This window comes from Prevotella sp. CAG:592, from assembly GCF_000436015.1.
GTDB classification, from domain to species: Bacteria; Bacteroidota; Bacteroidia; order Bacteroidales; family Bacteroidaceae; genus Prevotella; species Prevotella pectinovora.
Genome location: NZ_FR892517.1, coordinates 1 through 57671, shown reverse-complemented (window position 1 = coordinate 57671; position 57671 = coordinate 1). Strand labels below are relative to the sequence as shown.

The 57671-nt window shown below is 45.8% G+C and carries 48 protein-coding genes and 1 tRNA gene (1 of these 49 running past the window's edge); 41 read left to right on the top strand and 8 right to left on the bottom strand.

Going from position 1 to position 57671, the window contains the following annotated elements:
- The 16 genes from QVO99_RS02335 to QVO99_RS02260 all read left to right on the top strand — a co-directional run.
- A protein-coding gene (locus QVO99_RS02335; RefSeq protein WP_042517224.1) for a hypothetical protein crosses the window boundary here: on the top strand, positions 1 to 329 show its 3' end. It extends 538 nt beyond the left edge of the window; 329 of the gene's 867 nt are visible here — the last part of the coding sequence; the start codon falls outside the window, past its left edge; the stop codon is at positions 327 to 329.
- Positions 330 to 358: 29 nt separating this feature from the next.
- Positions 359 to 1534, top strand: a complete 1176-nt coding sequence (locus QVO99_RS02330; RefSeq protein ID WP_022315984.1) for a dicarboxylate/amino acid:cation symporter — start codon at positions 359 to 361, stop codon at positions 1532 to 1534.
- Positions 1535 to 1637: 103 nt separating this feature from the next.
- Positions 1638 to 1988: an NADH-quinone oxidoreductase subunit A gene (locus tag QVO99_RS02325; protein WP_022315983.1), complete on the top strand. Its 351-nt coding sequence runs from the start codon at positions 1638 to 1640 to the stop codon at positions 1986 to 1988.
- The gene (locus QVO99_RS02320; RefSeq protein WP_022315982.1) at positions 1979 to 2719 is read left to right on the top strand and encodes an NADH-quinone oxidoreductase subunit B; all 741 of its coding nucleotides are present in this window, start codon (positions 1979 to 1981) and stop codon (positions 2717 to 2719) included. Before QVO99_RS02325 ends, QVO99_RS02320 begins: the two co-directional genes overlap by 10 nt.
- An 18-nt stretch (positions 2720 to 2737) precedes the next feature.
- Positions 2738 to 4309: an NADH-quinone oxidoreductase subunit C gene (locus QVO99_RS02315; RefSeq protein WP_022315981.1), complete on the top strand. Its 1572-nt coding sequence runs from the start codon at positions 2738 to 2740 to the stop codon at positions 4307 to 4309.
- Between the two features lie 67 nt (positions 4310 to 4376).
- The gene (gene nuoH, locus QVO99_RS02310; RefSeq protein WP_022315980.1) at positions 4377 to 5462 is read left to right on the top strand and encodes an NADH-quinone oxidoreductase subunit NuoH; all 1086 of its coding nucleotides are present in this window, start codon (positions 4377 to 4379) and stop codon (positions 5460 to 5462) included.
- Between the two features lie 19 nt (positions 5463 to 5481).
- A complete protein-coding gene (locus QVO99_RS02305; RefSeq protein ID WP_022315979.1) occupies positions 5482 to 6018 on the top strand; it encodes a NuoI/complex I 23 kDa subunit family protein in 537 nt (178 codons plus the stop codon).
- Between the two features lie 14 nt (positions 6019 to 6032).
- The gene (locus QVO99_RS02300) at positions 6033 to 6557 is read left to right on the top strand and encodes an NADH-quinone oxidoreductase subunit J family protein (RefSeq protein WP_022315978.1); all 525 of its coding nucleotides are present in this window, start codon (positions 6033 to 6035) and stop codon (positions 6555 to 6557) included.
- A 2-nt stretch (positions 6558 to 6559) separates the two neighbouring features.
- Positions 6560 to 6868: an NADH-quinone oxidoreductase subunit NuoK gene (gene nuoK, locus QVO99_RS02295; RefSeq protein WP_022315977.1), complete on the top strand. Its 309-nt coding sequence runs from the start codon at positions 6560 to 6562 to the stop codon at positions 6866 to 6868.
- 6 nt (positions 6869 to 6874) lie between these two features.
- Positions 6875 to 8890, top strand: a complete 2016-nt coding sequence (nuoL, locus tag QVO99_RS02290) for an NADH-quinone oxidoreductase subunit L (RefSeq protein ID WP_022315976.1) — start codon at positions 6875 to 6877, stop codon at positions 8888 to 8890.
- 5 nt (positions 8891 to 8895) lie between these two features.
- Positions 8896 to 10380, top strand: a complete 1485-nt coding sequence (locus QVO99_RS02285) for a complex I subunit 4 family protein (RefSeq protein ID WP_042517173.1) — start codon at positions 8896 to 8898, stop codon at positions 10378 to 10380.
- A gap of 17 nt (positions 10381 to 10397) precedes the next feature.
- Complete coding sequence (locus QVO99_RS02280; protein WP_022315974.1) at positions 10398 to 11828, top strand: NADH-quinone oxidoreductase subunit N; 1431 nt, start codon at positions 10398 to 10400, stop codon at positions 11826 to 11828.
- A 169-nt stretch (positions 11829 to 11997) separates the two neighbouring features.
- Positions 11998 to 12804: an SGNH/GDSL hydrolase family protein gene (locus QVO99_RS02275; protein WP_022315973.1), complete on the top strand. Its 807-nt coding sequence runs from the start codon at positions 11998 to 12000 to the stop codon at positions 12802 to 12804.
- Positions 12805 to 12857: 53 nt separating this feature from the next.
- Entirely contained in the window at positions 12858 to 14336 is a 1479-nt protein-coding gene (locus QVO99_RS02270) for an MBOAT family O-acyltransferase (protein ID WP_022315972.1), read from the top strand.
- A gap of 19 nt (positions 14337 to 14355) precedes the next feature.
- A complete protein-coding gene (locus tag QVO99_RS02265) occupies positions 14356 to 15414 on the top strand; it encodes a DHHW family protein (protein WP_287072188.1) in 1059 nt (352 codons plus the stop codon).
- A 94-nt stretch (positions 15415 to 15508) separates the two neighbouring features.
- Entirely contained in the window at positions 15509 to 17038 is a 1530-nt protein-coding gene (locus QVO99_RS02260; protein ID WP_022315970.1) for a DHHW family protein, read from the top strand.
- Between the two features lie 119 nt (positions 17039 to 17157).
- On the opposite strand, the gene mscL is transcribed toward QVO99_RS02260, so the two are convergent.
- Positions 17158 to 17592: a large-conductance mechanosensitive channel protein MscL gene (gene mscL / locus QVO99_RS02255; RefSeq protein WP_022315968.1), complete on the bottom strand. Its 435-nt coding sequence runs from the start codon at positions 17590 to 17592 to the stop codon at positions 17158 to 17160.
- Positions 17593 to 17792: 200 nt separating this feature from the next.
- Between mscL and gap the strand changes: the two genes are divergently transcribed.
- From gap to QVO99_RS02240, 3 genes are all read left to right on the top strand, one after another.
- Positions 17793 to 18824 carry a type I glyceraldehyde-3-phosphate dehydrogenase gene (gene gap / locus QVO99_RS02250; RefSeq protein WP_022315967.1) on the top strand — a complete coding sequence of 344 codons (1032 nt, stop codon included), beginning with the start codon at positions 17793 to 17795 and terminating at the stop codon, positions 18822 to 18824.
- Between the two features lie 134 nt (positions 18825 to 18958).
- Positions 18959 to 19870, top strand: a complete 912-nt coding sequence (miaA, locus tag QVO99_RS02245; protein WP_288176881.1) for a tRNA (adenosine(37)-N6)-dimethylallyltransferase MiaA — start codon at positions 18959 to 18961, stop codon at positions 19868 to 19870.
- Positions 19867 to 20799 carry a diacylglycerol/lipid kinase family protein gene (locus QVO99_RS02240; protein WP_022315965.1) on the top strand — a complete coding sequence of 311 codons (933 nt, stop codon included), beginning with the start codon at positions 19867 to 19869 and terminating at the stop codon, positions 20797 to 20799. Before miaA ends, QVO99_RS02240 begins: the two co-directional genes overlap by 4 nt.
- Positions 20800 to 20905: 106 nt before the next feature.
- On the opposite strand, the gene QVO99_RS02235 is transcribed toward QVO99_RS02240, so the two are convergent.
- A complete protein-coding gene (locus QVO99_RS02235) occupies positions 20906 to 21610 on the bottom strand; it encodes a Crp/Fnr family transcriptional regulator (RefSeq protein WP_022315964.1) in 705 nt (234 codons plus the stop codon).
- Between the two features lie 268 nt (positions 21611 to 21878).
- Here QVO99_RS02235 and QVO99_RS02230 point away from each other — a divergent pair, with 268 nt between their 5' ends.
- The 3 genes from QVO99_RS02230 to QVO99_RS02220 are packed head-to-tail and all read left to right on the top strand — an operon-like array spanning position 21879 to position 26583.
- Positions 21879 to 23828: a glycogen debranching enzyme N-terminal domain-containing protein gene (locus tag QVO99_RS02230; RefSeq protein ID WP_022315963.1), complete on the top strand. Its 1950-nt coding sequence runs from the start codon at positions 21879 to 21881 to the stop codon at positions 23826 to 23828.
- A 13-nt stretch (positions 23829 to 23841) separates the two neighbouring features.
- Entirely contained in the window at positions 23842 to 25107 is a 1266-nt protein-coding gene (locus tag QVO99_RS02225; RefSeq protein WP_022315962.1) for a glycosyltransferase family 4 protein, read from the top strand.
- Between the two features lie 33 nt (positions 25108 to 25140).
- On the top strand, positions 25141 to 26583 hold the full coding sequence (locus tag QVO99_RS02220; RefSeq protein ID WP_022315961.1) for a glycoside hydrolase family 57 protein: 1443 nt from the start codon (positions 25141 to 25143) through the stop codon (positions 26581 to 26583).
- A gap of 237 nt (positions 26584 to 26820) precedes the next feature.
- Here QVO99_RS02220 and QVO99_RS02215 read toward each other — a convergent pair whose 3' ends face one another.
- Complete coding sequence (locus QVO99_RS02215; RefSeq protein ID WP_022315960.1) at positions 26821 to 27198, bottom strand: hypothetical protein; 378 nt, start codon at positions 27196 to 27198, stop codon at positions 26821 to 26823.
- A gap of 241 nt (positions 27199 to 27439) precedes the next feature.
- Between QVO99_RS02215 and recR the strand changes: the two genes are divergently transcribed.
- From recR to QVO99_RS02185, 6 genes are all read left to right on the top strand, one after another.
- Positions 27440 to 28057 carry a recombination mediator RecR gene (gene recR, locus QVO99_RS02210; RefSeq protein ID WP_022315959.1) on the top strand — a complete coding sequence of 206 codons (618 nt, stop codon included), beginning with the start codon at positions 27440 to 27442 and terminating at the stop codon, positions 28055 to 28057.
- Positions 28058 to 28293: 236 nt separating this feature from the next.
- The gene (locus tag QVO99_RS02205; protein ID WP_042517217.1) at positions 28294 to 28734 is read left to right on the top strand and encodes a hypothetical protein; all 441 of its coding nucleotides are present in this window, start codon (positions 28294 to 28296) and stop codon (positions 28732 to 28734) included.
- The gene (locus tag QVO99_RS02200) at positions 28731 to 29927 is read left to right on the top strand and encodes a glycosyltransferase family 2 protein (RefSeq protein ID WP_022315957.1); all 1197 of its coding nucleotides are present in this window, start codon (positions 28731 to 28733) and stop codon (positions 29925 to 29927) included. Before QVO99_RS02205 ends, QVO99_RS02200 begins: the two co-directional genes overlap by 4 nt.
- Positions 29928 to 30074: 147 nt before the next feature.
- The gene (locus QVO99_RS02195; protein WP_156139340.1) at positions 30075 to 30593 is read left to right on the top strand and encodes a GNAT family N-acetyltransferase; all 519 of its coding nucleotides are present in this window, start codon (positions 30075 to 30077) and stop codon (positions 30591 to 30593) included.
- A 75-nt stretch (positions 30594 to 30668) separates the two neighbouring features.
- Positions 30669 to 30742, top strand: a tRNA-Asp gene (locus QVO99_RS02190).
- 129 nt (positions 30743 to 30871) lie between these two features.
- Positions 30872 to 33601 carry a hypothetical protein gene (locus QVO99_RS02185; protein WP_022315955.1) on the top strand — a complete coding sequence of 910 codons (2730 nt, stop codon included), beginning with the start codon at positions 30872 to 30874 and terminating at the stop codon, positions 33599 to 33601.
- Between the two features lie 203 nt (positions 33602 to 33804).
- On the opposite strand, the gene uvrA is transcribed toward QVO99_RS02185, so the two are convergent.
- Complete coding sequence (uvrA, locus tag QVO99_RS02180) at positions 33805 to 36645, bottom strand: excinuclease ABC subunit UvrA (RefSeq protein ID WP_022315954.1); 2841 nt, start codon at positions 36643 to 36645, stop codon at positions 33805 to 33807.
- Positions 36642 to 37373, bottom strand: a complete 732-nt coding sequence (locus QVO99_RS02175) for a gliding motility-associated C-terminal domain-containing protein (protein ID WP_022315953.1) — start codon at positions 37371 to 37373, stop codon at positions 36642 to 36644. Before QVO99_RS02175 ends, uvrA begins: the two co-directional genes overlap by 4 nt.
- Positions 37374 to 37499: 126 nt before the next feature.
- Between QVO99_RS02175 and QVO99_RS02170 the strand changes: the two genes are divergently transcribed.
- From QVO99_RS02170 to QVO99_RS02130, 9 genes are all read left to right on the top strand, one after another.
- Entirely contained in the window at positions 37500 to 38846 is a 1347-nt protein-coding gene (locus tag QVO99_RS02170) for an ABC transporter substrate-binding protein (protein ID WP_022315952.1), read from the top strand.
- Between the two features lie 45 nt (positions 38847 to 38891).
- Positions 38892 to 39638: a porin family protein gene (locus tag QVO99_RS02165; protein WP_022315951.1), complete on the top strand. Its 747-nt coding sequence runs from the start codon at positions 38892 to 38894 to the stop codon at positions 39636 to 39638.
- 171 nt (positions 39639 to 39809) lie between these two features.
- Positions 39810 to 41339 (top strand): peptide MFS transporter, encoded by a 1530-nt coding sequence (locus QVO99_RS02160; RefSeq protein WP_022315950.1) that lies wholly within the window; start codon positions 39810 to 39812, stop codon positions 41337 to 41339.
- Between the two features lie 397 nt (positions 41340 to 41736).
- The gene (locus QVO99_RS02155) at positions 41737 to 43185 is read left to right on the top strand and encodes a Do family serine endopeptidase (protein WP_022315949.1); all 1449 of its coding nucleotides are present in this window, start codon (positions 41737 to 41739) and stop codon (positions 43183 to 43185) included.
- A gap of 204 nt (positions 43186 to 43389) precedes the next feature.
- A complete protein-coding gene (locus QVO99_RS02150) occupies positions 43390 to 44253 on the top strand; it encodes a sigma-70 family RNA polymerase sigma factor (RefSeq protein WP_022315947.1) in 864 nt (287 codons plus the stop codon).
- A gap of 176 nt (positions 44254 to 44429) precedes the next feature.
- Entirely contained in the window at positions 44430 to 44843 is a 414-nt protein-coding gene (locus QVO99_RS02145) for a hypothetical protein (protein WP_022315946.1), read from the top strand.
- Positions 44844 to 44891: 48 nt separating this feature from the next.
- The gene (locus tag QVO99_RS02140; RefSeq protein WP_022315945.1) at positions 44892 to 45773 is read left to right on the top strand and encodes a hypothetical protein; all 882 of its coding nucleotides are present in this window, start codon (positions 44892 to 44894) and stop codon (positions 45771 to 45773) included.
- A 31-nt stretch (positions 45774 to 45804) separates the two neighbouring features.
- Entirely contained in the window at positions 45805 to 46281 is a 477-nt protein-coding gene (locus QVO99_RS02135; RefSeq protein WP_022315944.1) for a S24/S26 family peptidase, read from the top strand.
- 5 nt (positions 46282 to 46286) lie between these two features.
- Entirely contained in the window at positions 46287 to 46553 is a 267-nt protein-coding gene (locus tag QVO99_RS02130; protein ID WP_022315943.1) for a PqqD family protein, read from the top strand.
- 303 nt (positions 46554 to 46856) lie between these two features.
- Here QVO99_RS02130 and QVO99_RS02125 read toward each other — a convergent pair whose 3' ends face one another.
- Positions 46857 to 49061: a S9 family peptidase gene (locus QVO99_RS02125; protein ID WP_022315942.1), complete on the bottom strand. Its 2205-nt coding sequence runs from the start codon at positions 49059 to 49061 to the stop codon at positions 46857 to 46859.
- A gap of 380 nt (positions 49062 to 49441) precedes the next feature.
- Here QVO99_RS02125 and QVO99_RS02120 point away from each other — a divergent pair, with 380 nt between their 5' ends.
- Positions 49442 to 50347, top strand: coding sequence for a TIGR01212 family radical SAM protein (locus QVO99_RS02120; RefSeq protein WP_022315941.1), 906 nt, complete (start codon positions 49442 to 49444; stop codon positions 50345 to 50347).
- 51 nt (positions 50348 to 50398) lie between these two features.
- On the opposite strand, the gene QVO99_RS02115 is transcribed toward QVO99_RS02120, so the two are convergent.
- Positions 50399 to 51217, bottom strand: a complete 819-nt coding sequence (locus QVO99_RS02115) for a gliding motility protein GldB-related protein (protein WP_022315940.1) — start codon at positions 51215 to 51217, stop codon at positions 50399 to 50401.
- Between the two features lie 383 nt (positions 51218 to 51600).
- On the opposite strand from QVO99_RS02115, the gene gyrA reads away from it, so the two are divergent.
- From gyrA to QVO99_RS02100, 3 genes are all read left to right on the top strand, one after another.
- Positions 51601 to 54222, top strand: a complete 2622-nt coding sequence (gene gyrA / locus QVO99_RS02110; RefSeq protein ID WP_022315939.1) for a DNA gyrase subunit A — start codon at positions 51601 to 51603, stop codon at positions 54220 to 54222.
- Between the two features lie 24 nt (positions 54223 to 54246).
- On the top strand, positions 54247 to 55437 hold the full coding sequence (locus tag QVO99_RS02105) for a tetratricopeptide repeat protein (protein WP_022315938.1): 1191 nt from the start codon (positions 54247 to 54249) through the stop codon (positions 55435 to 55437).
- A 233-nt stretch (positions 55438 to 55670) separates the two neighbouring features.
- Complete coding sequence (locus tag QVO99_RS02100) at positions 55671 to 56837, top strand: tetratricopeptide repeat protein (RefSeq protein ID WP_288176879.1); 1167 nt, start codon at positions 55671 to 55673, stop codon at positions 56835 to 56837.
- Between the two features lie 160 nt (positions 56838 to 56997).
- Here the strand turns inward: QVO99_RS02100 and QVO99_RS02095 are convergent.
- Positions 56998 to 57671: tetratricopeptide repeat protein (locus QVO99_RS02095; protein WP_369678103.1), on the bottom strand; the 674-nt coding region annotated here is incomplete at its 5' end.

Below are 57671 nucleotides of genomic sequence, written 5' to 3'. Positions count from 1 at the left end.
TTGAATCTACAAATCTTGATTTGGACGATATCATAAGACGTGTCTACAAGGAACCGCTGGCAAACCGTTTTCTTGCTTCTTTGTCGCCGTTTATTTATAAACACCTCGATGTGCCGGAATTAGAGGCGATCGTCGTGGAAAACTTCAAGGCTTTCTTTGTAAAGAATGTTGACCGCTATGAAAGAAAAGACCTTAAAGTAAATGTTGTGGGTAGTGTGGCACATTATTACGAAAAGCAACTTGTCGAAGCAGCAAGACAATGCGGATATACCGTTGGGAAAATAATCAAAAGCCCGATGGAAGGATTGGTTGCTAACGTGTTGAAATGAAATATTAAAAACCTAAAAATCTATATCAAATGAAAACTTTCAAAATAGGCCTGCTGCCTAAGATTATCATTGCCATTGTCTGTGGTGTAGTGTTCGGAATGTTTTTGCCGGGAGAGGTCGTCAGGGTGTTCCTCACGTTCAACGGCATTTTCAGCCAGTTCCTTGGCTTCCTTATTCCATTGCTGATTCTCGGACTTGTTGCTCCAGCTATTTCCGACATCGGTCAGGGAGCCGGCAAAATGTTGATTGCCACTACAGCTTTGGCTTATTTCGCTACGGTGACATCTGGACTCCTGTCTTATGCGGTTAGTGAGCTTACGTTCCCGTCGCTTATTGACACACAGACTACGGCGGCGTCGTTGGCGACGACAGAGGCGATGGCTCCGTTTTTTACCGTTGAGATACCAGCTCCAATGAATGTTATGACAGCCCTTGTGTTAGCTTTCACCCTCGGTCTGACAACGGCAACAATGCAGTCTGTGGCGTTGAAAAACGTTATGAAGGACTTCATGCAGGTAATCATCAAGACCATCAATGTGGCAATAATTCCACTTTTGCCGATATACATTTTCGGTATATTCCTCAATATGGCATACACCGGTGATGCAGCACGCGTATTGACAGTATTCGTGAAAATCATCGGAGTGATTTTCGTGATGCATATCTTCTTGCTCATATTCCAGTATTGTGTAGCAGGCGCATTTGTGGGAAAGAATCCGTTCAGACTCTTGGGACGGATGCTGCCGGCTTATTTCACAGCGCTCGGAACACAGTCTTCAGCTGCCACTATTCCCGTGACTCTCCGACAGACTATAGCCAATGGAGTGAATAAAAGCATAGCGGGTTTCGTCATACCTCTTTGTGCAACAATCCACATGTCGGGAAGCGTGATGAAAATCGTTGCCTGTGCCATGGCGCTCATGATGATGCAGCATATATCATACGATTTCGTCACCGTTATAGGATTCATTCTGATGCTTGCAATATCTATTGTCGCTGCTCCGGGTGTTCCTGGTGGAGCGATAATGGCATCTCTCGGTGTACTGGCTTCAATATTGGGCTTCACAGAGGCAGACCAAGCCCTTATGATTGCCCTATATATCGCAATGGACAGCTTCGGAACTGCATGTAATGTGACAGGTGACGGTTCTCTGGCTTTGCTGATAGACAAGTGGTTTGGAGGTAAGGATAAGTCGGAGAAATAATCTTATTTTACGATTTGTTTACCTTTCATTGCAGATTATAATATAAAATATGTATCTTTGCAAACGATTTTGACAGTCAAATTTTTTATTTAATAAAATATTTATGTATTTTATCCTATTTATTACCGTTATCTTGACGGCAGTTGTATTGGTTGTAGGAGCGTATGTAGTTGCGAAACTCATTGGCCCTAGGTCGTACAACCCAGTGAAGGGACAGCCTTTTGAGTGCGGTATCCCAACGCGCGGCACATCATGGGTGCCAATGCATGTGGGTTACTACCTCTTTGCCATTCTCTTCCTGATGTTCGACATCGAGACAGTGTTCCTATATCCATGGGCTGTGGCAGTCAGCAAGTTTGGTCCAATGGCTTTGTGTAGCATTGGATTCTTCCTCTTAGTGTTGGTGTTTGGCCTTGCTTATGCTTGGCGGAAAGGAGCGTTGGAATGGAAGTAAGAAAACCCGTTATCAAAAGCATTCCTTACAACGAGTTTAAGGACAATGATACTCTTGAGAAGATAGTAGACCAACTTCATGAAGGCGGTTGCAATGTGGTGCTCGGTTCCCTTGATCAGGTGATCAACTGGGGAAGAAGCAACTCGTTGTGGTCGCTCACTTTCGGTACCAGTTGCTGTGGTATCGAATTCATGTCTGTGGGTTGTGCGCGCTATGACTTCTCACGTTTCGGATTTGAGGTGACACGTAACTCTCCACGTCAGGCAGACCTTATCATGTGTGCCGGTACTATCACAAACAAGATGGCACCGGTATTCAAACGTCTTTATGATGAGATGGCTGAGCCAAAGTATGTCGTTGCCGTCGGAGGATGCACCATCAGTGGCGGACCTTTCAAAAAGAGCTACAATGTAGTGCGTGGTATCAATGAACTCGTGCCTGTTGATGTGTATATCCCAGGCTGTCCTCCACGTCCTGAGGCAATCCTCTATGGTATGATGCAGCTCCAGAGAAAGGTTAAGATCGAGAAGTTCTTTGGTGGCGCTAACCACAAGATGACAAAGGAGGAGAAGGAACTTTCAATGAGCAAGGGAGGTCTCCGTGGATTGAGCAACGAGAACCTTCAGGATTCTCAGAAGCTCGGACATCCGGAGCCAATCATCGTGACTGATGTTCCCGCTGATTTCAAAGTCGGCGACCTCGCTGATTCTGAGAAAAACCAAACTGTATAATATAATAAGGTATAAGACATGAAACTGAATAATATAGAACTCACTTTCGAAAACTTCGCCAATGAAATGGCAAAGCTGAAGAACGAGAAGCATTTCGATTACCTTGTTACTATAATCGGTGAGGACTTCGGTGAGGAAGGACTGGGTTGTATCTACATTCTTGAAAACACTCAGAACAATGAGCGTTGTTCTGTAAGGACAATTGCCAAGAAAGTGGATGGTAGTGATGTTATCCCTACCGTAACAAACCTCTGGAAAGCCGCAGACTTACTTGAGCGTGAGGTATTCGACTTCGTAGGAATCAAGTTCCTTGGACATCCAGACATGCGCAGACTCTTCTTGCGTACTGATTTCGTGGGACATCCATTGCGCAAGGACTTTGATATGAGTCCGGAAGCAAACAAGTTCCCTCTGACTGATGAGCCTGAGGACGATTTCACAGTAGAGTATTCACTCGACAAGGATGGTCATTTGGTGGAAACAAAGCATCGCTTGTTTGAAGAGGACGAATATGTAGTAAATATCGGTCCTAACCATCCGTCAACTCACGGTGTGCTGCGTTTGCAGACCGTTATCGACGGTGAGACGGTAAAACGCATTTATCCTCATCTCGGATATATCCATCGCGGTATAGAGAAAATGTGGGAGGGAATGACTTATCCTCAGACATTGGCTCTTACAGACCGTCTTAACTATCTCTCTGCAATGATGCATCGTCATGCTCTCGTGGGTGTGATTGAAGAGGCGATGGGAATAGAATTGTCAGACCGCATCCGCTACATCCGTACTATCATGGATGAGCTGCAGCGAATCGACAGCCACTTGTTGTTCTTGGGCTGTACAGCTCAGGACCTTGGAGCACTCACAGCATTCTTGTATTGCATGCGCGACCGTGAGCATGTGCTCAATGTGATGGAGGAGACAACTGGTGGTAGACTCATTATGAACTACTATCGTATCGGTGGTCTTCAGGCTGATATCGATCCTAATTTCGTTGAGAATACAAAGAAACTCTGCAAGTATTTGAGACCTAAGATTCAGGAGTATCTCGATGTGTTCGGAGATAACGTCATCACACATAAGCGACTTGAAGGCGTTGGCCCTATGGATAAGGAAAACTGTATCAACTATGCGGTGACTGGTCCTGCAGGACGTGCTGCCGGTTGGAAGAACGATACACGTAAGCGTCATCCATACGATTGCTATGACAAAGTGAACTGGGAGGAGATTACCATGACAGGTTGTGACTCTATGGATCGCTATTATGTTCATATCAAGGAGCTTTATCAGAGTCTTGACATTATCGAACAACTTATCGACAACATCCCAGAGGGAGAATATTACATCAAGCAGAAACCAATCATAAAGGTTCCTGAGGGACAGTGGTATTTCTCTGTAGAGGGTGCAAGCGGTGAGTTCGGAGTATATCTTGACTCAAGAGGTGACAAGAGTCCTTATCGTATGAAGATGCGTCCGATGGGTCTTACTCTGGCAGGTGCTCTCGATTCGATGTTGCGTGGACAGAAAATCGCTGACCTCATCACAACCGGTGCGGCTATCGACTTCGTAATCCCTGACCTTGACAGATAATCGAAAAATGAATTAAGGGGTTGGAAACATTCGATGTATTCTAAACTCTAAAATCAAAATTTATATTATGTTTGACTTTAGTAACGTAACAATATGGTTCGACGCTCTTCTCCGCCAAACTCTTGGACTTGGAGATTTCTGGTCGATCCTTATCGAGTGCATACTGGTTGGCGTACTTATTCTTGCAGGTTATGCCATACTTGCTATTTGCTTGATTTTCATGGAACGTAAGGTTTGTGCTTACTTCCAGTGCCGACTTGGTCCGATGCGTGTCGGTCCATGGGGTATATTCCAGGTTTTTGCCGACGTTCTGAAAATGCTCATCAAGGAGATTTTCACTGTAGACAAGGCTGACAAGCTGCTGTATTTCGTGGCACCTTTCCTTGTTATCATTGCTTCGGTGGGCACCTTCTCTTTCTTGCCATGGAATAATGGCGCTGAGGTGCTGAACTTCAACGTTGGTGTGTTCTTGCTGACAGCGGTGTCAAGTATCGGAGTGGTTGGTATCTTCCTCGCCGGTTGGGCAAGTAACAACAAGTATAGTGTCGTTTCGGCTATGCGTGGAGCTGTTCAGCTCATATCTTACGAAATGTCTCTCGGCTTGTGTCTCATTACTGCAGTAATACTTACAGGTACAATGCAGGTTAGCGGTATCGTTGAAGCACAGGTCGGACCATGGAACTGGCTAATCTTCAAAGGTCATGTTCCTGCTATTATAGCCTTCCTGGTTTTCCTCGTAGCTGGTAATGCAGAAGCAAACCGTGGTCCGTTCGACTTGGCTGAGGCTGAGAGCGAGTTGACAGCCGGTTATCATACAGAGTATTCTGGTATGGGATTCGGTTTCTATTACCTTGCAGAGTATCTTAACCTCTTCGTGGTATCTGGAATCGCAACCACTGTATTCCTTGGAGGATGGGCACCTGTAAATATCGGTATTGAAGGTTTCGATGGAATCATGAACCTCATCCCTGGTATCGTATGGTTCCTTAGCAAGACTTTCGCCGTTGTTTGGTTGCTTATGTGGGTACGTTGGACTTTCCCACGTCTGCGTATTGACCAGATATTGAAACTTGAGTGGAAATATCTCATGCCGCTTTGTCTCATCAACTTGGTGCTTATGACTATCATTGTGGCATTTGGCTGGCACTTTTAAATAAGGAGTTTAAATAGATATGGAAGATAATAATAAATCATATTTTGGAGAAATTGGTTCTGCTGTAAAGACTCTCGCCATTGGTATGAAGACTACTCTTACTGAGTATTTCACCAAGAAGAGCACTGAGCAGTATCCTGAGAACCGCAAGACAACGCTCCATGTGTCGGCTCGCCATCGTGGCAGACTTGTTTTCTCACGCGACGAGAACCAAAACTACAAATGCGTTGGCTGTACATTGTGTGAGAAGGCTTGTCCTAATGACTCGATAAAGATTCTTACAGAGATGGTGGAGGACCCTGAGACGGGCAAGAAGAAACGCAAGTTGGTTGACTATCAATATGATCTCGGAGATTGCATGTTCTGTGAACTATGTGTCAATGCATGCAATTTCGATGCCATTCATTTCACGAATGACTTCGAGAACTCTGTCTTTGATAGAGACAAGCTCGTTCTTCACCTTGACAAGGAGGTATATACCGGAGGAAGCCTTCCTAACCTCATAGATGGTGGAGCACCTCTTGAAATCGGTAAGTTTAACACCAAAACAAAATAAGGAGGACATAAGAAATGGCTAATATTATAATGTTTGGCATTCTTGCCGTAGTAATTCTGGGTTCTGCTGTTATGTGTGTCGCTACAAAGCGTATCATGCGTGCAGCCACATTCCTGCTCTTCGTTTTGTTCGGTGTTGCTGGATTGTATTTTATTCTTGACTACACTTTCTTGGGTGCTGCCCAGTTGAGTATCTATGCTGGTGGCATCACGATGATGTATATCTTTGCTATTCAGCTCGTTAATCGCCGTACACTTCAGGGCTTGGTAGAGCATGTGAAAGGAAGCCGTGCCATTGGCGCTGCTCTTGTAACTCTCGCTGGCTTCCTTACAGTGACTATTGTTCTGCTCAAGAATGAATTCTTGTTCAGAGCATGTGAGGTTGCTGACGAGGAGGTTTCAATGAATGTCATTGGTGAGGCTCTTGTTGGAAGCGAGAAATACCAGTATGTTTTACCGTTTGAGTTCATTTCTGTATTCTTGCTCGCTTGCATTATCGGCGGCATCGTTGTGGCTCGTAAAGAAAAGGAGGATAAATAATTATGGTACCTGTAGAATGTTATTTTGTGCTTAGCGCACTTCTGTTCTTCATCGGCGTTTACGGATTCGTCACTCGTCGTAACTTGATAGCAATGCTTATCTCCATTGAGCTTGTGCTCAATGCTGTGGACATCAATTTCGCTGCCTTTAACAGACTGCTCTTCCCTGGCGAATTCGAGGGCTTCTTCATGACCCTTTTCTCAATGGGCGTAAGTGCGGCAGAAAGTGCAGTGGCTATCGCTATAATTATTAATGTTTACCGTAATTTCCACAGCGATCAGGTGAACAGTATTGAAAACATGAAATATTAATAAGTTATGGATTATACATATTCATTGTTGATACTTCTCTTGCCATTGTTGAGTTTCCTCGTCATTGGCTTGCCCGATTTTGCGGGAAACAAGTATGCATGGTCGCATAAAACAGCCGGTCTTATCGGAACCTGTTCTATTGGATTGGTTACTGTGTTGAGCTATATCACAGCTTTCCAGTATTTCACAGCTCCGCGTTTGGCTGACGGAACTTTTGCGACATTAGTACCATACAATTACACTTGGTTGCCACTCGGTAATCTTCACTTTGATTTAGGTATCCTTCTTGATCCTATTTCAGTGATGATGCTGATTGTCATTTCCACAGTTAGCTTTATGGTGCACATTTATTCATTTGGCTATATGCATGGTGAGAAGGGATTCCAGCGCTATTACGCTTTCTTGTCTCTCTTCACAATGTCAATGCTAGGACTTGTTCTGGCTACCAACATTTTCCAGATGTATATGTTCTGGGAGCTCGTGGGTGTCAGCTCATATCTTTTGATCGGATTCTATTATGGATTGCATGCAGCAGTTCATGCTAGTAAGAAGGCATTTATAGTGACTCGTTTCGCTGATATGTTCTTCTTGATCGGTATTCTCATCTTCGGATATTATACAGGTTCATTTAACTTCTCTTTCACTGGAACTGAAGTTCATATTGCAGAGGGAATGACAGCATTCACAACATGTGATGCTTCACGTGCTGCAGCCGCAGGAGGTTTCATTCTTCCTACAGCTCTCGTGCTGATGTTTATCGGAGGTGCTGGTAAGTCTGCCATGTTCCCACTTCACATCTGGTTGCCAGATGCTATGGAGGGACCTACACCTGTTTCTGCGCTTATTCATGCTGCGACCATGGTGGTTGCAGGAGTAGTGCAGATTGCTCGTCTGTTCCCTATTTGGATTGAATATGCTCCACAGGCAATGGAAATAGTCGTGTATGTAGGAGCGTTTACTGCTTTCTATGCTGCTGCTGTGGCATGTGCACAGAGTGATATCAAGCGAGTACTTGCATTCTCTACGATTTCTCAGATTGCCTTTATGATGGTGGCACTTGGCGTTTGCTTGCCAGGTCATCATGGTGCTGTTCTCGACAATCATGCCCAGCTTGGATATATGGCATCTCTATTCCATCTCTTCACACATGCTATGTTCAAGGCTTGTCTTTTCTTGGGTGCTGGTTGTATCATTCACGCTGTTCACTCAAACGAGATGTCTGCGATGGGTGGTCTGAAGAAATATATGCCTATTACCCATGCCACATTCTTGATTTCCTGTCTTGCTATCGCTGGTATTCCATTCTTCTCAGGCTTTAGCTCTAAGGATGAGATTATCACTGCATGTTTTGAGCATTCTCAGTTCATCGGTTGGTGGATGACTGGTGTTGCCGCTATGACAGCGTTCTATATGTTCCGTCTTTACTATGGTATTTTCTGGGGTACAGAGAATAAGGAACTTCATGCTCATCACACTCCACACGAGGCTCCGCTGACAATGACCTTCCCATTGATATTCTTGAGTATTATTACCGTCGGCGTTGGTGTCTTCACTACGCTTGGTGGTTTCTTGGATTGGAGCTGGGCAAGCTTCGGTGAGATAGTAAGTGCTGCAGGTACTGCATATACAGTACATTTCGCTCCTCAGGTAGCTATCACTTCTACAGTAATTGCCGTTATTTCAATTGCTCTTGCTACATATATATATAAGGGTGAGAAACAGCCGATTGCTGACAAGTTGTATAAGACATTCCCTCGTCTTCATCGTTGGGCTTACAAACGTTTCTATATGGATGAAGTCTATATGTTCGTCACACATAAGATTTTGTTCCGTTTTGTATCTCGTCCGGTTCAGTGGATTGATGAGCATATCATCAATGGTCTCATTGATTTCAGTGCATGGGGTGCAAACGAAGCTGGCGAGAGTCTCCGTCCTTGGCAGAGTGGTGATGTACGTCAATATGCCGTTTGGTTCCTGACTGGAGCTGTTGCATTAACATTAGTATTACTTAGCATATTATAAGAACGATGAGTATATTAAGTATATTTGTAGTAATCCCAGTTTTGATGTTGCTCGGCCTTTGGGCTGCCCGTGACATCAAGCAGGTCCGTACGGTGATGGTCATAGGATCATCATGTCTGTTGGCAATGTCAATTTGGTTGACATTACATTTCATTGGAGAGCGCGCTGCAGGAAACACTGAAGAGATGATTCTTCAGTCATCTACAGTTTGGTTTGCTCCTCTTCACATCAACTATGCAGTTGGTGTTGACGGTATCTCTGTAGTGATGTTGCTTCTTTCAAGCATCATCGTCTTTACAGGAACTTTCGCTTCGTGGAAATTACAACCTTTGACGAAGGAATTCTTCATGTGGTTTACATTGCTTTCTACTGGAGTTTATGGTTTCTTCATCAGCATCGACCTTTTCACGATGTTCATGTTCTATGAGGTTGCCCTTATTCCTATGTATCTATTGATTGGTTATTGGGGATCAGGAAGAAAAGAATATGCAGCAATGAAGTTGACTCTTATGTTGATGGGTGGATCTGCACTTATCATCTTGGGTCTTGTTGGTATCTATTTCTTCAATGGTGCTTCAACAATGAACATCCTGGAGATTGCTCATAACAATCATATTCCTGATGCAGTACAGAATGTTCTGTTCCCATTCGTGTTCATTGGTTTCGGAGTGCTTGGTGCTTTGTTCCCATTCCACACTTGGTCTCCTATCGGTCACGGTTGTGCACCTACTTCTGTGTCAATGCTTCATGCTGGTGTGCTTATGAAACTTGGTGGTTACGGTTGTTTCCGCATTGCCATGTTCCTGCTTCCTCATGCGGCTCAGGATTTGGCTTGGATATTCCTTATCCTTACCACAATTTCTGTAGTATATGGTGCTTTCTCTGCATGTGTACAGACAGACTTGAAGTTTATCAATGCTTATTCTTCAGTCTCTCACTGTGGTCTTGTGCTTTTCGCACTACTTATGATGACAAAGGTATCTTGCACAGGTGCAATACTTCAGATGCTTTCTCATGGTTTGATGACCGCTTTGTTCTTTGCCCTTATCGGTATGATATATGGCAGAACACATACACGTGATATCCGCAAGCTCGGTGGTCTGATGAAGATCATGCCATTCCTTTCAGTAGGATATGTCATTGCAGGTCTTGCCAACCTTGGTTTGCCTGGTTTCTCTGGTTTCATTGCCGAAATGACAATTTTCACAGGTTCATTTGAAAATCCAGACACATTCCATCGTTGCTGTACGATAATTGCAATCACCTCAATTGTTGTTACCGCGGTTTATATCTTGCGTACAGTAGGTTTCATCTTGTTTGAGAAAGTCAAGGATGAGCACTATCTCACATTGACAGATGCAACATGGGATGAGCGCTTTGCTGTTTGCTGTTTGATATTCTGTGTTGCAGGTCTTGGATCATTCCCATTGTGGGCTAGCAATGCAATTACAGATGCAGTGACACCAATTCTCCAAGTCGTTAACTTATAATTAATCAGTAGGACAAAATGGATTATAGTCAGTTTTTTAATATGATACCAGAGGCTGGCCTTATTGCAGTGCTGGTAATAGTATTCCTCGCCGATCTTATTCTGAAAGGTGAGAAGAAACATTCTGTGTTGAGCCTGCTGACAGGCGCTCTCTTCATTTGTCAGACAGCTCTCTGCTTCTATGCAGAACCAGCTTCTGTCTTTGGTGGATGCTATGAGTCAACTCAAGCAGCCAATGTTATGAAGATAATTCTTACAGCTGGTGCGTTCATCGTTTTGGTGATGTCACAGTCTTGGCTTGAGCGTGCTGACGTGAAGAACAAGGAAGGTGAATATTATGAACTCATCATTTCAACCCTCTTGGGTATGTATGTGATGATTTCTTCAGGACATTTCCTTATGTTCTTCTTAGGATTGGAAATGGCATCAGTTCCTATGGCATGTCTGGTGGCTTTTGACAAGTTCAAGAAGAACTCAGCTGAGGGCGCTGCCAAGTTTATCCTTACGGCAACATTTTCAAGTGGTGTAATGCTTTATGGTATTTCATTTATCTATGGTGCTGTCGGTACATTGTATTTTGGTGATGTAGCTGCACAAATCAGTGCTTCGCCACTGACAATTCTTGGATTGGTGTTCTTTTTCAGCGGACTTGGTTTCAAGATTTCTCTTGTTCCATTCCACTTCTGGACTGCTGATACCTATCAGGGTGCACCAACAGCAGTAACTGGTTATCTTAGTGTAGTTTCAAAGGGAGCTGCAGCGTTTGCTCTGATGACGATTCTTATGAAGGTTTTCGCACCGATGGTTGAGTATTGGGAATATCTTATGTATATAGTAATTCTGCTTACCATCACCATTGCTAACCTCTTTGCTCTCCGTCAGAAGGAGTTGAAACGATTCATGGCATTCAGTTCTATTTCTCAGGCTGGATACATAATGCTTGCTGTAATAGGAAACAGTGCTATGGGTCTTACAGCTCTCATGTACTATGTGTTGATTTATGTTGCAGCCAATATGGCAGTTTTCACTATTATCAATGTTGTAGAGACACGTGGAAATGGCAATACCAAGATGAACTGCTACGATGGGTTCTATGGAACGAATCCAAAACTTTCGTTCTTGATGACCTTGGCGTTGTTCTCTCTTGCAGGTATTCCACCTTTCGCAGGAATGTTCTGTAAGTTCTTCGTGTTCATGGCAGCTGCTGAACAAGGTTCAACATTGGCATACCTTGTTGTATTCATTGCTTTGTTGAACACAGTACCAAGCTTGTACTACTATCTGAAGATTGTGAAGTGCATGTATATCAATCAGACCGAAACACCGTTGCCAACGTTCAAGAGTGACAACAATACTCGTTTTGCTCTTGCACTTTGTACTATAGGCATATTACTGTTTGGAGTTTGTAGCTGTGTTTATGATTGGCTGGCACAAGCAGCAGGAATGTGATTTATTTGATATAATAAAAAATGATGTCAAATTCAATATTGGATTTGGCATCATTTTTTTTATTGTTTTTTTGACATATTTTCAATTGTTTATTCTTATGTCAAAAAAATACATTACCTTTGCCAACCATTCAGAAATAATTATTTCGAGTTAAACTAGTAAACAAATAATGAACATCCCTATAAGGTTTCTTTTACTCTTTTGTGTGTTGATTTGCAAGAGCTGTCTGCTTTCGGCTGTTAATGGACATGACTTGAATATTGTGATTCTTGGAGATTCAAACACCTCTATTGGTGGAGATGATTGTACGAACCCTAAAGGTTGGTCAAAATGGTTTGCAGATAAAATTTCTCCCAAGACATGTAAAAGCTATGCAAGAAGTGGTGCTACTTGGACGAATACTGTCAGAACCCGCTATGACATAGTAGAAAACACACAAGTCCTTTCAGACAACAATGTGATATTCAATCAGATGAACAGATTGATAACTGCTTGTGATAACCAACAGCAGCCTTCGCCAGACCTGATACTGATTGCTGCAGGTACAAACGACGCATGGTTTAACAGTAAGCGTCCTGGGATATTTTCGAAAACAGTAGAACAGGCATTCGGTACACCTAATACATTTAATGCACCTCAGAAAGTTTCTTCTGTAGTGTCTTTAGCAGGTTCTGTCAAATTGATTTGTGAGAAACTGATGTCCCGATTTCCTGATGCCCAAATAGTGCTCCTTTCACCTATGCAGACTACGAAAGCATCCTATGATATTATCAATAAAGTTGGAAATATTCTTGAAGAATGTGCCCATCGTATGTCAATTCCTATAATTAGGCAGGATTATATTACAGGTGTGTATTCTTCCAGAGAGACGAATGGCTATTTTTTGACAGTTGATGGCACTCATACATCAGAGAGAGGTGCTCGGCGAAACGGATATCTCATTGCCAATCAGATTACTTCCTTGTTGTGCTATTAATTTACTTGTTTTAGTTTTCACGAAATCTTTTTCAAACATAATAATCTCAGCAAATGATATTTTCTGATCTCTTTTTTCTCTTCGCTTTCCTTCCGGCTTTCTTTCTATGTTATCTATTGGCAGCGGTCGGTGATAAGGAACTGTTTTCAAGTAGAGTTCCTGCTTTAGACCCGTCACAAATGGCATGTAGAAATGTTCTCAAGAATGCTGTTCTTGTTGTTTTCTCGTTGATTTTCTATGCATGGGGTGAACCAGTCTATGTGTTCCTTATGCTTTTCAGTTCTTTGATAAATTATATATCAGGTCTAAATATAGCTGGCAGGATGCAGTCAAGACGAAAGACTGCACTCGTTGTGGGTATAAGCTTAAACCTTTTGATGCTCGGCATATTCAAATATCTTGGTTTCTTTGCGGGAATACTTTCTGATTTGGGGATGAATATCAAGGTCCCCAATATAGCTTTGCCTATAGGTATCAGTTTTTACACCTTCCAGTCTATTTCGTATCTTGTAGATGTTTACAGGAACGAATCTCCTGTTCAGCGTCGTTATCCAGACCTGTTGCTTTATATATCAATGTTTCCACAACTTGTTGCCGGTCCAATTGTGCGTTATGGTACAGTGGCAAATGAGATAGCCAATCGTCGTGTCAATAGCAGGGACATTGCAGATGGCTCATACCGCTTCCTTATTGGTCTTGGGAAAAAGGTAATCTTGGCAAATCAGCTTTCTGAGATTTCTGACCAATTCCTTGTCAACGGTCTGAATGATTTAACCACGACAGGAGCTTGGTTGGGTATCGTAGCGTTTACATTCCAGATATATTTTGACTTCTCTGGTTATTCTGATATGGCTATCGGACTCGGCAGAATGTTGGGTTTCCATTTCAATGAGAACTTCAACCATCCTTATTGTTGTGATACTATAACTGATTTTTGGCGTCGATGGCATATTTCGCTAGGTAGCTTTTTCAGAGATTATGTATACATTCCAATGGGAGGAAACCGTAAACATCAGGCCGTCAACATCCTTGTCGTATGGTTCCTTACAGGAATGTGGCATGGTGCGAGTTGGAACTTCATCATTTGGGGTGTATATTTCGGCATAATAGTGATGACGGAGAAATACACTCTGCTGAAAGTTAAGGACAACATACCATCTCCCTTGCTCCATTTATATAGCCTGTTGCTTGTAGTGATAGGATGGGGAATATTCTATTTTGATGATTTCGGCAGAATGCTCGTCTTCTTCAAGAGTTTCTTTGGAGGAGGCAAAACGTTTGATAGCTTTGTCACTCACAGCGCTTTTCTCGACCATTTCTGGATATGGGTAGCAGCTATAGTGTTCTCAATGCCGTTGCGCAAGACCGTCACCTCTTTTGTGCTTCATAGACAAGAAGAATCATCGGTTCCCTCTGTTTACAATGCCATGTCGCTCATTGTAAAGACGGTATTCTCCGTTGTTATGCTTGTTGTATGTGCTGCACTACTCGTTGGTGCAACTAACAATGCCTTTATTTACACTCGTTTTTAATGATGAAATGATATATCAAATGAAAAGAATAAGACTAATCTTGCTTCTGTCTTTTGCTGCATGTTCAATAATGCCAGTGTTTTCACAAATTCAAAAGCAAGAATCCCAATATTCCAATGCGGATACAATTAATGATGACTCCAAATATGAAGTACGCAGAGCGCGTGCCGGCATAATTGTAATAGACAACGGAGCCGAAACTCGGGCTTTCGAACCCTTTGGCGGAACACAAGTTGGAGCAATGTCATACGCAGAGATGGTAAACAGTTATAAGCAGGCATTTGGTGATAGCGTTGCGGTTTATTGTATGACAATTCCCAATGCAGTAGCTTACTATTGTCCTGAAGAACAGCGCTCATGGACAAATAATGAGAAGTCCGTTCTTGATAAGCTCTATGCAAGCCTCGATAATACAATAATACCGGTGAAAATCTACGATGAGTTGGAATCTCATAAAAGTGAGCCTATTTATTCCCGTACAGACCATCATTGGGCTCCATTAGGTGCATATTATGCATCGCGTTGTTTTGCAAATGCTGCAGGTGTGAATTTCAGACCCCTTTCATCCTATGATGCCCAGACGGTGCACAACTACGTAGGAAGTATGTACACCTTCTCTAAAGATATTGCCGTTAAGAATGCACCAGAAGATTTCGTCTATTATATGCCTCAGGGAATAGACTACAAGAGTTGGTTTATCAATTATACGTTGAGTAAAGGCAAGACGGTAGGTGAAAGTGCTCCTATTGAACGAAACTTCTTCATACATTATAAAGACGGTAGTGCCGGCGCATATTGTACCTTTATGGGAGGAGATACCCGTACTGTCAAGGTAGTGACAGGAAACAAGAATGGAAGACGGCTTATGATATTGAAGGACAGTTATGGAAATGCACTTCCTGCATATCTATTCTATGGCTTTGAAGAAGTGCATGTGGTAGATTTTCGTTATTTCCCTCACAGTATACGTAAATATGTTGCTGACAATTCAATAACAGATGTCTTATTTGCCAATAACTTGATACACGCTTGTTCGCCATCTACGACAAGGAAATATCTCAATATGCTGGCCCGATGAATGGAGGCTGGCTGTCGCTATTTAAGTAGGGTGACTTGCTTGAAAATGATTTGTAAGACAATTTGCTTATACTATAACAATATCAATTACATATATGACTAACGAGAGTTCAAAGAAATATTCAGCAGTATACATCGTTTTAATGAGCATTGCTTTCTTCTCAATAGCATTGGTCTTTAATTTCTTTCCTCGCAGTAAAGTGTCGGAATTGGAAAAAAGAGAACTTGCCGCTTTTCCAAAGTATACGGAAGACGCCTTGTTGAGTGGTGAGTTTACCAAGAAAGTCTCATCATGGTATAGCGACAGTGAACCATACCGTGATGTGTTGATGCAACTCAGTATGACGATAAAAGACATTATAGGTATAGCCCCGACAGAAAACAATGTCAGGTTTCATGCTGCAAAAACAACTGTGCCGGCAGATGACGAATACGATGATGCGTCGGATAGAAATGTTGGAGCATATAAGAATGAAATAACCGCTGACGATAATGCCAAGATTGCCAATGCCGGTATAATTGTAGTAGGAAAAGGTGATAAAGTCAGGGCGTTGATGGCCTTTGGCGGTAGCTCAAGAGGAGGTGGCCAATATTCTGAGGCTGCAAACAAATACAAAGAGGTTTTCGGTGATAAGGTACATATTTATTGTATGGTGATACCTACAGCCGCGGAGTTCTATTGTCCAGACAATGCCCTTTCATGTACTCGTCCTCAGCGTCCGACCATTAACCATATATATTCTCAGCTTAGTCCGAAAGTGAAGGCCGTTGATATATATACTCCACTTGGCCAACATGCAAAAGAAGACATATATTTGCGTACTGACCATCATTGGGCACCTCTTGGAGCCTATTACGCCGCTCAGAAATTCGCTCAGGTCGCTGGCGTTCCTTTCAAGCCCCTCTCAAGTTATGAGCGTAAGGTCGTGCATGGATATGTAGGTAGCATGTATGGCTATTCAAACGACATATCTGTCAAGAATGCCCCAGAGAATTTCGTCTACTATGTGCCGAAGAATGTAAAGTATACCACTACATATATAGATTATACTGTGGATAAGAATTATCATGTTACTTCAGTAAGTAAACCTTACAAGAGCATATTCTTTTACCATTATAAAGATGGAAGCGGTGGAGCATACTGTACCTTTATGGGTAGTGACATGAGGATCACTCAGGTCAGGACGGGAATGAAGAACCATCGGCGCCTGATGATTCTGAAGGACAGTTTCGGCAATGCCATTCCTGGTTATCTCTTTTACAGTTTCGAAGAGATACATGTTGTAGACTATCGCTATTTCGGTCGTAATATGAAGAAATATGTGGAGGAGAACAAAATAACGGATATTTTGTTTGCCAATAATATCTTCAATGCTTATTCTCCTAAGATATACAAGCGTTATCTCAATTTTTTGACGCAAGGTGACAATGTTCTGGTTGCTCCTGCGACTAAAAGTAAGGCCGCAGTCAATGCAAAAGAAAAAACAACAGAAAATGATGCTCATGACAAAATGCCTAATGAAAAGCGACACAAGGAAACTGTTCCTGTTTCAGAAGGTGAGCCTAAAGTAGAGACCAAGTCTTCACATCAGGCAACGCCCAATGAAAAGGGGGATAAAGAATGAAAAACAAACAGGACATGAAAAGGGTGAATATGACCTTTTGCATGTCCTGTTTGTTTTTGATGTACTTTTGTGCAGACTTTCTGGTAATCATTACATACTCCCGTCTGCAGAATTAACAATTATGCCTTGTTGGCTTTCAGCAAGTCTCTGATTTCAGTCAGAAGCAGCTCTTCCTTCGTCGGAGTTGTAGCTGCGACCGTTTCCTCCTTCTTCTCTTCCTCTTTTTTCTTTCTTGCCATCTTGTTTATTCCCTTGATGAGCATAAATACGCAGAGGGCGATGATGATGAAGTCGAAAGTCGTCTGAAGAAAATTGCCATAGTTGATAGTGGCAGGCTGTAATTTCTCAATTCCAACGTCAACCGATGGCAGTGTTACTTTCAGATCTCTGAAATTGACACCTCCGATAAGCCATCCGATGGGCGGCATGATGATGTCGTTCACTATAGAAGATATGATTTTTCCGAAAGCGCCACCGATAATCACACCGACTGCCATGTCAACGGCATTTCCTTTTACCGCAAACTCCTTAAATTCATTTATAAATTTGCCCATAGATTATTTTTATATAATTTAATAATTAAAGTTGATGCAAATATAGATATTTTTTGTAACTTTGCCGCCGTTAAAGAGGGAAAAGTTTAAAGTGGATGCTAATCTTCTCTTTTATATAATAGTAGAATTCAGGTATAACTGATTAGGCATGTAATTTAAAAGAAATATTTTATTATTTTCAACTTAAAATAAACATTACAATGATTAAGATTGGTATTAACGGTTTTGGTCGTATCGGCCGTTTCGTTTTCCGCTCAACATGTGAGGCTGAGAACGCAAAAGAAGTTCAGGTTGTAGCTATCAACGATCTTTGCCCTGTAGATTACATGGCATATATGTTGAAGTATGATACAATGCACGGACGTTTCAACGGTACAGTTGAGGCAGATGTTGAGAAGAACGAGTTGATCGTTAACGGAAACCACATCCGCGTTACTGCTGAGCGTGATCCTGAGAACTTGAAGTGGGACGAGGTAGGTGCAGAGTATGTAGTAGAGTCTACAGGTCTCTTCCTCGCTTATGATAAGGCTGAGAAGCACTTGAAGGCAGGTGCTAAGTACGTAGTGCTTTCTGCTCCTTCAAAGGCTGACGCTAACGGAAATCAGGCAGACATGTTCGTTTGCGGTGTAAACACAGACAAATACAACGGACAGAAGATCGTTTCTAACGCTTCTTGTACAACTAACTGCTTGGCTCCTATCGCTAAGGTGCTGAATGACAACTTCGGTATCGAGAACGGTTTGATGACTACTGTTCACTCTACAACAGCTACACAGAAGACTGTTGACGGACCTTCTATGAAGGACTGGAGAGGTGGTCGTGCCGCTGCTGGCAACATCATCCCTTCTACAACAGGTGCAGCTAAGGCTGTAGGTAAGGTTATCCCTGAGCTGAACGGCAAGCTGACAGGTATCTCTATGCGTGTACCTACATTGGACGTATCTGTAGTTGACCTGACTGTAAACCTCGCAAAGCCTGCTACTAAGGAGGCTATCTGCGCTGCTATGAAGGCTGCTTCAGAGGGCGAGTTGAAGGGTGTACTCGGATACACAGAGGATGCTGTTGTTTCTTCTGACTTCCTTGGCTGCCCATTGACTTCTATCTTCGACGCTAACGCAGGTGTATACCTCACAGACAACTTCGTAAAGGTTGTTTCTTGGTATGACAACGAGATCGGTTACTCTCACAAGGTTGTTGACCTGATCAAGATCATGAAGAAGCACAATGGTTAATTCATTGGCGTTTTTTCCGCAATTATAAAAAAAAGACCGTTCGGCATTGCCGTGCGGTCTTTTTTTATTAATTTTGTAAACCAATATTGTATTTCTAACTTTAAACGTAACTTGATATAGCCGAAATGATACCGATGATAACAATTCTTGGCCCTACGGCAAGTGGCAAGACAGATATTGCCACACATCTTGCAGCCGAACTGTCTGCAGAGATAATTTCTGCTGACAGTCGTCAGGTGTACAGGCGAATGGATATTGGTACAGGAAAAGACCTTGCGGACTATGTCGTTGATGGTAAGCGTGTGCCTTACCATCTGATAGATATTGTTGAGCCAGGCACCAAGTATAACCTATTTGAGTATCAGAGGGACTTTCTTGAGGCGTATAATGATATAAGGAGTCGTGGCAAGAATGTAATTTTGTGTGGTGGAACCGGTTTGTATATAGAGTCGGTGCTCAAGGGGTACAGACTTATTCCAGTGCCGGAAAATAAAGAGCTGAGGCATAAACTTGAGGGAAAATCCCTTCTCGAATTGACGTCAATTCTCGAACGTCTAAAGGCTGAAAACAACTCCAATATGCACAATTCTACGGATGTCGATACTTCTAAACGTGCAATACGTGCCATAGAAATTGAGATGGCGTACAAAGAGGCGCATATTGAAGAAAGGACATTTCCGAAGATAGACAATGTTATTATCGGTGTAGGCATAGACAGGGATTTGCGTCGCATGAAAATCACGCGGAGACTTGACCAACGCCTTCATGACGGAATGGTTGACGAAGTGAAATCCCTGCTTGATTCTGGCATACCGGCCGACGACCTCATATATTATGGACTTGAGTATAAGTTCGTGACAGAATATATATTAGGGAAATCGACGTTTGAAGAGATGCACCGTTCATTAGAGATTGCAATACATCAATTCGCCAAACGGCAGATGACATGGTTTCGTGGTATGGAGCGTCGTGGTTTTACTATCCATTGGATAGATGCAGCTGATAGTATGGAAGAGAAAATTAACGAAATAAAGAAGGTATTATGAAAGAGCAAACTCGTTGGGGAATACTTTATTGCCCTAAGCACAGTGTCACAAGTCCGATGCGACGTTGGAAGAAAATAGAGAAGATACTCAATGCGTATCAAATCGACTATGATTTCGTTCAGAGTGAGAGTAGCGACAGTGTGGTTCGGCTAATCTCGATGTTTATCAGCAATGGCTATAAGACTATAGTTGTTGTCGGTGGAGATTCTGCGCTTAATGATGCCGTGAATTGTCTGATGAGTACCGACAAGGCTACTCGTGAATCAATAGCTCTTGGAGTTATTCCAAATGGAATGATGAATGAGTTTGCCCGTTATTGGGGGTTCAAGGCGAGTGAGCCTGAGCAGACCATAAAATGGTTGCAAGAAAGGAGGATAAGGAAGGTAGACCTCGGTTGTATCCGATATACAAACAAGAAGAACGAAAAGTGTCATCGTTATTTCCTTAATTGTGTTAATATAGGACTGTTGTCTGCAATAATGAATCTCAGAAACCAGACTCGTCGTCTTCTTGGTTCGCGTACTTTGTCATACCTGTTCTCTATGGCTTTGATGGTGTTCCAGCGTCTGGAATACAAGATGCATCTGAAAATAAACAATGATGTTGTCAAGCGTAAGGTGATGACTGTATGTGTTGGCAACGCTGAGGGTTATGGCCAGACGCCCAATGCTGTGCCGTATAATGGGTTGCTTGATGTCTCGGTGGTTTACCATCCAGAGATGATGCAGTTGATAGAAGGCTTTTATCTTTTGTTTACAGGTAAGTTTCTCAACCACAAGAGCGTACACCCTTATCGTACTCGTCGTGTTGATGTTCTTGATGCTTCTCATGCTATTGTATCCGTAGACGGCAGACTGCTCAAGACACCAGTCGGTGAGTATAGTATAGAGGTGGAGCAGGAAGTCATCAATTTCCTTATTCCTGAGTAATTACTATTATATGTTGTCTCTCATTATGGCAGATATCCGTCAAATACGACATTGTGGACTAATGACCGTTAATGGGTAAATAGGGTAGGGCGTAGTAGTGTTGTATTTATCCGTTTTCGGATATCTTTTTCAGCTCGTTCTCGTTGATGATTTTTATTTTCCTTCCGTCTATCGCTATGATTTTTTCAGCAGCGAAGGCGGAAAGGGTTCTTATGGCATTGCTCGTTGTCATGTTAGACATGCTGGCGAGCTCCTCTCTGCTGAGGTATATGCTCATTGTATATCCGTCGGCTTCAATCCCATATCTGTCTTTAAGTATAATTAGCGTTTCTGCCAGTCTGCCGCGGATATGCTTCTGTGTGAGGTTTATTGTCCTGCAATCAGCTTTTCCCAGTTCTATTGCCAGTTGTTTGATTAGTTGCATACATACATTGTTGTTTTGGTGCATCAGCTTGACAACCAGCTTCATAGGCATCGAAGCAACAATCGAATGTTCAAATGCAATTGCCGACGTGAGATAGTCGTCTTCTGCAAAATATGCTCTGAAGCTGAATATCTCTGACTGGCGTATTGTACGCAAAATCTGGTCGCGTCCCATTGCGCCGCTTTTGCATATCTTTACCTTTCCTGTGATGAGCCATTTGATGCTTTCAGGTATTTCCAGTTCTTTGTATATATAGTCGTTCTTGTTGTACTCCTCAACCGTTATATTCTCTGAAATTATCTTTTTCTCGTTGTCTGTCAGTGGTTCCCACAGGCTAAAAATGATGTCTTCAATCTTTTCCGTGCTAATTTCTTTGACTTTTACCATTTACCAAAACCTATTGTGCTGTTTGAGTTGTTTTATCCTTAGACTTTTTTCAATTTGCAAAAATACTGCTTTTTTCTTAAATGTTTAAACTTTACACTCAATTTTTATGTTATATAACATCTATTCCAGATTTATTCCGAAAAAATGAACACATTATTTTGTGGAATTAATAATTATGATTATTTTTGAAGTGCCAAACGATTGTATGGTTTCTATGCTTCAAGTTTGGTATAACATAATAAATGTATTAACACCTTAATAGAATATTATGAGCTATCTTCGATTTGAAAGAAGTCTGATGACCAATTTGGAAGAGTCTCTTTCCAGAGAGCTGCTCCGCACCAACCGGTCTGGCGCGTATTCTTGTTCGACGATTGTTGACTGTAATACTCGCAAGTATCATGGGTTGTTGGTAGTGCCCGTTCCTGAATTGGATGAAGAAAATCATGTATTGCTCTCCTCGTTGGACGTTACAGTAGTTCAACATGGTGCCGAGTTCAATCTTGGCCTTCATAAGTATCGCGGAAACAACTTCAGCCCCAATGGCCACAAGTACATCAGTGAATTTAATTGTGACAGTGTGCCGACTACCATTTATCGTGTCGGGGGAGTCGTTCTGAAGAAAGAAGTCGTGTTCCAGCATTATGAGGACAGGATTCTTCTGAGATATACTTTGCTTGACGCCCATAGTTCCACAACGCTTCGCTTCCGCCCGTTTATGGCATTCAGAAGCGTCAGGGAGTTTACTCATGAGAATTCAGCGGCAAATAGGGATTACCAGCTTGTAGACAACGGAATCAAGACCCAGATGTATAAAGGTTATCCTTATCTGTATATGCAGTTCAGTAAGGGCAACGAGTTTGTCTTCCATCCTGACTGGTATAGAGGAATAGAATATCCAAAGGAACAGGAGAGGGGTTACGATTCTTATGAGGATCTTTATGTGCCTGGATATTTTGAGACAGAAATCAAGAAGGGCGAGAGTATTGTCTTTTCAGCCTCAACGTCAGAGATCAAGACTGGAGGATTGCTGAAACTCTTCCAGAAGGAAGTTGACGAAAGAAATCCGAGAGACAATTTCTACCATTGTCTTGTAAATGCCGCTCACCAGTTCCATAACACCAAGAATGGTTCTGAGTGCTATCTGCTCTCCGGTTATCCTTGGTTCAAGAGCAGGGCTAGAGACACGTTCATCTCCCTCCCTGGTCTTACATTGGCAATAGACGAAGTGGGCTACTTTGAAAAGGTGATGGCTACGGCAGGGAAGGGCTATAAGGAATTCATGCGTGAGAAGCCCGTTACCGTTAGTCTCAGTGAGATAGACCAGCCCGATGTGCCATTATGGGCAATATGGTCTATTCAGCAGTATGCCAAAGTGGTAGGTGATGAGAAATGCCTTAAGAAATATGGCAAATTCATTTTTGACATTCTCCATTTCCTCTTGGAAGGCAAACATCCATATATGCGTGTAGAAGATAACGGTCTTGTATATGTTGACGGAAAGGGTAAGGTCATGACATGGATGAACTCCACTGTGAACGGCAGACTTGTCGTACCTCGCAACGGATATATAGTGGAAATCAACTCTTTGTGGTATAATGCTTTGGGCTTTGCCGCAAGACTCAACAAGATAGAAGGAGACGCTCAGTTTACGGAGACGCTTGAGGAATTGTCGGCACGATGCAAAGAGTCGTTCGTAAAAACATTCCTCAATGACTATGGCTATCTTTTCGACTATGTCGACGGCAATATGATGGATTGGAGCGTCAGACCTAATATGCTGTTTGCCATAGCTCTCGACTATTCGCCTCTCACGGCAGACCAGCGTAAAAGCATCCTTGATGTCTGTACCAGGGAATTGCTCACGCCAAAGGGCATGCGAACCCTCTCGCCAAAGAGCGGCGGCTATAATCCTATATGTGCCGGTCCGCAGATGCAGCGTGACCTGTCTTACCATCAGGGCACGGCATGGCCATGGCTTGGCGGTTTCTATATGGAAGCATGTCTCAAGATATATCGTCGCACGAGGCTCAGCTTCATCGAGCGTCAGCTGGTGGGATATGAGGACGAGATGCAGACAAACTGCCTCGGCACCCTGCCCGAGATGTTCGACGGCAACCCTCCTTTCAAGGCTCGCGGAGCCATATCCTTTGCGATGAATGTAGGAGAGATATTGCGCACTTTGAGTATATTGGAAAAATACACAGATATAATATAAGGAGGAAGACAGTATGAAAGTTTTAATGTTTGGCTGGGAGTATCCTCCTCATGTATACGGTGGTCTTGCAACTGCAAATTTCGGAATCACTCAGGGTCTTCATGCCCAGGGCGACATTGACATAACATTGTGCTTGCCAAAGCCATTTGGTGATGAGGACCATACAGCAGCGCGTATCGTGGCGATGAATTGTGTGCCTATAGCCTGGCGCAACGTAGGCTACGACTATGTGAAGAGTAGAATCGGCAATGTGATGGACCCCGATTATTATTATCGTCTGCGCGATCATCTCTATGCGGATTTCAATTATATGTATGTCAACGAGCTTGGATGCATGGATTTCGCCGGCGGTTACCCGTCAAATCTCCACGATGAGATAAACAACTATTCCATAATAGCTGGAGTGGTGGCTCGCACCGAGGATTTCGACATTATCCACGCCCACGACTGGCTTACTTACCCAGCCGGCATCCATGCCAAGCGGGTTAGTGGCAAACCGCTCTGCATCCACGTGCATGCCACGGATTTTGACAGGAGCCGAGGAAATGTGAACCCTACGGTGTATTCTATTGAGAAAGACGGAATGGATAATGCCGACTGCATCATGTGTGTGTCTGAGCTGACACGCCAGACAGTGATAAACCAATACCATCAGGACCCACGCAAGTGCTTTGCCATGCACAATGCCGTTTATCCATTGCGTCAGGAGCTACAGGACATTCCTCGCCCCGACCACACCGGCAAGGAGAAGATTGTGACCTTCCTCGGTAGGCTCACAATGCAGAAGGGGCCGGAGTATTTTGTCGAGGCCGCCAATATGGTGCTGCATCGCACCCGTAATGTGCGTTTCTGCATGGCAGGTAGCGGTGACATGATGGACCAGATGATTTATCTTGCTGCCAAGAGAGGCATTGCCGACCGTTTCCACTTCCCAGGCTTCATGAGAGGCAAGGAAGTCTACGAATGTTTGAAGGATTCCGACGTTTATGTCATGCCGTCTGTCAGCGAGCCGTTCGGAATCTCGCCTTTGGAGGCTATGCAATGTGGCACGCCTACGATAATCTCCAAGCAGAGTGGTTGCGGCGAGATTCTCACAAACTGCATTAAGGTGGACTATTGGGACGTTCACGCCCTTGCTGACGCCATCTACTCCATCTGCCACAATGACAGCCTTTTCCATTATCTCCAGGAGGAGGGCAAGAAGGAAGTCGACCAGATTACATGGGAGAAGGTGGGCTTGAGGATAAGAAAACTCTACGACCAGCTGCTTTCGCGTTAGTCAATATGATAATTAACAAAAAATCTATATAAGATGAAAACAATTTGCTTATATTTTGAAATACACCAGATAGTCCATTTGAAGAGATACCGTTTCTTTGACATTGGAACAGACCATTACTATTATGACGACTATGAGAACGACAGAAGCATAGGCGAAATAGCCGAGCGTTCTTATATGCCTGCGCTCAATGCGTTCCTTGACATGATAAAAGAAAACGGCGACTATTTCAAGGTTGCCTTTTCGCTTTCCGGAGTTGGTCTCGAGCAGCTTGAGTTGCATGCCCCACAGGTGATAGCCAAGCTTCAGGAACTCAACGACACTGGCTGCGTGGAATTCCTGGCCGAGCCATATTCTCACGGACTTTCCTCTCTTGCCAACGACGAGTGTTTCATCGCCGATGTCAGGAGGCAGATGTCGAAGATGGAAGAATATTTCGGCAAGCGTCCTACCGTATTGCGCAACTCCTCGCTCATCTATAGCGACGAGATAGGCAATGTGGCAGCTTCTATGGGCTTCAAGGGAATGCTGACAGAAGGCGCCAAGCACGTTCTCGGTTGGAAGTCTCCGCATTATGTCTACAACTGTTGTCAGGCTCCTGGTCTGAAGTTGCTTCTCCGCGATATAGATCTCAGCGACGATATCAGTCTGCGCTTCAACGACAGTGACTGGGAAGGCTATCCGTTGTTTGCCGACAATTATGTCAACAGGATTGCCACACTGCCAGAAGACGAGCAGGTTATAAATATCTTCATGGAGCTTTTGGCTCTTGGCATTTCGCAGCCTTTGTCTTCAAACATCCTTGAGTTCATCAAGGCTTTGCCGAGATGTGCCCGTCAGAAGGGAATCACTTTCTCCACACCCTCTGAGGTGTGTGGCAGGATGAACAGTGTAGGCGACCTATTCGTGCCCGACACCCTGTCATGGGTCGATGAGGAGAGGGATGTGAGCTGCTGGCTCGGCAATCCTATGCAACGCGAGGCGTTCGATAAGCTCTACAGTATTGCCGACCGTGTGAGAATAGCCAACGACCCTCGCATCAATCAGGACTGGGACTATCTGCAGGCAAGCAACAACTTCAGATTTATGACCACCAAGCCGTCGAATGTAGGTCTAGACCGCGGCATCTACAATTCGCCGTTTGATGCCTTCACAAATTACATGAACATTCTTGGCGACTTCATAAACAGGGTGAACTCCCTCTACCCGGAAGAAATCGACAACGACCAGCTCGACTCTCTCCTCACCACCATCAAGAACCAGGGCGATGAGATTCAGGTTAAAGACAATGAGATAGTGCGTTTGAAGACCCGTCTGACAAAGGCTCAGGAGGATGTTGACAAGTTGAATGCCAAGCTTGACAAGTTGACTGAGAAAAAGAAGGCTGCTGCAGCTAAGACCACAACGCGCAAGACAGCAACTTCCACCCGCAAGACTGCCAAACCTGCAGCAGAGAAGGCTGACGACAAGAAGTAACGTTTGATCTATAATCGAAACAATCTGAAAGTCTGTTTTAGTCGGGCAATCTGAAAAGTCAGTTTAAGCGGGACAATTTGATGAAAAAGACAATCCGCCAATAACTATAATAATAAAAGACATGCGTTTCAGAATGCATGTCTTTTTTATTGGTACGCTCGATTCCTAATGTCACAAATGACCAATTTGGAGCTTTACTTATGTAGGTCTTTCAGGAATTCTTTCCAGCGCTTTTCATTATTTCTCGCCGTCTTTTCCTTTCTTCCATTCCGCCCATTCCTTCATCGCCTGCTGCCAGTCTGTTTGTTCTCCGGCTTCGATAGCCTGCTGCTGCTTTTCCTTTTCGTCCTTCGCCTTGTCGCGCGCCCTTTTCTCTTTCATCGCCTCAATCGTGGCTTCGTCCAGTATTCGGATCGCACCTCTTTTTATAGCCTCATTTAGTTCGTTGTCGCCGAACGCCTTGCCAGGCTCGTTGAAGTCAGAGATGTTGAATTCGAATTCCGTGCGCAGAGTGTGTCTTATCTCTTTCTGCTTCGCCCTGTTGGCAGAATTCTTCAGGTGCAGTAGCTTGCCTATTTCCTTGATTTCTTTTTCCGAGTATTTGTTTCTTCCCATGTTTGTAGTTTTGTGAAAACTTTTGATTTCGCCATTGCCGTCGATGCAGCCTGTTAGGTGCGTATCTGCGATGGAGATACTGCAAAGTTAATAAAAAAGCCGCTTGTGACAATGAAAATATTCAAAATCCGCCCTTTATAAAATGGCAGGAGCAGAAACAAAATGTGAAATAGCCGATTTTTCTTTGTGTTTCATTCCTTTTACACTACCTTTGTAGGCTGGAAGAATTATAAATGCAATTATGATAAACCAGCAATATCCCTCGAGATTGCTTGAAAAGGCAGTATCGGAATTTTCCAAGTTGCCAGGGGTGGGTCGCAAGACGGCGCTCCGTCTGGTGTTGCATCTGCTGCGTGAGGAGCCTGGTCAGACTGACTCTTTCGCCGCTGCGCTTTCGGATTTGCGCCACAACGTGAAACATTGTTCCGTGTGCCACAACATCAGCGATACCGACGTCTGCCCGATATGTGCCAATCCCCACCGCGATGAGGCTTTGGTCTGTGTGGTGGAAAACATACAGGATGTGCTCGCTATAGAAAACACGCAGCAGTACAACGGCCTGTATCATGTCCTCGGTGGCGTGATTTCTCCGATGGACGGCATCGGCCCCAACGACATAGAGATAGACTCTCTGGTTGAACGTGTGCAGGCCCACGACGAGATAGAGGAGGTGATTCTTGCGCTCAGTTCCACGATGGAAGGTGATACCACCAATTTCTACATCTCCCGCAAACTTGCCCCTCTCGGTGTGAAGGTCAGTGTCATAGCCCGTGGCATTTCTGTCGGCAACGAGTTGGAATATACTGATGAGGTCACTCTGGGCAGGTCGATCGTCAACCGCACGCCGTTCAATACCTGATCTCTGCTTGACCGGTTCTGCCCCCCCCCGTCCCCGTAGGAGAAAGGTTGTATTCTGCTGCTTGTGGTGGATGTGCCGCTGATATTCAGATGTTAATGCCCAGAGTATCCGGTTCCTCCCAAACTGGGGGGATAGATGGGGCTGATGTCAGAGACTAGGTAATGACTCCGTATAAGGTTTCTCATCAGCTGAAAAAACTCAACAATAGTTCTTCGTTAACTAAAAAAAACATGACAATGGAAGAAAATACATTACATCCCGCAAGGAAACTCTTGCTTGGACAACTCATTGCCTACCTTTTGCTGGCGGTAGCCGTGGTGGTGGGTTTCGAGTCAGACTTTCTTGAAGTGGGAGCCTGTGCCCAAGACGTGTTCGTGAAATACCAGGTGCTCATGCTAATGGAGGTCCTCACGATATGCTTCATCCCCTTAGCTCTGAAGATGTTCGGCCTCTCTGCGGTCCGCCGTCGTCTGAAGGCTGACAGAGTCCGTGGACTTGTCCTTTTCGGTTCCTGTCGTCTGGCGATGATAGGCGTTCCTCTCGTTGCCAATACCATTCTTTATTATATGTCGATGTCCGTGGCCTATGGCTACATGGCTATAATCGGCGGTCTGTGCTTCACGTTTGTTTATCCCAGCATAGGCCGTTGTATCAATGAAACCAATATTGGAGAATGAAAATCTCAGTAATAATAGTAAACTATAACGTTAGATACTACCTCGAGCAATGTCTCTTGAGCCTTCGCAAGGCCCTTGCCGACATCCCCTCTGAGGTGTTTGTCGTAGACAATCATTCGCGCGATGGATCCGTGGAATATCTCCGCCGCCGTTTTCGTGAAGTTACCTTCGTGGCGAGCACTCACAACCTCGGTTTTGCCCGTGCTAACAATTTCGCCATCAGGAAAGCCCAGGGCGAGTACGTGCTGCTGCTTAATCCCGACACCTTCGTCGGCGAAGAGACCATCCGTGAATGTCTGGATTTCATGGACGGCCACCCGGCAGCCGGTGGACTTGGTGTAAAGATGTTGAAGTGTGACGGCGATAAAGCGATGGAGAGTAGGAGAGGGCTTCCTTCGCCGCTCACCGCCTTCTATAAGATGTGCGGACTCTGCGGGCGCTATCCCCAGAGTCGCCGCTTCGGCAAATATTACATGAGCTATCTCAGCTGGGACGAGCCTGTCCAGATAGAGGTGATAAGCGGAGCCTACTGCCTGCTGCGCCACACGGCGATAGATAAGATAGGAATGCTAGACGAAGACTTCTTCATGTATGGCGAAGACATTGACCTCTCTTACCGTCTGCTCAAGGGCGGTTTCGAAAACTGGTATCTGCCCGTCTCCATACTCCACTACAAGGGCGAGAGCACCCATAAGTCCTCCTTCCGTTACGTCCACGTCTTCTATGAGGCCATGCTCATTTTCTTCCGCAAACACTACCGCCATCTCAGCTTCTGGATAAGTCTGCCTATCCGTCTCGCCATCTATGTCAAGGCCACCATAGCCCTCGTTCAGATGCTTCTAGGCAAGTCAGCCCATTCTATGGGCTTCTTCTCGGTGAAAAGGAAGAAAGAGCCAGAATACCTGTTCCTGTGCTCCGGGAAGAACCTCTCGTCCTGCCGTCGGCTTGCCGACAACCGTGGACTTACCGCCCGATTTGTGGAATGCTCCGTTGTCGATAGGGAGAAGGGGCATGAGGCTTATCTCGACAGGCTTTCTTCCGATACCGTTACCTATGTGGTCTACGACATCTCCCTCTTCAGCTATGGCGACATACTGCGAGCCTTTGAGGGTAATCCTCGCAAGAACGTGCTGATAGGAACCTTCAACCCCCGGAACCACATCCTCATCACCGACCAGGAAGTGCTGAGATGACGGCAGGGGTGGCGATAGTGCCTGTTAGTCTGCCTTGTCGGCAAGTATGATGCATGCGATACATAAGTGCCTATATAAATAAGGTGGACGATTCCTGCCCTACAAATAGTTGAGAATACAATTTCAGACCCCAACATGACAGCAGAGATGACAAGAGAAGAACTGCCAGCCGTGAGATTCCGCGCCATAGAGCCCGAAGATCTCGACGTGCTCTACAAGATAGAAAATGACACGAGCCTATGGAACGTGGGTGTCACCAACGTGCCCTATTCCAAATACATGCTTCATGAGTATATAGCCGGTTCAAGTGGTGATATCTATGCCGACAAGCAGGTGAGGATGATAATCAGCAATGACGCAGGCGATATAGTGGGCGTTGTAGACCTCACCGATTTCGATCCCCGCCATCGCCGTGCCGAACTCGGCATCGTGATCCAGTGTCCCTTCCGAGGGCGTCATTATGCCCAGGCGGCGATAGAGAGAATCAAGGCCTATGCCCGTGACATTCTCCTTATCCATCAGCTTTATGCTTATGTGGATTGTCAGAATTCCACCGCCCTGAGGACTTTTGAAAATTGCGGCTTTATAAGCTCCATAACCCTCAAAGACTGGCTTTTCGACGGCAAAAAATACCGTGAAGCGGTGCTTATGCAATATTTTTTATAAAAAAAGTTGCGAAAAGTTTTGGAGTTTTCAAAATTATTCGTACCTTTGCAACCGCAAATGAAACGATAGAGTTCTGGTGCGTTAGTTCAGCTGGTTAGAATGCCTGCCTGTCACGCAGGAGGTCACGGGTTCGAGTCCCGTACGCACCGCAAAGAAGACTGCTATATGGCAGTCTTTTTTTGTTTCATGGCATTTTCGCCAGAAAGAGATATTTATTTCCATAACGACATAAGAGATCAGACAGGTGATTTTTAATATTTAAGTTTTAGCTATAAAAGATGAAAAGACTGTATTTTTTGTGTGCAACGCTCTCGATCTTAAGTTTGGGAGCTACGGCACAGGTGGCGTTGCCGCTCAGCGTGGACAAGGACGTCTTCAACGCTGACTCTATTTTCGTGGAGAAGACACGCGTGGGATGGGATCACACGGAAAGTGCCGTGAAGACCGATAACTTTCAGGACGGAGGAGTTGCCGTGTTCACCTTCAAGGACACTCCGGGAATGCTCCATCTCGACTATTCCAGAACGAGATACGGCAAGAGTAACGTGATGCTCATCCAGGAAAGCACGGACGGCAAGGAGTTCACCGACATCTATAATGGTGCCGCCTCCACTTCGTGGACCAACCTATCGGCAAACCTTAGCAAAGACACCCGCTACATCAAGCTCTATTACGACGCCAAATATACCTTCGGCGACGTTGGCTCACGCATGGGATATTGGCGAAATATCAACGTCACGGAGCCTATAGCCTCGCAGACAGATGCAGCCGTGCTCTCCATGGAGTATGGCTCAAAGGCAAAAGGAACGTTCAGCGTGGCTTATTCAAACCCCGCAGGCGATATCGTGGTCACCACCGCCGACCACCACATCACCTTCGGTCCTGAGGGTTCCACATCGTTCACCATATCCGGCGTTGCCGGCAAGGAAGGCTCTGCCATAGTGGACTTCTGTTATGACTCGGCGCTGGAGCCGATGCAGGTGGGTGAGCTTACTTCGCTCTTTACCGTTGCCGACTCCGGCAATGAGGGTTACACTAAAGAATACAAGCTTGTGGCAAACATTGACGCTCCGATCATGATCTCCAGACGAGAGGGCAGCATGACCACCGTTGTGGGTCAGCAGACCACAGACACGTTCAATGTTACCTATCTGCCTACTCTCTCTGCCGACGACATCACAGTGACTTCCTCTGCCGATGACGTGGCTGCCAGTGTGGCTCCCGATGCCGACGCCGAAAACACGCTCGTGGTAACGCTCACCTATGCTCCACAGGCAGCAGCAAAAGACGCACAGGCTACCGTGAGCGTTGCGGAAGCCACATCGGGAATGAGCCTTACCTATGTGCTCACTCTCAACGCATATCAGGCAAACAGCGTCATCACCACCGTTGACGAGTATAACGACTTTGCCTCGATTGCAAATCAGGGCTTCAAGGTGGATGCTGAACTTGCCGCTGACCTTGAGTTCAGCGCTGAGAATCCAAACGTGCAGATAACGAACTTCTCGGGCTCTTTCGACGGCAAGCGTCACACCATCAAGGGTTACGGCGCAGCTGAGGAGCCGGCTCTTTTCGCTGGTAGCTCGCTCACGGGCTCCGTCAGAAACCTCGCCCTCGACAACGTGAGTCTGCTCGACGCTGATGTGCAGTCGACTGACGAGGATGGCAACGGACTCTCCGTGGAGTGCTGCTACGGCACACCCTCTGACACCCCTGCCTTACAGCTCATGAACTATGCATACATGAACACCGAGAAGGTGATAAACTGCTTCACCCGTGTGCGTGGCGAGGAGATAGACCCCACCACAGGCGAAAGAGCCACCATGTATCTCTACAAACTCTCTGGCGGTACTCTCGGCATGCTCGAGGCCGACTCCAGAACCATCGAGGGCAAGTCAGCCTGCTTTGCTCTGTGGAAACTCCTCGATAGCGAAGACGGAGCTCCGTCTGTGTTCGGAATGAAGATAGGTGCCGACGAGATGCCTTCGTTCCTCACGGCAGACAACGCCATTTCAACGGCTAGATATTTCGCCAATGTGGCCGATGCCCAGGGTGGTGTCCTCTATGCTCAGGATGGCAGATACTATGCCGACAATCTCTCTGAGTTTGATTTCGAAGCCGACGCCAACGATTTCATCGTGCTCGATGCTGACAGCGAAACTCTCGGCAGCGACTCCGTTGCCTCGCTGTCTGCCAATGTGATTACTGCCGACGGAAAGGCAAACCTAGTGCGTCTTACCGATGGAGAGGATTATTTCTTCCCTTCAGCATCGGGACTTCAGCAAATTGCGGCTGCCCGAGTGGAATATGAGCGCCAGCAGTCGCGCAATGGTCTCTATGAGCCATACGCACTGCCATTCGATATTACTGCCAGTTCGCTGCAAGACCAGTTTGAGGGTGACCAGTTTGACATTGCTTTCTTAGACCCGTCGAAGAACGTAATCGATGAGGCGCGCTCGCAGATTATCCTACAGTCTGCTTCAAACGAAGAATACAAAGGCTCCGTAGCGAAGACAATCCCTGCTGGAATGCCGTTCTTCGTTTCGTTGTCAGGCGTCGATGGCGATGCTGCAGTTCAGACCGTCATCTCGTTCGTTGGCGAGAACGTGGTTCTGACAGACCTCTCTGCCACTCCTGTCGACTATCTGCCCTTGAAAGGTACATTCAGCAGCACCAGTGCCTCTTCTATGGCTGGTGAGGAGTTCTATGCCTATATGCTCTCTCAGCTGACCGACGCCGATAAGGCGCAGCTCCTGTTCAGCGCTGCATCAGATGCCAGCGTTGAGGCTTTCAGAAACTGTATACTGCTTCACGGTAGTATCACCGACGGTGGCGTGAAGCCATTCTCTCTTGTCATCGACAAGGGCGCTGCTGACGGCATCAGCGAGGTGGCCTCCAACTCTTCTGCCGTCGCTTCTGCAATATACAACCTTGCCGGCCAGCGTGTCCTGAGGATGCTGCCGGGACAAGTGTATGTGTCTGGAGGAAAGAAGTTCTTGATGAAATAAAAACTCAAAAAACATGCATTCCTTCCGGAAAGGAAGGAAACGACAACTCCCCCGAATGGCGAGTGATTGGCAATTCAAAACTTTTTGATTCGGCCTTTCTCTCTTCCATTCGGGGGAGTTTCTTTGTTGGTAATTATGATAATATCTTTTCGCGAGGATGCATTTCCTGTAGTGTCTAATAAACGGAAAGAACCCAACCGAGATTATGGATTGTGGCTTGCTTCAAGCTCCTGCTTTATAAATCGCCATGTGTAGCCCTTGCCTGAGCGAGCCACCTCTTCAGGAGTGCCGGTCGTCATCACGTTGCCGCCGCCGCTGCCGCCCTCGGGTCCCATGTCTATGATGTGGTCGGCGAGCTTTATAACGTCGAGGTTGTGCTCGATGATAATCACGGTGTTACCTTTGTCTACGAGCCGCTCCAGCACGTTCATCAGTATGCGGATGTCTTCGAAGTGGAGTCCCGTGGTGGGCTCGTCGAGGATATACATCGTTTTGCCCGTGTCGCGTTTGCTCAGTTCGGTGGCGAGCTTCATGCGCTGGCATTCTCCGCCGCTGAGTGTGGTGGAGGGCTGTCCGAGCTTGATGTATCCTAGTCCCACGTCTTGTATGGTCTTTATCTTGCGCAGTATGTCGGGCACGTTTTCGAAGAATTCCACTGCCTGGTTTACGGTCATGTCGAGCACGTCGGCGATGCTCTTCCCCTTGTATCTCACTTCGAGCGTCTCGCGGTTGTAGCGTTTGCCATGGCACACCTCACAGGGCACCATCACATCGGGCAGGAAATTCATCTCTATTGTCTTGTATCCGTTGCCACCGCAGGCTTCGCAGCGTCCGCCCTTTACGTTGAAGGAGAAGCGTCCGGGCTTGTAGCCTCTGATTTTGGCTTCGGGTAGGTTTACGAACATCGCCCTGATGTCGCTGAACACTCCCGTGTATGTGGCGGGGTTTGAGCGTGGCGTGCGTCCTATAGGCGACTGGTCCACGTTGACCACTTTGTCGAGGTGTTCCATTCCCTCTATGCTGTCGTAGGGCATAGGTTCTTTGAGCGAGCGGTAGAAGTGTTGGCTGAGAATGGGCTGGAGAGTCTCGTTTATGAGTGTGGATTTTCCGCTGCCGCTCACTCCCGTTACTACGATCAGCTTGCCCAATGGGAAGTCAACTTCCACGTTCTTCAGGTTGTTGCCCTTCGCGCCGTGTATGATGATATGGGATCCGTTGCCCGGTCGGCGCTCTTGGGGCACGGGGATGCTCTTGGTGCCGTTGAGGTAGTCGCTCGTCACGGTGTGCTGGCGGAGCATCTCCTGTGGTGTGCCTTGGAATACGAGCTTGCCACCCTTGCGTCCGGCTCCCGGTCCAATGTCCACGATATAGTCGGCGTTGAGCATCATGTCCTTGTCGTGTTCTACCACTATCACCGTGTTGCCGATGTCTCGCAAGTTTTTCAGCGAGGTGATGAGCTTTTCGTTGTCGCGCTGATGGAGTCCGATGCTCGGCTCGTCGAGGATGTAGAGCACGTTGACGAGCTGTGAGCCAATCTGTGTGGCTAGCCTTATGCGTTGGCTTTCGCCTCCAGAGAGCGACACCGACTGGCGGTTGAGGGCGAGGTATTCCAGTCCAACATCGAGTATGAATCGTATTCTGGTCCTTATCTCCTTTAGTATTTCTGCAGCTATCTGCCTGTTTTTGTGGTCGAGGTGGGCTTCGGCTTCATCGAGCCACTGGTAGAGCTGCCTGATGTCGAGTTCTGCCACCTGCGAGATGTTCTTGTCGTAAATACGGTAGGAGAGCGATTCCTTATTGAGCCGTCCGCCGTGGCATTCGGGACAGGTCTTTACGCTCATGAACTGTTCTGCCCATTTCTGCGCTTCCTTGCTGTCGTCGCCCTGGATGGCTGCCTGAAGGTATTTCACCACTCCGTCGAAGCTGACAAAATAGTCGCTCGTTGTGTGTACCACCTCTTTCTTTATCCTTATCTTCTCGAGCTTGCCGTAGAGTATGTCGTTGAGAGCGTCGTCGGGCAGTTCCGCCACTGGTGTCTTGAGCGAGAACCCGTAGTCGTCGAGTATGGCGTCTATCTGCCAGAATATCATCTGGTTCTTGTATTTTCCGAGTGGCAGTATGGCTCCCTCGTGTATCGAGAGCGAGGTGTCTGGGATTATCTTCGCGAGGTCAATCTCGTTCACCGTGCCCAGTCCCTTGCATCGGGGGCATGCTCCTTCGGGGGAGTTGAACGAGAATTTATTAGGTGCCGGGTCGTTGTAGGCTATTCCTGATGTGGGGCACATGAGCCTCTTGCTGTAGTATTTCGCCTCGCCCGTGTCCTTGTCCATTATCATGAGCAGTCCGTCGCCCTGCCTCATTGCTGTCTGTACGCTCTTGCGCAGCCGTTCCTGGTCTTTTTCCCTTGCCTGTAGCTTGTCCACAACCACTTCAATGTTGTGGTTTTTGTATCTGTCGAGCTTCATTCCGCTCTTTATCTCCATGACCTGTCCGTCCACGTGCACGTAGAGGTACCCCTTCTTGAGCATACTCTCGAAGAGTTCGCGGTAGTGTCCCTTCCTGTTTCTCACCAGCGGGGCGAGGATAAAGATTCGCTTGCCCTCATAGGCGGTGAGTATCATTCTGATAACCTCTTCCTCGGTGTATCTGACCATTTTTTCGCCTGTCACGTAGCTGTAGGCTGTGCCGGCTCGGGCGTAGAGCAGTCGCAGAAAATCATAGATTTCGGTGGTGGTGCCCACAGTTGACCGTGGGTTCTTGTTGGTGGTCTTCTGCTCTATGCTTATTACGGGGCTCAGACCCGTTATCTTGTCCACGTCTGGGCGCTCCAGTCCGCCCAGAAAGTTACGGGCATAGGCAGAGAATGTTTCCACGTAGCGCCTCTGCCCTTCGGCGAAGATTGTGTCGAAGGCGAGTGATGATTTTCCTGAGCCGCTCATTCCTGTTATCACGGTGAGGCTATGGCTTGGGATTTCCACGTCGATGTTTTTCAGATTGTGCACCCTGGCTCCCCAGACGCATATCTTGTCGTCTTCTCTTTTCATCTGGCGGTTCCTCCTCCCGTGTTGGTGCCTTCGGTGTAGCCTCTGAGCAGGTTCACGTCTCTCTTTATATTATAGGTCTTGCCGTCGGCGCCCTTAGCTTTCACGAGCACATAGTACACGCCCTGTGCCACGTCCTTGCCTTTGTATTTGCCGTCCCATCCGTCGGCGGGGTTGGTCCATTCATAGAGCTTCTGCCCCCAGCGGTTGAAGATGTAGGCGTGGAATTCGGTGAGCGACTGGTAGCCGTCTTTCGCCTTGTAGATGTCGTTTATGCCGTCGCCGTTGGGTGAGAAGGCGTTGGGCATTTCCAGCTTGCTTTCGCTGATGGTGACGCGCAGCGGCTGCTGCTCGCTCCAGTATTCTTGTCCGTATTGTATCACGTCGTTGCCCTTGGTGAAGGTGGCGTAGAGCACTATGCTGTGGCTGCCAGCCTTGGTGAAAGTGTATTCCGTGTTCTCCTCATACCTTGTGAGATAAGGTTCTGCAGAGCCCTCGCGGGTGAAGCGCCACTCGTAGGTGGCGGTGTAGTCGCCCACGTTGCTGGCGTTGGCTTGGAAATAGCCCTTGAGCGGGGCCTGGCCCGACATCTCGGCGCTTTCGGTCACTTCGCCGTCCACGCTCGTGTAGGTGGCTGTGGGGTTGATGGTCGGGGTCTCGTCGTCGGCGAAGGCGTTGCCGGCGAACAGGAACAGTGATAAGAATGCTAATATTTGTCTTGTCGTTGTCATGCTAATAACTATTTTTGCAAAAATACGGCTTTTTTCTTTGTCCTGCAAAATAATAGAAAAGATATTATTTGTGAGTTTGGATTTTTCAACTTATCTTTGTGCCCAAATAAATGATTTGAAAATAAAATGAAAAGTTTGTTCAGATTTTCCATGTTGCTGGTTATGTTGCTCTTTGCCGTCGTGGCAGAGGCGCAGCAGCAGAACTACCGCGAGATGCATAAAGTTAAGAAAGGGGAAACCCTCTTCGGGATCGCGCGTAGGTATGAAATCACCGTGGACCAGCTCATAAAAGCCAACCCCGACATGAATGCGGTGGGCTACGAACTGAAGAAAGGCGACTATATCTTCATACCATATCCCGACGGGCAGAAGCCTGAAGCCACGCAGAAACCTGCCGCTTCGCAGAAGGCAAAAGACGACAAGACAGTGAGGGTGGGCATTATGCTGCCGCTTCACAACGTGGACGGCGATGGAAGGCGCATGATAGAATACTACAGAGGATTCCTCATGGGATGCGACGAGCTGAAGAAGGCCGGGCAGAACGTGGAAGTCATGGCATGGAACGTGCCCATCGACGCCAACATCAGCCAGACACTCGCCAAGGAGGGTGCCGACAGGTGTGACGTGATTTTCGGTCCGCTATACTCCGCACAGGTTGCGCCGCTGGCGGCTTTCGCCAAGCAGCACGGCATAAAGATGGTGATACCATTCTCCATAACAGGAAACGAGGTGGAGAAAAACCCGAACGTGTTCCAGGTATACCAGTCGCCGCAGTTCTTCGCACAGCAGACGGTGAAGTATTTCATCGAGCGCTTTCAAGGGTCACACGTGGTGGTGGTGGACTGCAACGACGCCAAGAGCGACAAGGGAGTATTCACCATGGCGCTGAGAATGGCGCTCGCAGAAAAGGGAATGACATGCAGCATCACAAACCTCTCAAACAGCGGGGAATATTTCAGCAAGGCATTCAGCAGGCAGAAACCAAACGTGGTTGTGCTCAACACAGGACGCTCGCCCGAGCTGAACACAGTGATAGCAAAGCTCGACCAGCTGAAGATGGACCAGCCTGGAGTGAAAATCTCACTCTTCGGATATACAGACTGGCTTATGTATGCAAAATACAATCTCGACAAGTTCTGCAAGTATGACACATACATACCCACACATTTCTATTATAACCCACTCTCATCATCCACACAGGCATTCGAGAGGGAATACAGACTGAAATTCGACCAGAGCCTGATGGATTACCAGCCACGGTTCGCTATAACAGGACACGACCACGCTCTCTTCTTCATCAGAGGAATAAGCAAGAAGGGCAGACAGTTTCTCGGGACAGAGGCCGACAGCAATGTGCTGCAGACGCAGCTGCACTTCAAAAAGGCGGGAAGCCAGGCAGCAGGAATGCAGAACGTGGCGCTGAGCTTCGTTCACTACAACACGAACCACTCAATATCCATAATCAATTATTGACACGCCGCCACAAGCCGTGGCGACGGCAAAAGGACAAAAAGACAGATGAACAGAATGACAAGAATTCTCGCCGTGGCACTTTTTATGACGCTGCTGATCCCCGTAGGCACAATGGCACAGGTGGGAGAGCATCGAAGCGTGTTCAGCATAGGAGCCGGAGGAGGATACGTGATGAGCAACGTTGGATTCACGCCAAAGGTAAATCAGAAAATGTATGGCGGAATGATGGGAGGATTAGCATTCCGCTATGTGTGTGAGAAATATTTCAACACCATCTGCTCGGTGCAGGCAGAAGTAAACTACGCCAAGATAGGGTGGAAGGAAGACATACTTGACCTCAACGATTCTCCCGTGATTAACCCGCAGACAGGAGCGGCAGAGGAATACTCGCGCACCATAAACTATATACAAATTCCCGTGTTCGCACATCTGGCATGGGGAAAGGAAAAGAAAGGAATGCAGTTCTTCTTCCAGGCAGGACCACAGGTGGGGATCTGGCTCAGCGAGTCGACAGAAGCAAGCTACGACCTCTCGGCACCTAATCTGCAAGACCGTGCAAACAGGACGGTGGCGCAGGAGACCATGCCCGTGGAAAATAAATTCGACTATGGAATAGCTGCCGGACTCGGAATGGAATACTCGCACCCCAAGGCGGGACACCTTCAGCTGGAAGGAAGATACTATTACGGACTCGGCAACATCTACGGAGACTCGAAAAAAGACTACTTCGGAAAGTCGAACTTCGGAAACATCGTAGTGAAGCTCACTTACCTCTTCGACCTCACGAAGTGAAGCAGATAGCCGTTCGGTCGCGACGCAAGACTGCAGAAGCGGCAGAATGCTGTCGAGGTGGCGGTAAGGCTGCCTAAACAACGGTAAAACAGCTCAGACGACGGGAAGCAGCCGGGCGGAAAGGTTAACCAAGAAACATTATTAACTATTAACTATAAAAAAAACACAATTATGTTTGAAAATCAACCAAAAGGTTTGTGGGCATTAGCCTTGGCAAACACAGGTGAGCGTTTCGGATACTACACTATGCTCGCCGTGTTCTTACTCTATTTGCAGGCCAACTTCGGATTCCAGACCGGAGTGGCAAGTACCATCTACTCAACATTCCTGATGATGGTCTACTTCCTCCCGATTATCGGAGGTATAGCTGCCGACAAGTTCGGATTCGGAAAAATGGTAACCACAGGTATCTTCATCATGTTCATCGGATATCTCGTGCTCTCACTACCTCTCGGCAAAGACAGCGTGGCAATTGCTGCCATGGGAATCTCCCTCATCCTCATCGCATTGGGAACAGGTCTGTTCAAAGGAAACCTACAGGTAATGGTAGGTCGTCTTTACGACGAGCCACAGTTTGCCAGCAACCGCGACTCCGGTTTCTCACTTTTCTATATGGCAATCAACATCGGCGCTATGTTTGCACCTACTGCTGCCATCAAGATCATGAAGTGGGCGCAGATGAGTCTGGGCGTTTCTGAGGCTGATTCTTACCACTTCGCTTTCGCCGTGGCTTGTGCTTCGCTCATCCTCAGTATAGCAATCTATTATGCTTTCAGCTCTACATACAAGCACGTTCTTGCAAACGAGACAAAGGCCAAGTCGGATGATCCGGCAGCAAAGGCAGAAGTCAAGGAACTCTCTCAGGCTGAGACAAAGGAGCGCATCGTTTGTCTGTGTCTCGTCTTCGCAGTCGTTATCTTCTTCTGGATGGCGTTCCATCAGAACGGAAACACGCTGACACTCTTCGCACGTGACTTCACACAGAAGACTTCTGAAGGTCTGCAGTCTATGGCGTTCGACGTGACAAACCTCGTGGCTTGTATCTTTGTGGTTTACGGAAGCTTCGCTCTTGCACAGAGCAAGACCGGCAAGGGCAAGGGCATCGCATTCGGAGTTATCCTCGCTGCCATAGCTTTCCTCTTCTACAAGTATACCACACTCGACAGCCACGTAGACATTGAGGCTCCTATCTTCCAGCAGTTCAACCCTTGCTATGTGGTGGCTCTTACACCAGTAAGCGTGGCTCTCTTCTCATGGCTCAACAAGAAGGGCAAAGAACCAACATCACCAGAGAAAATCGGTCTCGGTATGCTCGTTGCAGCTCTCGGATTCGTGTGGATGGCAGTATGCTCAATGGGTCTTGAACTTCCGCTCACACAGGGCAACGCAGCTACGGAAGGCGCACGAGTAAGCGCAAACGTGCTCATCTCTACTTATCTCATTCTGACATTTGCAGAGCTCCTTCTTTCGCCAATCGGTATCTCGTTCGTGTCGAAGGTTGCTCCTCCAAAATATGCAGGTTTGATGATGGGTCTCTGGTTCGGTGCTACTGCTATCGGAAACCAGCTCGTTATGGTGCCTGGCATCATGTGGGGCATGAACTTCAACCTCGTGACTATCTGGGGAGTTCTCGCAGGCATCTGTCTCGTTTCGGCACTCTTCATCTTCTCTATCATCAAGAAACTCAACAAAGTTTCATAAGCAAGAATAAAATTCCTCACAGAAATTTATTGGCATAAAAGCACAATATAAACAAATAACATTCCGGTCCATCCGCTCATGTAGGCTATGTATCCGTAGGCTGCATCGGGCGGATGGATTTCTTTTATTCCGTAACCTCATTCCTGTCATTTAGCTTTAGACGTTCTTCCGTTGAGCAATGATGAGAGATTCACGCTTACCTCAATCTGCCATTATACCGTATGGGTTAAACAAAAGTAAAAAAACGAACATGTCACGCTAAGAGCCGTTAACGCTTACAGATTGATTGTTAAAAGAGAAGAAAAGTATGAGACATTATGGCAGTTTTACATTTGTTGCGTCTATATTTGCACTCCGAAAACCAAACTGAAATGTGTAACAATAAAGATATTTTGAAATGAAAAAACTATCTAATCGAATTGCGATGGTTGCAATGTCACTTACATTGACCATTGCGACGCCAACAGCAGCTTTTGCGGGCGTCAATGCAGTTCCAAGTCAACCAGTTGACCTGACTTACGCAGCAGAGAAGGCTCTGCCATCTGTGGTGCATATCCGTTTCTTGCAGAATAGCAAAGTGCAGACCGTTGACGTGCAGTCTGATCCCTTCGGAGACTTCTTCGACCCATTTGGCTTCTTTGGAAACCCTGGGAATGGTGGCACGCAGAAGAGAAAAGTGCAGACTCCAAAGAGAGAAGGTTCCGGTTCAGGAGTCATCATATCTACCGACGGATATATCGTGACCAACAACCACGTGGTGGATGGAGCTGACGAACTAACCGTGACGCTCAACGACAACAAAGAATATTCTGCCCGCATCATCGGTACGGACAAGACTACAGACCTCGCACTCATAAAAATCAGTGCCACAAACCTGCCAGCTATGCCTATCGGCGACAGCGACAAGCTGAAAGTGGGAGAGTGGGTGCTTGCAGTGGGAAATCCTTTCAACTTTAACTCCACAGTTACAGCAGGAATCGTAAGCGCCAAGGCGCGGTCGCTCGGAGCCAACGGCATAGAGTCGTTCATTCAGACCGACGCTGCCATCAACTCTGGAAACTCCGGCGGAGCATTGGTAAACACACGTGGGGAGCTCGTGGGTATCAATGCCATGCTTTACTCACAGACCGGAAGCTATAGCGGCTATGGATTTGCCATCCCTACCACTATCATGAACAAAGTAGTGGCTGACCTGAAGAAATACGGAGTTGTGCAGCGTGGTGTGCTCGGAGTTTCAGCTACCGACGTGAACAAGTATTTCGACTCGCAGAAAGAACAGGGCAAGGAGGTAGACCTCGGAACCATGGAGGGAGTATATGTAGCCAAGGTGGATGAGGACGGCTCTGCAGCCGAGGCCGGAATCAAGGAAGGCGACGTGATCATAGCCGTAGATGGCAAGAAGGTGGTCAAGATGAGCGAATTCCAGGAATATCTCACAAACAAGCGCCCTGGCGACAAGGTGACCGTGACATATCTGCGCAAGAAGCAGAAAAAGACCGCTACCATCACTCTCAAGAACGAGCAGGGCAACACGAACATTGTGAAAGACGCTGACCTGGATGTTCTCGGTGGAACATTCCGCCCGGTGACAGAACAGGAGAAGAAAGATCTGAACATCAGCTACGGATTGGTAGTGACAAAGGTTACCGGCGGAGCGCTCAAGGATGCGGCAGTTTATAAAGGCTTCGTAATCCAGCAGGCTAACGACACACCGATGAAGACTCTCAACGACCTGCAGAAGGCAGTCAAGGACGCTTCTACAAGCAAAGATCCTGTGCTTATCCTCAAGGGATTTTCGCCAACAGGAAAGAAGGCTTACTTCGCTGTGATGCTTGACAAACAGTAAAATCTTTCGACTGAATAACGATAAAAATATCAATGGCACAGGCAAACTACCTACATAAAGGCAGTTTGTTTGTGCTTTTTTTATTCAAAACAGGCTGTTTTTACTTCACATTCATAGGTATTTGAAAAAAAAGAATATAATCTTTTGTCGTTAGAATAAATAATATTATATTTGCATTTGGTAAATTAGTTAAAACTTTTTTCTATGAGACAACTGAAAATCACATCATCCATTACAAACCGCGAGGACCTTTCGCTTGACAAGTACCTGCAGGAAATCGGACACGAAGAACTGCTTACCGTAGACGAAGAGGTGGAATTGGCACAGCGGATAAAAAAAGGTGACCGGAAGGCACTTGAACGCCTCACAAAGGCAAACCTCAGATTCGTTGTCTCAGTCGCTAAACAGTATCAGAACCAGGGTCTCAGTCTTCCTGACCTTATCAACGAAGGGAATCTCGGACTCATAAAGGCTGCTGAGAAATTTGATGAGACAAGAGGCTTCAAGTTCATATCATACGCCGTGTGGTGGATAAGGCAAAGCATTCTGCAGGCTATTGCAGAGCAGAGCAGGATAGTGAGACTGCCACTGAATGTGGTGGGAACCGTGAACAAGGCTAACAAGGCGCAGAACAAATTTGAACAGCAATACGAAAGAAGGGCTAGCGTTGACGAACTCGCAGAGCAGACTGACCTGCCGGAGGACAAGATACGCGAAGCTATGAAAATCAACGGAAGACACGTGTCCGTTGACTCGCCAATAAAAGAAGGTGAGGAAGGAAGCCTTATTGACATAATGGCTAACTCCGACTCGCCGGATCCTGACAATGAGCTCGTGATGGAATCCCTGCGCGAGGAGATAAAAAGAGCGTTGCAGGCCCTGAACGAAAGAGAGCGCAAAGTCATAGAGGCTTTCTTCGGAATAGACCAACCGGAAAAGACGCTTGAGGAAATCGGAGTGCTGTATGGACTGACAAGAGAACGCGTAAGGCAGATTAAGGAAAAGGCAATACGCCGACTACGCCATTCCACTCAGAACAAACAGCTGAAATCCTTCCTCGGTAGCTGATAGCCTACAGACAAGGGAAAGGCGTCTGTAGGCTTGGCGTATCGAAATTCCATAGGTGGAAACTATATGAAAGTCCGGTGCTACTGAATGATGGAGACCAGGGTCCGGGTGATTTCTGAAATGGATAAATGAGTATATAAAAAAAACGAAATAGAAACAATACGAATAACAGAATAATGAGATCTTTAAAATATGTGGCACTTATGGCTGTACTGCTTTTGACGACAGTACAACTGGCTTATGCTGCCAAGGGAAAGGGAGTCAAGACTACTTATGTGTTTGGTGTGGCAACATCGTTCAATGATTCTACGGCTTATGTAACTGTCATTCAGCAGCTTGACTCTGTAACGACTGTAGGAAAAACAGGCATTCTGGCAAACAAACAGGAGTATTCTTATCAGCTACGTGAGTTCATGGGTGGCAAAGGTATTCAGCATGCTACTTGTGTAACAGTAAATGCCAAGTCTCGCAAAGAGGCAGAGAAATCATTGAGCTCTATGAAGCAGCGGCTGGCTGGCAAGAACAAACTCATCGTAAAGCAGATACCCGCTGAAGAGTTCGCCTATCAGCGTGTGGTGATGGCGCATTGAGAATGGATGCAGGGACCTGTCTTTATTTTATAATTGAAATAATTCGAAATGCTCTATCGAATAGCGGAATTCCCTATTGAAATAAGTTTCTCGGAGGATTATACCGATGGAACAAGTCTGATTCCTTCTTTCACACCCTTTGTCATTGGTAGGATGTGTAAGGAGGAGTCTTTGTTGCTGCGTCTTTATGTAGACGATAAACTGCAGCCTAAAAAAGAAAACAGGGAACGTATTGGAGATTTCGATACGGGGAATGGCAATGTAATAGTAGACCGCTTCCCGGATTCCAGTTATCAGTATATAATAAAGGATCTTGAAGGCAGGGCTTGCTGCCTGCTACAGACAAACGCAGACTTCAACGATTGTCGCTGTGCGCTGAACGGTGATTTCTTCATGAGGCAGTATGCGCTCAACAATGCCGTGATGATGGCTTTCTCGTTTGCTGCAAGTTTTCAGAAGGCTTTGATGATTCATGCCTCGCTGGTGAGACACAACGGACGTGGCTATGCTTTCATAGCCCAAAGCGGAACGGGAAAGAGCACTCAGGTGAGCAACTGGCTGAGGTATATACCAGACTGTGACCTTATGAACGATGATAATCCTGTGGTGAGAGTCATCGGCGAAGAAGTGTTTGTTTATGGAACTCCGTGGAGTGGTAAGACGCCATGCTATCGTGATGTGAAAGCGCCTCTGGCAGCAGTAACTCGTATTGAACGCTGCGAGAGAAACTGGGTGGAAAAACTGCCTACGGTAGCGGCTTTTGCTTCATTCCTACCTTCGTGTTCCACTATGAGATGGGACAAGAGGGTTTTTGACAATGTCTGCAACTGTATTTCTGACGTGATAAGATTTTCCGAATTATATACGTTGCATTGTCTGCCAGACAGAGAGTCGGCAGAGGTCTGTCACTCGATGATTGACCATGAATGAACTTGAGCCTGTTCAGATAATACATAATCTTATGAAGAAGAGAGAAGAGAAATTGTTTTCAAATTCAGAACTTATTCCAGAGGTTATAAGTCTTCTGGAGGAAGGACATACCGTGACCTTGCCACTGAGAGGATATAGTATGCGGCCCTTTCTTGAAGACAACCGTGACAAGGCATTGCTCATTCGGGCGAGAGACCCTAAAGTGGGAATGCCCGTGCTGGCAGAAATAGGCGAGAATTATTTCGTATTGCATAGGATTGTGAGCATAAAAGGAGAGAATGTGGTACTTCGTGGCGACGGAAATATCGGTACCGAACGCTGCAAGCTCTCTGACGTAAGGGCGGAGGCAATAGGATTCTACCGCAAAGGCAGGGAACATATCGACAAGACCAATGGCCTGAAATGGTGTCTATATTCGTTTCTGTGGACAAGACTGACGCCTCTCATAGTGCGTCGCTACATACTTGCTGCTTATCGCAGGATTGTTAAAACCGAAAATATCAATTGAAAAATATGCGTAAGAAACCTGGATTTAATCTTCGTGACGTCTGTGGAGAGCAGATTGTCGTGGCTGAGGGTAAAGAGAACATAGACTTCAGCAATATCATAAGTATGAACGAGACTTCGGCCTTCCTTTGGGAGGCTTTGGGAGACAAGGAGTTTGATGCCGATATGATGGCTTCTTTACTTTTGGAAAAGTATGATGTTGATGCAGAAGTGGCAAAGGCAGACTGTGAAAATTTGCTTCGTGGGTGGAGTGAAATAGGTATCGTGGAATAATAAAGACGACATGATCTTATGCTCAAACATATGTTCTGACAGTAGGTTGAGGATAACCAGTTGGTGCATGTTGGTATGGGCGTTGTTCTTTGTTATAGCTAAAAGTCTTGCTTTTTGTAGCTATAAGAATTGTTCATTGTAGTATAAAATGCATTTTGTAGCTATAAATTGCTCTTTGTAGTGTCCTTTTTGATAAATTAATAATGGCGGTTTCCCTTTAGACTTTATGTCTTGTTGGGGAAACCGCCATTATCCTTTTATATTCGTTTGGTTCTTTTGTTCCAAATCATGTGTGTCAGAAGCTTACTTCATCTTTTCAACAAAGAAGTCTGCAATCTGTCTGAGCAGGTGGTTGCGAGTGTTGCCACCATAGATGCTGTGGTTGCGGTTGGTGTAGATGTTCATGCGGAAATCCTTGTCTGCCTGAATAAGAGCCTCCGTGTATTCATATGCGTTCTGTGGATGCACGTTGTCGTCTGCAAGGCCATGACAGATAAGGAGGCTGCCGCTGAGACCAGCCGCTCTCTTGATCGGGTTGGTGTCGTAACCTGCAGGGTTCTCCTGAGGAGTACGCATATAGCGCTCTGTGTATACGGTGTCGTAGAAACGCCAGTCTGTTGGAGGTGCTACTGAAACACCTGCCTTGAATACGTTTCTTCCCTCGCTCATGCTCATGAGAGTGTTGAAGCCACCGAAGCTCCATCCCCAGATGCCGATGTTGTTTTTGTCTACGTATGGCAGAGTGCCAAGATAGAGAGCTGTTTCCACCTGGTCTTTCGACTCAAGGTCGCCAAGCTTGAGATATGTGCACTTCATGAATTCTTCTCCTCTTCCGCCAGTGCCGCGTCCGTCAACGCAAACCAGGATGAAACCTCTGTCAGCGAGATATCCGTCATAGAGACATCCGTTGCCCATTGAACCTACTGCCCATGAGTTTGTAACCTGCTGACTGCCAGGACCACTATACTGCCACATGATGACAGGATATTTCTTTGATGCGTCAAAATTGTGTGGCTTTACCATTATGCCGTTTAGCTTTACTCCCTCGGATGTCGTGAAGGTGAAGAACTCCTTCTGTGGAAGGTTGTATTCCTTGAGCTTGGTTTTCAGCTCGCTGTTGTCATTCACCATTGCGATGCGCTTTCCGTTCTTGTCACACATTGAGTATTCGAAAGGAGTGTTTCTGTCGCTCCAGATGTTCACGAAATACTTGAAGCCCTTGCTGAAAGATGCAGAGCTCCATCCGTCGCGTTTTGTCAGACATTCGGTCTTGCCGTTCTTTGCCGTTACATATACTTCGCGGTTCATCGGATCCTTGCCTGCAGCCTGATAATAGGTGTTGCCGGTCTTTTCGTCGTAGCCGTAAACATCGGTCACGTCATGTTTGCCAGTAGTGATTTTCTTCACCAGACTGCCGTTGATGCTGTAGAGATACAGCTGCATGAAGCCGTCGCGGTCGCTTGGCAGCAAGATATGGCTGTCGGTAATCTTGATGTTTGCCATGGCCTCCTCCTGAACATATTTGGCGTTCTTCTCCTGGATGAGCATCTTCGCTACTGTGCTTCTTGGATTTACGGCATATAGGCGGAGGTCGCTCTGATGGCGGTTGAATGTATAGACGATGATTTTCTCGGCATCTTTAGTAGCTACGATGCGTGGAATGTATCCGTCAGCGTCGAGTGGTACCTGCAATTTCCTTGTCTGATGCGACTTGATGTCGTAACTGAATACTGCCACCGTAGAGTTCTTCTCTCCAGCCTTAGGATATTTGTATGAGTAGAGACCAGGGTATGTGGCATATTCCTTGTGTTCAGGATATTCCCCCTTGAACATCTGCAGAGAGTATTCACGTACGTCCTTCTCGTCATACTTTATCCAGCATATCATGCTGCCGTCGCCATTGAAAGTCATGGCCGTGTTGAATCCGAACTCCTCCTCGTTCACCCAATCTGGAATACCGTTGATGAGTTCGTTCTTCTTGCCGTCTTTCGTCACCTGGCTCTCGGCGTTGTCGTAGAGCAGTTTTACAAGGAAGATGTTGTTGTCACGCACGAAAGCAATCTGCTTTCCGTCTGGTGACCAGACTGGTGTCTGCTGTGCTCCGTTGTCAGACAGCTTCTCAAGCTTGCGGCTTGCGATGGTGTAGATGTAGAAGTCGGCTGTGAAAGAACGTCTGTAAATCTTGTGTGAATTCGTCTGGATGAGCATCTTTGTACCGTCAGGACTCATAATATAGTCTTCGAAAGACTCTATTTTCTGACCGATGGTGTTGTTCACGTCAAACAGCACGTCGGTTTGTTTGCCGGTGCGGAAGGAGTATCTCACCACCTTCTTGCCGTCTTTGCTAACCTGGGCATAGGTCTCTCCGTCGTCGAGAGCCGTGATGCTTCCAATTCCTTTGGGGGCGAACTTGCCGGACGTGATGTCCTTGAGTGACAAGTCGTTGCCAGCCAAAGCAGTTGTAGCGCTAATCAATAAAGCTGCGCACATTAGGAAAAATTTTCTCATAATTAAATTTATCTGTTTTTATAGTATTTCTATATCTATTGCAAAATTAGCAATTATATTGCAATTAGTACTCATGATTAAACACAATTTAACCCAAATGGGTTGTTACCCGGTGTTGAGGATTTGCATATTGTGTGAATAGTACGGTTTGTAGGGCTTTAACCATTCTTTAGTCCATAGATTATCAATTTTTAATTGTATCTTTGCATTTACATTTTATCAGAAACTGTTGATGCTATGTGTTTAATCCCGACGACAGTTGGATGGCTTCTGTCTTGGTGATATTTGATGGGGCTACGAATAAAACGTATTGCCGGCATCAGGTATTTCCCTGACTTACCAGTAATAATAGAATATGCCAACTTATATATAAATATTATATGCCGAATTATAATTCTTATAGCGAGTGGATAAGAAGGAAATTCCCGTTCAGGGTTCAGAAAATTTCCGTGGATGCCGGTTTTTCCTGTCCTAACAGAGATGGAAAGGTTGGTAGGGGAGGTTGTTGCTTCTGCGACAACCGTTCATTCAATCCTGCCTATTGTGACACGGAACAGAGTATTACAGACCAGATAGAGAAGGGTAAACAGTTTTTTTCGCACAAATATCCAGACATGAAGTATCTTGCTTATTTCCAGGCTTATAGCAATACATATGCTGGTGTTGACACCTTGCGTAGGAAATACGAGGAGGCTTTGGCGTGTGATGATGTTGTGGGACTTATTATAGGAACCCGTCCCGACTGTATCAACGACGAGATTCTGGATTATCTGGAGTCATTGAATCGTCAGACTTTCCTCACGGTAGAGTATGGGATAGAAAGCACAGAGGATTCCACATTGTTGAGAATAAACCGCGGTCATGATTTCGGTTGCTCTGTCCATGCTATAGAAGATACTTCAAAAAGGGGAATTGTCACCGGTGGGCACGTTATTGTGGGGTTGCCTGGAGAGTCTGCCGACGACATTATAGCTCAGGCTAAAAAAATATCTGCAACATCTCTCGACATTCTGAAAATCCATCAGCTACAGGTCGTTAGAGGAACACGGTTGGCTGAGGATTATGAGAGAAAACCTTTTCATGTCTTCTCGGTTGACGAATATATTCGCACAATCTCAGAGTATATCCGCAATCTACGTCCTTCGATTGTCATTGAGCGTTTCGTTTCCCAATCGCCAAAGGGAATGCTTCTTGCTCCAGACTGGGGGCTGAAGAACTATGAGTTTACAGATAAATTGAATAAATATCTTCGAGAGAATGACATTCGCCAGGGAGACGCTCTTTAATCCGGATCAACCATTTGGGCTTGTTGTGTTAAGGCTTGTTTCCACCTTCTGCTACATGTGTTTAATGATTACAGAAAAATCGTTGTCTTGGATGAATTTGGTAATGTCTGTCTTTGGATGGCACCGCATATACTTTTCGGTAGCCTTGACAAATTTAGTGTCGAAAGCCTTTTCTTCCAAGACCTTATTGCAGAGCCACATTATTTTCCCCAGATGTATATCTCGCTCTATCTGAGGTCTTTTGTCGAAGTTGGGCATCTGGTGGATGCTCATCAGATAGAAGCAGATGGCATCAGGCACAATGTTCTTTCTGTTCATAGTTTTGCGCTGCGTTTCCGGATAGTATTTCCTGTAAAGAGGATAATCTTCTCCGAGATATTTGTCTATGGAGATTCCTATCGTGCTGTTGCCGATAATGATGCTTTGGTCAAGGGCGCCAATCTGCATGTATATCCTTGGAATCACAATTTTAGGATAAATCTTCTGCAGGTTCGTGAATGCCTTATTGAACTGGTCGTTCAAGTCGTCAACGTTAGCATACTGTGATTCTGCATCGCTTATAAGTGTCTGTAGTGTAGAGTCTTGATAAAAAGTCTGGAATATCTTGTTTATCTCGGGGTCGTTTACTTCGCCCAGCTTGAGCATATCCTCAATGAGTGTTCTTGTCTCCATCGGGTAGTCGGTGTTCATCTGCTGAAGGGCAGAAAAGTCGCTCGTGGTGAGGTATTGACTTTCCAACCTGTCGTAGCGGCAGATTTCAATTTTCTGCGGTTCGCTATACAAGAAGTCGAAAGCCTTGAACTTATATTCGCATGAGCAAAATGCTATCTGAATACAAATGAATATTATTATGTATATGAATCTTCTCACTATAAATTCTCTTCCTATTGTTTTTTTGATATTGCAAATTTACTAAAAAATATTATTTGCACAAAATTTAAAGCTAAAAATTACAAAATTCTAATTGCTTTTGTGTGTTTATTGTTTAAAATGGTTTAAAAATCTGCACATCTTGCCCTCGGTGTGTAATTATTTTGAGTTTGTATGCCTCAGTTTTCTCCTTTGTTCCTATTCCTAGTTCTCTGGCAGGAGCGGTAAATGTAAGTTGAAAATATTTTGCAGAATCTTTTTTGTGTTAAATATTAGGGCAGTTGGATAATTTGTTGTAACTTAGCACCCAAATTGTAAAATGCGCTTAAAACGCAAGGAAATGCCCTTAAAACGGGAATTTAAGAAAATTAACAGATTAACTAATGGATAGTAACAACACTATTGATCAAGACAGAATTCTCAAGATTAACATTGAGGAGGAGATGAAATCCTCATACATCGACTATTCTATGTCGGTGATTGTTGCCCGTGCGTTGCCTGATGTGCGCGACGGTTTCAAGCCTGTGCACAGAAGAATACTCTATGGAATGATGGGTATTGGCAATACAAGTGACAAGCCTTATAAGAAATGTGCTCGCGTTGTCGGTGAGGTGCTTGGTAAGTATCACCCACATGGTGACAGTTCTGTATATGGAGCCCTTGTCAGGATGGCGCAAGACTGGAACATGCGTTACACACTCGTTGATGGTCAGGGAAACTTTGGTAGCGTGGATGGCGATTCTGCTGCTGCCATGCGTTATACTGAGTGCCGACTCTCAAAGATGGGAGAGCACATCATGGATGACCTTAACAAGGATACGGTTGACATGACGAACAACTTCGATGATTCGCTCGTTGAGCCGACAGTCATGCCAACAAAGATTCCAAACCTGCTCGTAAATGGCGGAAACGGTATTGCTGTAGGTATGGCGACAAATATTCCGACCCATAATCTCGGTGAAGTCATTGACGGATGTTGCGCATATATCGATAATCCAGAAATCGATGTTGACGGACTGATGCGTTATATCAAGGCTCCGGATTTCCCTACAGGTGCTTATATATATGGTATACAGGGAGTGAAAGATGCCTACGAAACTGGTAGGGGACGCATTGTCATGCGTGCGAAGGCTGAGATTGAGAGTGGTGATTCGCATGACAAAATTGTCATTACGGAAATACCTTATGGCGTGAATAAGGCTCAGCTTATTACATATATCGCCGATCTCGTCAAAGAAGGAAAACTCGATGGTATAAGCAATGCCAATGATGAGTCTGGTCGTCAGGGTATGCGTATCGTCATTGACGTGAAGAAGGATGCCAACGCAAATGTTATCTTGAATAAACTCTTCAAGATGACGGCTCTTCAGAGCTCATTCTCAGTGAATTGCATCGCTTTGGTTAAAGGTCGTCCACGTCTGCTTACTCTCAAGGAATGCGTTCATCATTTTGTTGAACATAGACATGACGTTACAATTCGTCGTACTAAGTTTGACTTGAAGAAAGCCCAGGAAAGGGCACATATCCTTGAAGGCCTTATCATCGCCTGTGACAACATCGACGAGGTGGTACACATTATCCGTGCATCCAAAACTCCGTCAGACGCACAGCGCAATTTGGAAAAGCGCTTTGAGCTCGATGAGTTGCAGTCTAAGGCAATCGTTGATATGCGTCTCAGCCAGCTCACTAGTCTGCGTCTTGAGCAGTTGCATGCCGAATATGAGGAGTTGGAGCGTCAGATCAATTATCTGCAGTCTATCCTCAACGATCCGGAACTTTGCAAGAAGGTAATGAAAGACGAGCTTCAGGAAGTGAAGGAGAAGTATGGAGACGAACGACGCACAGAGATAAAATATTCAAGTGAGGAATTCAATCCTGAGGACTTCTATCCTAACGATCCTGTAGTTATCACTATCAGTCATCTTGGTTATATCAAGAGAACTCCTCTGAGCGAGTTCAGAGAGCAGTCAAGAGGTGGAGTGGGTAGCAAGGGAGCCCATAGCAGAGAGCAGGACTTCACAGAGTTCATCTATCCAGCCACAATGCACAACACCATGATGTTCTTCACCAAGAAGGGACGTTGCTACTGGCTGAAGTGCTACGAGATTCCGGAAGGAAACAAGAGCAGCAAGGGCAGAGCGATACAGAACCTCCTCAATATCGAAAGCGACGACAGCGTCAATGCATTCTTGCGTCTGCGCGGTCTCGACAACCAGGAGTTCATCAACAGCCATTATGTAGTGTTCGCCACAAAGAACGGACTTATCAAGAAGACCTTGCTTGAAGCCTATAGCCGTCCGAGAGCAAACGGTGTCATAGCCATCAACATTCAGGAAGGTGACGAGGTGGTAGGAGTAAGACTTACCAACGGACACAATGAACTGGTGCTTGCAAACCGTAACGGTAGGGCTGTGCGTTTCGATGAGAATGCCGTTCGTGCAATGGGTCGTGTATCTACCGGTGTACGCGGAATGCGTCTCGACGGTGGAGACGACGAAGTTGTAGGAATGGTTGTAGTCAACAAGCCTGACGAGGAAACCATAATGGTTGTGAGCGAGAATGGCTACGGCAAGCGTAGTCTTGTTGAGGACTATCGCGTAACCAACCGTGGTGGCAAGGGAGTGAAGACTCTTGGAATTACAGAGAAGACAGGACGCCTTGTTGCCATTAAGGTAGTGACAGACGAGAATGATCTCATGATCATCAACAAGAGTGGAATCGTGATCCGTCTGTCTGTGAAGGAATGCCGTGTGATGGGACGTGCCACACAGGGTGTAAGACTGATAAACCTCACGAAGAAAAATGACGTCATTGCCAGCGTATGCAAAGTGATGAGCTCAGAGCTTGAGGCTGTTGTCGAAGATGAGAGTCGCAAACAGATGGTTGCTACAAACGAAAGGATAAACCAGGATTCCACTTCCGCTCCAGCCACACAGTTTGAAGACGGTGACCATATAGAGGAAAGTGATTCTGTTGCCGATAACAATGATGTGAATAACGAATAACTATAATCTTAAACAATAATGAAAATGAAAAAACTTATGGTTTTTGCGTTGGCTACACTTTGCAGTGTGTCAATGTCTGCACAGGATATCAAGACTATCCTCGGTGCTAACGACTACAAAGAGGCCCTTAACATGATTAAGGCTGGTGAGGCTTCTCTCTCTAATGAGAACAAGGCCAAGGCATATAATAAGGTCGTTGACCTCGCTTTGGACAAGTTCCTGAAGGAGCAGGTGACAAAGGCTGACCCTGCAGCCATGTATGATGCTGCCGAGGCTGCCATCCAGGCTGCTTTGGAGTGTGACAAGTATGACAACATGCCTAACGAGAAGGGTAAGGTAAAACCTAAGTTCGCCAAGAACGGTACTCGCCTTGCTCCAGTTCGCGCTTCTCTCGTATCAGAGGGAGAGGCTCGTTACAACGAGAAAGACTACAAGGGTGCTTCAAGAGCATTCGGTATGTATGTTGATACAAACTCAGAGAAGCTCTTCGCAACAGGTCAGCCAGACCAGTTCGGACCTCAGATCGCTTATTTTGCAGCACTCTCTTCTTTCTATGCACAAGAGTTTGATCGTGCTGAGAGATATTCTGACGCAGCTCTGAATGACTCTACTTATGCCAATGACGCAATGAACCTGAAGCTCAACGCTCTTCAGAACACCATGAAGACCAAGGCTGACTCTATTGCTGCCCAGAAGAAGTTGGAGGACCTTTATGCCAAGTTCCCTAACAACCAGGCAGTATTCAGCACTCTCACAGGTCTTCTCCTTTCTCAGGGCAAGAAAGACGATTTCAACAAGCTCATCGACAACGCTCTTGCAGCAAATCCAAAGAACTTCGCTGCTGTGGCAATGAGAGGCCAGTCTTATATGAACGATCGTAAATGGCAGGAGGCTATCAACGACCTGAAGAAGGCTCTCGAGATCATGCCTGACAATATCCCTGTAACAGCTTCTGTAGGTAACTGCTACATGTTCCTCGCTCAGGAGAAGGCAGAGCAGATTTCTGCCAAGACCAACGGTAGAATCCCTAAGTCTGCAGAGGATGTGATCGTCGGCGTTTACAACCAGGCCATTGACTATCTGACAAAGGCAAAGGACATGGACAAGAACATGGAATACAAGACCAGCTGGGCTTATTCTCTCTATACTTGTCTGTATCGCACTTTGGGCGATGAAGATCCTAAGACCAAGGAGGCAGAGGCTCTGACCAAGTAATCTCTGATCAATAGTATATTGAAAGGGCGTACCAGAATTGTGACAATATAAGTTGTGGCTTTTTGTGTGTGGTTCCAGACAAACACTCTATACTCACTTTTAGTTCCGGCTTTGGTACGCCCTTCTCTTTTTATATACTTCTTTTTTACCGGCATATTCAATTTTACATATATTTCAGGTATTTACTTTTAGGGTAGATTAATTTTTTTTATGTTAGTGGGATAATGAAACGTTTGCTTGTAATTTTATCTATAATCAGCCTTTTCCATTCATTTGCCTTCGCTCAGAAGAAGGAAATCTCTCAGGCACAGACTTACGTCAAGACAGGTAAGAATCTGGACAAGGCAGAAGCGAGTATGAGGAAACTGCTTGCCGACTCTGCAAATCATGCCAATATCAAGATATGGCACACTCTTACAGAAGCTATCCGTCTGCAATATGAACAGGCCAACGAGCAACTCTATCTCAAACAGAAATTCGACACGGCTTCTCTATTCAACATAGAGCTTCGCATGTTCCAGGCTTATGAGTCTATGGACAGCGTTGATGCCCGACCCGACCACAAAGGAAGGGTGACGATAAAATACAGGAAGCGTAATGCTGAATATCTGAGCGTGTATCGCAAGAATCTTTATAACGGAGGCGTGTTCTTCTTGTCCAAGCAGAATTACAAGTCCGCTTTCAATCTCTTCGACGCATTTCTCGACTGTGTCAACCAGCCATTGTTCTCAAACAATAAATTGAGCATGACATCGCCTTCAGAGCTCTCTGCGGCCTATCTTGCAACATATTGTGGAGTGAAACTCGGCAATTCGGAACTTGCCCTTAAGTATTCGTCTTCCGCTCTCGACTATAAACCCGGCAGGGAAAAGACCTTGCAGTTCTTGGCAAATATCTATAGCGAGAAGAAAGATACCGTATTATACAGGGAATCCCTTAAAACAGGCTTTGATGAATATCCTCAAAACGAGTTTTTCTTCACCCGTCTTGTAGACTTCTATAACGGAAAGAATCAGATAGATTCGGCAAACGTTGTAGTTGACAAAGCCTTGATGGCTGATAGCCTGAATACACTCTTTCTTTATGCCAAGAGCAATCTGCTGCTGAATATGGGTGAATACGGGAAATGCGTGTCCGTCTGCGACAGTCTGATTGCCCGCAACGACACCCTTGCCGATACCTATTATAATGCCGGTGTAGCCTATATGAACATGGCTTTCAAGGCTGAAGGCAAATCTCAGATGAAGAAATATTATAAGTGCTCCTTGCCGTATATGGAGCGATACCGCGAACTTGCTCCCGACCAGAAAGACAAATGGGCAGCAGCCCTATACAACATCTATCTCAATCTTAACATGGGAAAGAAGTTTGAAGAAATAGTGGGGATTTTGAAGAACTGAAATAATCCCAATCAATATTAAAAGTCCTCAATCGGTCATTGGGATTAGAAAATGAAACAATCCCAATCGGCCATTAGGTTACAGTTTAGTGACGGTAAAAGAATAACTTGGTATGATTTCACCGTCACTCAGTCATGATGACAATGACAGCCGGTGGTTCTTATTTCTGACTGTCATTGTCGTTTTTGTCAGTTTCCTCGTTTATGCCTCTGCTGTGCTTCTTTGCATATTCCACATAGTCGTAAGGCTCCATACCTTTTGGAAAGAAGTCTGCCAATACAGCTTTTGCCTCTTCTGGATTCTTGTCTACCGCGTCTTTCAAGTATCCTATAAATTCATCTCCCATACCCAGATAGTTGCTGCATGCCGCAAGGTAAGCCAGTCCGCGTGTCCTTTCAGGATCCTTTTCAAACACTCTCTTGAGAAACATATACGCATATTGGTCCATGCTGTGCTCATACAGAGACACGGCAATCTGGAATGTATATTCAGTTGGGTTGTTTGTCAACTTATAGCCATTGTAGAATGCTATGTTTGCATCTTCAAACCTGTTCATGCCCAGCAGGATGCTACCTTCCACGAGATACGTTTCAGCGTCAAGTTTTCCGTATTCCTTCAGCTTCTCCAGATATTTGAATGCCAATTCGTTGTTCCCCATCCATCCGTAAGTGATGGCGAAATCTCTGCAGATGTCAATCTTGTTGGCAGTTTCTTCTGTGCATTTCGTTTCTGCGCTTTTCAGGTAGGCAAGAGTCTTGTCCATATCCTGCATGCAGAAATAACATCTCGCCATCATCATGTCGCTCTGTTCTGAGTCTACGATTTCCGCACTCT

Bases quoted from the DNA above. Each gene is read 5' to 3' on its own strand.
- QVO99_RS02165 (WP_022315951.1), top strand. From the start codon at position 38,892: ATGAACAGAATGACAAGAATTCTCGCCGTGGCACTTTTTATGACGCTG.
- QVO99_RS02235 (WP_022315964.1), bottom strand. From the start codon at position 21,610: ATGGTAAAAGTCAAAGAAATTAGCACGGAAAAGATTGAAGACATCATT.
- QVO99_RS02270 (WP_022315972.1), top strand. From the start codon at position 12,858: ATGATATTTTCTGATCTCTTTTTTCTCTTCGCTTTCCTTCCGGCTTTC.
- QVO99_RS02220 (WP_022315961.1), top strand. From the start codon at position 25,141: ATGAAAACAATTTGCTTATATTTTGAAATACACCAGATAGTCCATTTG.
- QVO99_RS02205 (WP_042517217.1), top strand. From the start codon at position 28,294: ATGGAAGAAAATACATTACATCCCGCAAGGAAACTCTTGCTTGGACAA.
- QVO99_RS02175 (WP_022315953.1), bottom strand. From the start codon at position 37,373: ATGACAACGACAAGACAAATATTAGCATTCTTATCACTGTTCCTGTTC.
- QVO99_RS02155 (WP_022315949.1), top strand. From the start codon at position 41,737: ATGAAAAAACTATCTAATCGAATTGCGATGGTTGCAATGTCACTTACA.
- QVO99_RS02320 (WP_022315982.1), top strand. From the start codon at position 1,979: ATGGAAGTAAGAAAACCCGTTATCAAAAGCATTCCTTACAACGAGTTT.
- QVO99_RS02150 (WP_022315947.1), top strand. From the start codon at position 43,390: ATGAGACAACTGAAAATCACATCATCCATTACAAACCGCGAGGACCTT.
- QVO99_RS02325 (WP_022315983.1), top strand. From the start codon at position 1,638: ATGTATTTTATCCTATTTATTACCGTTATCTTGACGGCAGTTGTATTG.
- QVO99_RS02125 (WP_022315942.1), bottom strand. From the start codon at position 49,061: ATGAGAAAATTTTTCCTAATGTGCGCAGCTTTATTGATTAGCGCTACA.
- QVO99_RS02285 (WP_042517173.1), top strand. From the start codon at position 8,896: ATGAGTATATTAAGTATATTTGTAGTAATCCCAGTTTTGATGTTGCTC.
- QVO99_RS02315 (WP_022315981.1), top strand. From the start codon at position 2,738: ATGAAACTGAATAATATAGAACTCACTTTCGAAAACTTCGCCAATGAA.
- recR (WP_022315959.1), top strand. From the start codon at position 27,440: ATGATAAACCAGCAATATCCCTCGAGATTGCTTGAAAAGGCAGTATCG.
- QVO99_RS02225 (WP_022315962.1), top strand. From the start codon at position 23,842: ATGAAAGTTTTAATGTTTGGCTGGGAGTATCCTCCTCATGTATACGGT.
- QVO99_RS02145 (WP_022315946.1), top strand. From the start codon at position 44,430: ATGAGATCTTTAAAATATGTGGCACTTATGGCTGTACTGCTTTTGACG.
- QVO99_RS02170 (WP_022315952.1), top strand. From the start codon at position 37,500: ATGAAAAGTTTGTTCAGATTTTCCATGTTGCTGGTTATGTTGCTCTTT.
- mscL (WP_022315968.1), bottom strand. From the start codon at position 17,592: ATGGGCAAATTTATAAATGAATTTAAGGAGTTTGCGGTAAAAGGAAAT.
- QVO99_RS02135 (WP_022315944.1), top strand. From the start codon at position 45,805: ATGAAGAAGAGAGAAGAGAAATTGTTTTCAAATTCAGAACTTATTCCA.
- QVO99_RS02280 (WP_022315974.1), top strand. From the start codon at position 10,398: ATGGATTATAGTCAGTTTTTTAATATGATACCAGAGGCTGGCCTTATT.
- QVO99_RS02240 (WP_022315965.1), top strand. From the start codon at position 19,867: ATGAAAGAGCAAACTCGTTGGGGAATACTTTATTGCCCTAAGCACAGT.
- QVO99_RS02105 (WP_022315938.1), top strand. From the start codon at position 54,247: ATGAAAAAACTTATGGTTTTTGCGTTGGCTACACTTTGCAGTGTGTCA.
- QVO99_RS02230 (WP_022315963.1), top strand. From the start codon at position 21,879: ATGAGCTATCTTCGATTTGAAAGAAGTCTGATGACCAATTTGGAAGAG.
- QVO99_RS02305 (WP_022315979.1), top strand. From the start codon at position 5,482: ATGGAAGATAATAATAAATCATATTTTGGAGAAATTGGTTCTGCTGTA.
- QVO99_RS02260 (WP_022315970.1), top strand. From the start codon at position 15,509: ATGACTAACGAGAGTTCAAAGAAATATTCAGCAGTATACATCGTTTTA.
- QVO99_RS02130 (WP_022315943.1), top strand. From the start codon at position 46,287: ATGCGTAAGAAACCTGGATTTAATCTTCGTGACGTCTGTGGAGAGCAG.
- nuoH (WP_022315980.1), top strand. From the start codon at position 4,377: ATGTTTGACTTTAGTAACGTAACAATATGGTTCGACGCTCTTCTCCGC.
- gap (WP_022315967.1), top strand. From the start codon at position 17,793: ATGATTAAGATTGGTATTAACGGTTTTGGTCGTATCGGCCGTTTCGTT.
- QVO99_RS02215 (WP_022315960.1), bottom strand. From the start codon at position 27,198: ATGGGAAGAAACAAATACTCGGAAAAAGAAATCAAGGAAATAGGCAAG.
- QVO99_RS02185 (WP_022315955.1), top strand. From the start codon at position 30,872: ATGAAAAGACTGTATTTTTTGTGTGCAACGCTCTCGATCTTAAGTTTG.
- uvrA (WP_022315954.1), bottom strand. From the start codon at position 36,645: ATGAAAAGAGAAGACGACAAGATATGCGTCTGGGGAGCCAGGGTGCAC.
- QVO99_RS02195 (WP_156139340.1), top strand. From the start codon at position 30,075: ATGACAAGAGAAGAACTGCCAGCCGTGAGATTCCGCGCCATAGAGCCC.
- QVO99_RS02275 (WP_022315973.1), top strand. From the start codon at position 11,998: ATGAACATCCCTATAAGGTTTCTTTTACTCTTTTGTGTGTTGATTTGC.
- QVO99_RS02160 (WP_022315950.1), top strand. From the start codon at position 39,810: ATGTTTGAAAATCAACCAAAAGGTTTGTGGGCATTAGCCTTGGCAAAC.
- miaA (WP_288176881.1), top strand. From the start codon at position 18,959: ATGATAACAATTCTTGGCCCTACGGCAAGTGGCAAGACAGATATTGCC.
- QVO99_RS02120 (WP_022315941.1), top strand. From the start codon at position 49,442: ATGCCGAATTATAATTCTTATAGCGAGTGGATAAGAAGGAAATTCCCG.
- QVO99_RS02330 (WP_022315984.1), top strand. From the start codon at position 359: ATGAAAACTTTCAAAATAGGCCTGCTGCCTAAGATTATCATTGCCATT.
- gyrA (WP_022315939.1), top strand. From the start codon at position 51,601: ATGGATAGTAACAACACTATTGATCAAGACAGAATTCTCAAGATTAAC.
- QVO99_RS02265 (WP_287072188.1), top strand. From the start codon at position 14,356: ATGAAAAGAATAAGACTAATCTTGCTTCTGTCTTTTGCTGCATGTTCA.
- nuoK (WP_022315977.1), top strand. From the start codon at position 6,560: ATGGTACCTGTAGAATGTTATTTTGTGCTTAGCGCACTTCTGTTCTTC.
- nuoL (WP_022315976.1), top strand. From the start codon at position 6,875: ATGGATTATACATATTCATTGTTGATACTTCTCTTGCCATTGTTGAGT.
- QVO99_RS02140 (WP_022315945.1), top strand. From the start codon at position 44,892: ATGCTCTATCGAATAGCGGAATTCCCTATTGAAATAAGTTTCTCGGAG.
- QVO99_RS02300 (WP_022315978.1), top strand. From the start codon at position 6,033: ATGGCTAATATTATAATGTTTGGCATTCTTGCCGTAGTAATTCTGGGT.
- QVO99_RS02200 (WP_022315957.1), top strand. From the start codon at position 28,731: ATGAAAATCTCAGTAATAATAGTAAACTATAACGTTAGATACTACCTC.